The organism is Paraburkholderia sp. SIMBA_054 (assembly GCF_046534875.1).
GTDB classification, from domain to species: Bacteria; Pseudomonadota; Gammaproteobacteria; order Burkholderiales; family Burkholderiaceae; genus Paraburkholderia; species Paraburkholderia hospita.
This window is the reverse complement of sequence record NZ_JAWRXV010000064.1, coordinates 1-57,671: the sequence shown is the minus strand read 5'-3', so window position 1 is coordinate 57,671 and position 57,671 is coordinate 1. Positions and strand designations below refer to the sequence as shown.

The 57,671-nt window shown below is 58.5% G+C and carries 48 protein-coding genes and 3 pseudogenes (1 of these 51 running past the window's edge); 25 read left to right on the top strand and 26 right to left on the bottom strand.

The genetic code is table 11. The features are described 5' to 3' along the window. Positions 1-1,058, top strand: the 3' portion of a protein-coding gene (locus SB822_RS44935; protein WP_410857688.1) for a phospholipase C. It extends 487 nt beyond the left edge of the window; the window shows 1,058 of its 1,545 coding nt (coding positions 488-1,545); the start codon falls outside the window, past its left edge; its stop codon occupies positions 1,056-1,058. Between the two features lie 156 nt (positions 1,059-1,214). Here the strand turns inward: SB822_RS44935 and SB822_RS44930 are convergent. Next, positions 1,215-1,424: pseudogene (locus SB822_RS44930) on the bottom strand (hypothetical protein); the annotation flags it as partial. A gap of 307 nt (positions 1,425-1,731) precedes the next feature. Here SB822_RS44930 and SB822_RS44925 point away from each other — a divergent pair. Together SB822_RS44925 and SB822_RS44920 are read left to right on the top strand one after the other, a co-directional pair. After that, positions 1,732-2,199 (top strand): PRC-barrel domain-containing protein, encoded by a 468-nt coding sequence (locus SB822_RS44925; RefSeq protein ID WP_410857686.1) that lies wholly within the window; start codon positions 1,732-1,734, stop codon positions 2,197-2,199. 11 nt (positions 2,200-2,210) lie between these two features. Further along, positions 2,211-2,588: a hypothetical protein gene (locus SB822_RS44920; RefSeq protein WP_410857685.1), complete on the top strand. Its 378-nt coding sequence runs from the start codon at positions 2,211-2,213 to the stop codon at positions 2,586-2,588. Between the two features lie 464 nt (positions 2,589-3,052). Here SB822_RS44920 and SB822_RS44915 read toward each other — a convergent pair whose 3' ends face one another. The 3 genes from SB822_RS44915 to SB822_RS44905 form a co-directional block, all read right to left on the bottom strand. Continuing rightward, positions 3,053-3,781: a cytochrome c biogenesis CcdA family protein gene (locus tag SB822_RS44915; protein ID WP_410857684.1), complete on the bottom strand. Its 729-nt coding sequence runs from the start codon at positions 3,779-3,781 to the stop codon at positions 3,053-3,055. 9 nt (positions 3,782-3,790) lie between these two features. Continuing rightward, positions 3,791-4,174, bottom strand: a complete 384-nt coding sequence (locus SB822_RS44910) for a thioredoxin family protein (RefSeq protein WP_410857683.1) — start codon at positions 4,172-4,174, stop codon at positions 3,791-3,793. 63 nt (positions 4,175-4,237) lie between these two features. Beyond that, the gene (locus tag SB822_RS44905) at positions 4,238-4,561 is read right to left on the bottom strand and encodes a hypothetical protein (protein ID WP_410857682.1); all 324 of its coding nucleotides are present in this window, start codon (positions 4,559-4,561) and stop codon (positions 4,238-4,240) included. A 125-nt stretch (positions 4,562-4,686) separates the two neighbouring features. Between SB822_RS44905 and SB822_RS44900 the strand changes: the two genes are divergently transcribed. The 7 genes and pseudogenes from SB822_RS44900 to SB822_RS44870 all read left to right on the top strand — a co-directional run bounded on the left by SB822_RS44900 (position 4,687) and on the right by SB822_RS44870 (position 8,818). Then, positions 4,687-4,941: a hypothetical protein gene (locus tag SB822_RS44900; RefSeq protein ID WP_410857681.1), complete on the top strand. Its 255-nt coding sequence runs from the start codon at positions 4,687-4,689 to the stop codon at positions 4,939-4,941. A gap of 17 nt (positions 4,942-4,958) precedes the next feature. After that, on the top strand, positions 4,959-5,492 hold the full coding sequence (locus tag SB822_RS44895) for a MerR family transcriptional regulator (RefSeq protein ID WP_410857680.1): 534 nt from the start codon (positions 4,959-4,961) through the stop codon (positions 5,490-5,492). Then, positions 5,489-5,845: a YnfA family protein gene (locus SB822_RS44890; RefSeq protein WP_410857679.1), complete on the top strand. Its 357-nt coding sequence runs from the start codon at positions 5,489-5,491 to the stop codon at positions 5,843-5,845. Before SB822_RS44895 ends, SB822_RS44890 begins: the two co-directional genes overlap by 4 nt. A 291-nt stretch (positions 5,846-6,136) precedes the next feature. Then, positions 6,137-6,646: pseudogene (locus SB822_RS44885) on the top strand (MFS transporter); the annotation flags it as partial. A gap of 300 nt (positions 6,647-6,946) precedes the next feature. Then, complete coding sequence (locus tag SB822_RS44880) at positions 6,947-7,372, top strand: hypothetical protein (protein WP_410857678.1); 426 nt, start codon at positions 6,947-6,949, stop codon at positions 7,370-7,372. Between the two features lie 5 nt (positions 7,373-7,377). Continuing rightward, positions 7,378-8,484 carry an Imm72 family immunity protein gene (locus tag SB822_RS44875; RefSeq protein ID WP_410857687.1) on the top strand — a complete coding sequence of 369 codons (1,107 nt, stop codon included), beginning with the start codon at positions 7,378-7,380 and terminating at the stop codon, positions 8,482-8,484. A gap of 49 nt (positions 8,485-8,533) precedes the next feature. Continuing rightward, positions 8,534-8,818, top strand: a complete 285-nt coding sequence (locus SB822_RS44870; RefSeq protein ID WP_410857677.1) for a PAAR domain-containing protein — start codon at positions 8,534-8,536, stop codon at positions 8,816-8,818. Positions 8,819-8,939: 121 nt separating this feature from the next. Here the strand turns inward: SB822_RS44870 and SB822_RS44865 are convergent, their stop codons facing one another. The 3 genes from SB822_RS44865 to SB822_RS44855 are packed head-to-tail and all read right to left on the bottom strand — an operon-like array spanning position 8,940 to position 11,720. Further along, positions 8,940-9,926 (bottom strand): NAD(P)H-quinone oxidoreductase, encoded by a 987-nt coding sequence (locus tag SB822_RS44865; RefSeq protein WP_410857676.1) that lies wholly within the window; start codon positions 9,924-9,926, stop codon positions 8,940-8,942. A gap of 14 nt (positions 9,927-9,940) precedes the next feature. Then, on the bottom strand, positions 9,941-10,270 hold the full coding sequence (locus SB822_RS44860; RefSeq protein WP_410857675.1) for a carboxymuconolactone decarboxylase family protein: 330 nt from the start codon (positions 10,268-10,270) through the stop codon (positions 9,941-9,943). 13 nt (positions 10,271-10,283) lie between these two features. After that, positions 10,284-11,720, bottom strand: a complete 1,437-nt coding sequence (locus tag SB822_RS44855; protein WP_410857674.1) for an NAD-dependent succinate-semialdehyde dehydrogenase — start codon at positions 11,718-11,720, stop codon at positions 10,284-10,286. 338 nt (positions 11,721-12,058) lie between these two features. Here SB822_RS44855 and SB822_RS44850 point away from each other — a divergent pair, with 338 nt between their 5' ends. Further along, the gene (locus SB822_RS44850; protein WP_410857673.1) at positions 12,059-12,988 is read left to right on the top strand and encodes a LysR family transcriptional regulator; all 930 of its coding nucleotides are present in this window, start codon (positions 12,059-12,061) and stop codon (positions 12,986-12,988) included. A gap of 346 nt (positions 12,989-13,334) precedes the next feature. On the opposite strand, the gene SB822_RS44845 is transcribed toward SB822_RS44850, so the two are convergent. Further along, positions 13,335-14,063 carry a haloacid dehalogenase type II gene (locus SB822_RS44845; RefSeq protein ID WP_410857672.1) on the bottom strand — a complete coding sequence of 243 codons (729 nt, stop codon included), beginning with the start codon at positions 14,061-14,063 and terminating at the stop codon, positions 13,335-13,337. A 579-nt stretch (positions 14,064-14,642) separates the two neighbouring features. Between SB822_RS44845 and SB822_RS44840 the strand changes: the two genes are divergently transcribed. Further along, positions 14,643-16,520, top strand: a complete 1,878-nt coding sequence (locus SB822_RS44840) for a potassium transporter Kup (RefSeq protein ID WP_410857671.1) — start codon at positions 14,643-14,645, stop codon at positions 16,518-16,520. Between the two features lie 509 nt (positions 16,521-17,029). On the opposite strand, the gene SB822_RS44835 is transcribed toward SB822_RS44840, so the two are convergent. The 3 genes from SB822_RS44835 to SB822_RS44825 form a co-directional block, all read right to left on the bottom strand. Beyond that, complete coding sequence (locus SB822_RS44835; RefSeq protein ID WP_410857670.1) at positions 17,030-18,373, bottom strand: alkaline phosphatase family protein; 1,344 nt, start codon at positions 18,371-18,373, stop codon at positions 17,030-17,032. Between the two features lie 627 nt (positions 18,374-19,000). After that, a complete protein-coding gene (locus SB822_RS44830) occupies positions 19,001-19,348 on the bottom strand; it encodes an H-NS histone family protein (RefSeq protein ID WP_310076477.1) in 348 nt (115 codons plus the stop codon). A 405-nt stretch (positions 19,349-19,753) separates the two neighbouring features. Further along, entirely contained in the window at positions 19,754-19,993 is a 240-nt protein-coding gene (locus tag SB822_RS44825) for a DUF2442 domain-containing protein (protein ID WP_410857669.1), read from the bottom strand. A gap of 298 nt (positions 19,994-20,291) precedes the next feature. Between SB822_RS44825 and SB822_RS44820 the strand changes: the two genes are divergently transcribed. From SB822_RS44820 to SB822_RS44805, 4 genes are all read left to right on the top strand, one after another. Beyond that, on the top strand, positions 20,292-20,456 hold the full coding sequence (locus SB822_RS44820) for a hypothetical protein (protein WP_410857668.1): 165 nt from the start codon (positions 20,292-20,294) through the stop codon (positions 20,454-20,456). A 135-nt stretch (positions 20,457-20,591) separates the two neighbouring features. Then, positions 20,592-20,717 (top strand): hypothetical protein, encoded by a 126-nt coding sequence (locus SB822_RS44815; RefSeq protein WP_408279884.1) that lies wholly within the window; start codon positions 20,592-20,594, stop codon positions 20,715-20,717. A 1,339-nt stretch (positions 20,718-22,056) separates the two neighbouring features. Beyond that, a complete protein-coding gene (locus SB822_RS44810) occupies positions 22,057-22,752 on the top strand; it encodes an H-NS family nucleoid-associated regulatory protein (RefSeq protein WP_410857667.1) in 696 nt (231 codons plus the stop codon). 68 nt (positions 22,753-22,820) lie between these two features. After that, positions 22,821-23,153: a LysR substrate-binding domain-containing protein gene (locus tag SB822_RS44805; protein ID WP_410857666.1), complete on the top strand. Its 333-nt coding sequence runs from the start codon at positions 22,821-22,823 to the stop codon at positions 23,151-23,153. A gap of 734 nt (positions 23,154-23,887) precedes the next feature. Here the strand turns inward: SB822_RS44805 and SB822_RS44800 are convergent. Both SB822_RS44800 and SB822_RS44795 read right to left on the bottom strand, forming a co-directional pair. Further along, positions 23,888-24,889, bottom strand: coding sequence for a DUF4917 family protein (locus SB822_RS44800; RefSeq protein WP_410857665.1), 1,002 nt, complete (start codon positions 24,887-24,889; stop codon positions 23,888-23,890). A 217-nt stretch (positions 24,890-25,106) separates the two neighbouring features. Then, positions 25,107-25,880, bottom strand: a complete 774-nt coding sequence (locus SB822_RS44795; protein ID WP_410857664.1) for a hypothetical protein — start codon at positions 25,878-25,880, stop codon at positions 25,107-25,109. Positions 25,881-26,103: 223 nt separating this feature from the next. On the opposite strand from SB822_RS44795, the gene SB822_RS44790 reads away from it, so the two are divergent. After that, complete coding sequence (locus SB822_RS44790; RefSeq protein ID WP_410857663.1) at positions 26,104-28,083, top strand: ATP-binding protein; 1,980 nt, start codon at positions 26,104-26,106, stop codon at positions 28,081-28,083. A gap of 364 nt (positions 28,084-28,447) precedes the next feature. Here SB822_RS44790 and SB822_RS44785 read toward each other — a convergent pair whose 3' ends face one another. The 3 genes from SB822_RS44785 to SB822_RS44775 all read right to left on the bottom strand — a co-directional run bounded on the left by SB822_RS44785 (position 28,448) and on the right by SB822_RS44775 (position 34,017). Beyond that, a complete protein-coding gene (locus SB822_RS44785; RefSeq protein WP_410857662.1) occupies positions 28,448-31,075 on the bottom strand; it encodes a DEAD/DEAH box helicase in 2,628 nt (875 codons plus the stop codon). After that, a complete protein-coding gene (locus tag SB822_RS44780; RefSeq protein ID WP_410857661.1) occupies positions 31,072-32,034 on the bottom strand; it encodes a DUF1837 domain-containing protein in 963 nt (320 codons plus the stop codon). The genes SB822_RS44785 and SB822_RS44780 overlap by 4 nt, the downstream gene beginning before the upstream one ends. Before the next feature lie 798 nt (positions 32,035-32,832). Beyond that, positions 32,833-34,017, bottom strand: coding sequence for a helix-turn-helix domain-containing protein (locus SB822_RS44775; RefSeq protein ID WP_165919833.1), 1,185 nt, complete (start codon positions 34,015-34,017; stop codon positions 32,833-32,835). 346 nt (positions 34,018-34,363) lie between these two features. On the opposite strand from SB822_RS44775, the gene SB822_RS44770 reads away from it, so the two are divergent. The 6 genes and pseudogenes from SB822_RS44770 to SB822_RS44745 all read left to right on the top strand — a co-directional run. Next, positions 34,364-35,206, top strand: coding sequence for a GIY-YIG nuclease family protein (locus SB822_RS44770; protein WP_181324932.1), 843 nt, complete (start codon positions 34,364-34,366; stop codon positions 35,204-35,206). A gap of 903 nt (positions 35,207-36,109) precedes the next feature. Next, the gene (locus SB822_RS44765) at positions 36,110-37,258 is read left to right on the top strand and encodes a tyrosine-type recombinase/integrase (protein WP_410857660.1); all 1,149 of its coding nucleotides are present in this window, start codon (positions 36,110-36,112) and stop codon (positions 37,256-37,258) included. Next, complete coding sequence (locus tag SB822_RS44760) at positions 37,252-38,940, top strand: hypothetical protein (protein WP_107709285.1); 1,689 nt, start codon at positions 37,252-37,254, stop codon at positions 38,938-38,940. Before SB822_RS44765 ends, SB822_RS44760 begins: the two co-directional genes overlap by 7 nt. Next, positions 38,937-40,835, top strand: coding sequence for a hypothetical protein (locus SB822_RS44755; protein WP_410857659.1), 1,899 nt, complete (start codon positions 38,937-38,939; stop codon positions 40,833-40,835). Before SB822_RS44760 ends, SB822_RS44755 begins: the two co-directional genes overlap by 4 nt. Beyond that, positions 40,836-41,252, top strand: coding sequence for a TetR family transcriptional regulator (locus SB822_RS44750; protein WP_107709281.1), 417 nt, complete (start codon positions 40,836-40,838; stop codon positions 41,250-41,252). A gap of 145 nt (positions 41,253-41,397) precedes the next feature. Then, positions 41,398-42,731 (top strand): annotated as a pseudogene (locus tag SB822_RS44745) (YifB family Mg chelatase-like AAA ATPase); the annotation flags it as partial. 333 nt (positions 42,732-43,064) lie between these two features. Here SB822_RS44745 and SB822_RS44740 read toward each other — a convergent pair. Beyond that, positions 43,065-43,661 carry a hypothetical protein gene (locus SB822_RS44740; protein WP_410857658.1) on the bottom strand — a complete coding sequence of 199 codons (597 nt, stop codon included), beginning with the start codon at positions 43,659-43,661 and terminating at the stop codon, positions 43,065-43,067. A gap of 195 nt (positions 43,662-43,856) precedes the next feature. Here SB822_RS44740 and SB822_RS44735 point away from each other — a divergent pair, with 195 nt between their 5' ends. Further along, positions 43,857-44,381 (top strand): TlpA disulfide reductase family protein, encoded by a 525-nt coding sequence (locus SB822_RS44735; protein ID WP_007577724.1) that lies wholly within the window; start codon positions 43,857-43,859, stop codon positions 44,379-44,381. A gap of 84 nt (positions 44,382-44,465) precedes the next feature. Here SB822_RS44735 and SB822_RS44730 read toward each other — a convergent pair whose 3' ends face one another. From SB822_RS44730 to ugpQ, 8 genes are all read right to left on the bottom strand, one after another. Continuing rightward, positions 44,466-45,821 (bottom strand): sigma-54-dependent transcriptional regulator, encoded by a 1,356-nt coding sequence (locus SB822_RS44730; protein ID WP_410857657.1) that lies wholly within the window; start codon positions 45,819-45,821, stop codon positions 44,466-44,468. A 31-nt stretch (positions 45,822-45,852) separates the two neighbouring features. Continuing rightward, positions 45,853-47,907: an ATP-binding protein gene (locus tag SB822_RS44725; protein WP_410857656.1), complete on the bottom strand. Its 2,055-nt coding sequence runs from the start codon at positions 47,905-47,907 to the stop codon at positions 45,853-45,855. 3 nt (positions 47,908-47,910) lie between these two features. Beyond that, positions 47,911-49,191 carry a dicarboxylate/amino acid:cation symporter gene (locus SB822_RS44720; protein ID WP_007577727.1) on the bottom strand — a complete coding sequence of 427 codons (1,281 nt, stop codon included), beginning with the start codon at positions 49,189-49,191 and terminating at the stop codon, positions 47,911-47,913. 350 nt (positions 49,192-49,541) lie between these two features. Next, positions 49,542-50,615, bottom strand: a complete 1,074-nt coding sequence (locus tag SB822_RS44715; protein WP_007577728.1) for an ABC transporter ATP-binding protein — start codon at positions 50,613-50,615, stop codon at positions 49,542-49,544. A 20-nt stretch (positions 50,616-50,635) separates the two neighbouring features. Beyond that, positions 50,636-51,427: an ABC transporter permease gene (locus tag SB822_RS44710; RefSeq protein ID WP_035986861.1), complete on the bottom strand. Its 792-nt coding sequence runs from the start codon at positions 51,425-51,427 to the stop codon at positions 50,636-50,638. Then, complete coding sequence (locus SB822_RS44705; RefSeq protein WP_007577730.1) at positions 51,424-52,365, bottom strand: ABC transporter permease; 942 nt, start codon at positions 52,363-52,365, stop codon at positions 51,424-51,426. Before SB822_RS44705 ends, SB822_RS44710 begins: the two co-directional genes overlap by 4 nt. 107 nt (positions 52,366-52,472) lie before the next feature. Then, entirely contained in the window at positions 52,473-53,579 is a 1,107-nt protein-coding gene (locus SB822_RS44700) for an ABC transporter substrate-binding protein (protein ID WP_007746007.1), read from the bottom strand. A gap of 86 nt (positions 53,580-53,665) precedes the next feature. Then, the gene (gene ugpQ / locus SB822_RS44695; RefSeq protein WP_410857655.1) at positions 53,666-54,430 is read right to left on the bottom strand and encodes a glycerophosphodiester phosphodiesterase; all 765 of its coding nucleotides are present in this window, start codon (positions 54,428-54,430) and stop codon (positions 53,666-53,668) included. Positions 54,431-54,866: 436 nt separating this feature from the next. On the opposite strand from ugpQ, the gene SB822_RS44690 reads away from it, so the two are divergent. Further along, positions 54,867-55,640: a DeoR/GlpR family DNA-binding transcription regulator gene (locus SB822_RS44690; RefSeq protein ID WP_007577733.1), complete on the top strand. Its 774-nt coding sequence runs from the start codon at positions 54,867-54,869 to the stop codon at positions 55,638-55,640. 18 nt (positions 55,641-55,658) lie between these two features. Here SB822_RS44690 and SB822_RS44685 read toward each other — a convergent pair whose 3' ends face one another. Next, on the bottom strand, positions 55,659-57,341 hold the full coding sequence (locus SB822_RS44685) for a Na/Pi cotransporter family protein (protein ID WP_007577735.1): 1,683 nt from the start codon (positions 57,339-57,341) through the stop codon (positions 55,659-55,661). Positions 57,342-57,671: the final 330 nt, after the last annotated feature.

Below are 57,671 nucleotides of genomic sequence, written 5' to 3'. Positions count from 1 at the left end.
CTAACGGCGTTCAGCTGGTCAAGACCAGTCAGCAGCCATTCAATCTGGCGACGGCTTCAAATTCGTATTATGTCAACGATAGTCAGGGGGGCGTTACCCTCATCAATGACGTGGACCCAGCAAACGACCTGTGCTCCAGCACGACGGACCAGATTCTGATGTCAGGCAAGAACATTGGCGACCTGCTCAACACTAGGAACATAACGTGGGGTGGTTTCACGGGCGGTTTCAATCTGACGACGACTAACGGCAACGGTACAACCGGGTGCAAACGCAGCACGGTGACACCAGCGGTCGGACGCATAACAGCCGATTACATCCCCCACCACAACTGGTTCCAGTATTACGCATCGACGTCGAATCCGAAGCATTTGCGTCCGGGCGCCACGACAGCCATCGGCTACACGCTGCAGTCCGACGGCAAGACGGTTGACCCGGCAAATCACCAGTATGATTCCGACGATTTCTTCGCCGCTGTGAAGGCGGGGAACTATCCATCGGTGAGCTTCATCAAGGCACCAGCGTTCCAAGACGGCCACGCTGGTTATTCGGACCCGCTAGACGAACAGGCCTTTACGGCCAAGGTGGTCAACTTCCTGCAGCAGCAGCCAGACTGGAAAAGCACGGCAGTCATCGTCACGTGGGACGATTCGGACGGCTGGTACGACCATGCTTATACAACTCCGACGAGTTCGTCGTTCGACGCGCAGGCGGACCAACTGAATGGCCCCGGAAAATGCGGTACGGGCCCGGCTCCGCTCGGCCTGAACGGTGCTCCGGTTAACGGCCGATGCGGCCCCGGTACCCGTGTCCCATTCATCGTGATTTCGCCTTGGGCCAAGGTCAACTACGTTGACCACACGCCGATTACGCAGGCATCGGTGGTTCGCTTCATCGAAGACAACTGGCTCGGCAGCCAACGCCTTGGCGGTGGCTCCTTTGATGCAACAGCCGGTAGCATCCTGGGCCTCTTCGACTTCAGTGGTAGCGGCAGCAATCCGACCGTGTTCGTGGACCCGAACCGGGGCCTGGTGGTTCCTTCGGTACCTGACTTCTAATCCCCGGATTCGCTTCAGAGCCAGACGCGGATGCCCGGAAGGCTGCGCAGAGCAATACACAGCGGCAACGAACCACTCGTGGGAGGTTTTCGCTAAACGATTTCCCGGCGCGACCAGCAGGGCATATAACAATCCGCCCGCAAAGACAGACGTGCCATGCGCATCGACCCACGCGCGAGCCCAATCCAATCCCGCGAGTTCAGCATCGTCCTCACTTTCAAAATGGCCAAGGACACCCGAAGCATGGACGAACTTGCCGCGAAGGGTGATGGTTCCGCTCGCCGCATAACGTTCTCTCTGCAACTGGCCCTTGAGCTCAACGATTGAGTGTCCCCACATATACCCCTGGTAGCTCTGCGATTGCATTAGCGGACGACGCGAGCGGATAGCGCGGCATCGGTTCTGAAAGTCATCGTCGACGAGCAGAACATCGGACGTCATGCGAAATGGTCGAAAAAGCAGTACCCATATTTCGCAAGCCACGTACCTATGCGCAGTCGCGACTCGCTCGCTGTTCAGCCGGTCCCAAGGTGCTGGCGCGTCAAAGACGCTGGCCGCACGGTGCGGGCTGATTCGTCTTACAGCATACCGACCCAATGGCGGGCGCCATGTCACGCGCTGCGGGCATATGCGTTGCGCATAAATCTCCGCACGATTACACATGGAGGACATCATGGGCACACTGAACCCGCAAGGCACCACCTCAGGGACCAGCGGCGCGGATATCGTAGGCAGTGGCACCGGAGAGGGTCCGGGGCCGGAGGTGATGGCCGCCGCGACGCTTGACGATACGCAGGTGATTTCGTCGGACGGCGAGGACGTCGGCAAGATTTCCGACATCATGCTTGACGTACGCAGCGGCAGGATTGCATACGCAGTACTGTCGGAAGGCGGCTTCCTCGGCATGGGCACGAACCTGCATGCAATACCGTGGAACGCGCTCACGCTGGACACCGACGCGAAGTGTTTCCGAGTCAGCATTGATGCTCAGCGCATCAAGGACGACCCGGGCTTTGACAAGGACCACTGGCCGTCAATGGCGGATACCGCTTGGGGCACCACGGTTCATCAGTATTACAACCGCGAGCCGTACTGGTCATCGACCCGCGGCGTAGAAGATTTGCCGCCGAGCGACATCTGAAGACGGTTCTCATGGACGCCGGCTTCCGCGCACGCAGAGCCGGCATCCGCCTAATCGAGGATGCAATCATGAAGATGATGAAAGCAGCAGTACTTTGCTCGGCCCTGGTGCTGGTGTCTGTCAGTACCGCATTCGCTCAGGGCGCCGGTGGTGGTGGCGGTGGCGGCAATGGTGGTGGCACCAGCGTGGGAACAGGCGGGGCTGGCGTTGGTGGCGCGAACGGTGCTGGCCAGGGCGGCGCAGGTATGAATGCGCCCAATTCGGGAGGTACTGGCGGTGCGACGTCGATGTCAAAGGGTTCACATGCGACCATGCCGCCGACGCGAAAGCCGCAAAAGGACGCGCAGGCTAAAGGTGCATCCGATACGGCAGCCTCCAGTGCGCAATGAGTGCCTCACGCTATGGTTGGGCCTGTTCGCGAGGCGCGTAAACGAGGTGTTCCAAAGTTGGTTCGCCCTTTTGTCCACTTTGTCAGTGCTGGCGTCGTGTTGGCGGATGGCACGCGCTCGCAGGTCGACGCAGTTATCTGGTGCGCCGGGTTTCGGCCGGCGCGCGAGCATTTTGCGACCTCTAGACGTCGTCAGCGCCGCGAGACGAGTCGGCCTGGTGGAAGGCTGTTCGCATGCGGAGCCTTGTTGTGGCTCGTCGGCTACGGCGAATAGCGTGGCTTCGCTTCTTTCTGGCACCGGCACCGGGGCAAGTGATTGTGCACTTCAGTACACATTGTTCATCATGCACCTGCCCCACATAGAGGGATAGCCAACACAGGACTGGCGATTACTTTGCAAAAGCGCCTGTCCTGCATTACGTCAAGGGGCCATTATTCTGCAAGACTCCCGCGGGTTTTCCTGATTCAAAAACGCGTGGTTAAGTTCGTGAGCCAGTCAGGCGATATTGTCACCATGAACTCTTCCGCGCTTTTGTCGATGCCTGTAAAAATCAGGATTCCAATAGCGACCAGGGCGCTGCCGAACAAGTACTTTCCCGAACTACCGACCGTCATCAGTTTGCCGCGAACCTTCGATATCATTGTCCGCGACAGAAAACCCAGCGCAATCATCGGCGTCGCGGCGCCTATGCCGAAGACGGCCATGAGCAGCGACACTCGTGCCAAATCCGCGCCCTGTGAAGCCAGCGTAGCTGCTGCTCCCAGCGTCGGTCCTACGCACGGGCTCCAGATTGCTCCGAGCATCAGTCCTACAACGAACTGCCCTGGCAAACCCGTCGGTGCGAGCCTGGACAGCAGGACCTGCCCTGCGTTGCTGACGCCAGAAGTTGCCGTACCCAGCTGTGCTTGCAACCTGGTCGAAATCAGCACGATTCCAAAGCCTATCAATAAAACTGCCGCTGTCAGTCGAAAGACCGCAGCCTCAAGTCCGAGCGAGAAACCGATGGTCGCAATGAAAATACCCGCCGCAGTGAACGAGACAACCAAACCCGCTATCAGCGCTAGCGCGCCAAGTCGATGAGCAGCCGTTGCTGCGCCGAGTATGAGTGGCACGAGTGGTAATACGCATGGCGAGAGGATGGAAAGAACGCCTGCCGCGTACCCTAGGCTGTACGTGCCGATTCCAAAGTCCATGTTGGTCTCTCAAAGCGCTTTGCGGAAGAGCGCAGCTATACGTTCCTTGTTCGTCTCGCCGGTTGACCGGCCAACCTCGGCAGTACCTTTGAACGCGACGAACGTGCTCTGATACGGTACGTGCAATTCTTTGAGCAACGCCTTTTCCTTGTCGAAGTCTGCCTCCATCAACGTCAATTCCTTGAACTCCGGGGCGGCGAGAAGTGAGGGCGTAATAGTTGCCTGCTTCTGGCAGGTCTCACACCACTTGGCATAAACATGCACCACAACCGGCCTGCCGGCGGTGCGCAATTCGTCGAAGGTCTTTTTCTCGAACGGTATTCCGCCAGCGATGGCGGCACTGCTGAGTACCGCGAAAAGCACTCCGACGATGTAAAGGGAAAAGGGTTTCATGGACTATGCCTACAGGATTGGTAGTTCGATGAGACTCGGCGAAGCGTCGCCGTCATGCGGCCGTTATGCCGGTTCGCCGGGAATAAGGTGTGCAAAGAGCGCGCGGGCGTCTTCGCCGGCGCTTTCAGGTGCTGTGATTGTTAGCTCCACATGTTCATCGTTTCGGGTGACCTGAAAGCGCAGAAACCCGCAGCACTGCTGTTCTTGACTCACGAGTCTTTCGACATCTTCCGCCGCTTCTGCCCTGTAGGTCAGGCAAGCGCATAAGCCTTCAACGTGGTGGGCAAGGAGTGCGTTGGACGCTAGTTCCTTCAGCCAGTTTGCGCGGTCCTTGAAGTCTTTCGCAGACAGGGAGCAGGCCAGAGGGGCCGATTTATCGCTGTTCATTCGGATTCTCCGGCAGAAATTGGATTTGGCTGCAGCTACCCCACTCGCATCCGGCCGCATCGTGTGCCGTGGGCCGGTTTCTGCTGAGTCGATGATGGACAAGCAAAACGACGCCGAGCCCCAGGATGGATACGCCTGCTACCGGCAAATACCAGCCCGTCAGCGCCGCGCCAAGGCTCGAAAGTCCCAACCAGGCGAGCAACGGACCGACCATAGGAACACCGACGCAGCACGCGACGCAAGCCGCCGCGACGGCGCCAGTGGTACCAATCGTTCCGGCTACCACGCCGATTCTCGATTTCGTGACTTTCATACAAAAAACCTTCCTCGGTGGCTCGGCGAATGTGCTTGCATTCAAGATACAACCTCAAGTAACTTGAGGTGCAAGGACTTTTTGATGGGTGCCGTCATGTCGCAATCGAGCCTCACTATCGGCGCACTGGCTTCGGAGACGAACACCAATGTGCCCACGATTCGTTACTACGAAGAAATAGGTTTGCTCCCACGTGCTCAACGCGCTGCCAATGGGCATCGGTACTACCAGGATTCAGATTTGAAGCGTTTGACCTTCATCAAGCGCTGCCGTGACTTCGGTTTTCCCATCGAGCAGGTGCGGGAACTGGTAAAACTTTTTGAGGATGGAGACCGCTCCTGCGTTGAAGTGCGCGACATGGCACAAGTCCATCTGGACGCGGTACGGGCAAAGCTGGAGGAAATACGGCACCTTGAGACGAGTCTGGTGGCCTTTGTCGAGAGCTGCAACGAAGTGTGCTGCAAAGGGCCTACCCGGGACTGCGTCATTATTGAAGACCTGTCTTCCCCGACTAAACTTGAGGCGACCACGCCCTCGCAGGGATGTTGCCAGGCGGGGACCACATCTGTGAAGCGGCCGAAAGCCGCGAAGTCGTCGAATCTTTCTGAAAAGAGATGAGCGTAATTATGGAATGGGGCAGTTTTGCACGAACCTTTGGACTATTTTTCGCTACTGCAATCGCCGAGATTGTCGGCTGCTATCTGCCATTGCTTTGGCTGACAGGTAGAGGTAGTTTTTGGCTCCTTCTCCCAGCGGCCCTCAGTCTGTGTGTTTTTGTTTGGCTGCTTACGCTGCACCCCGCTGCAAGCGGTCGGGTCTATGCTACGTACGGCGCGGTGTATATCACTACGGCGCTCGCCTGGCTCTGGGGCGTCGATGGCGTCACTCCGACCTGGACCGACGTATTAGGCGTCGCCTTGGCGCTGTGCGGTGCCGGTGTTATCGCGATGGGGCAACGCGTCGTTGCATAACCTAACGGTAACCTTGACGGTCACGTCCATAGCAGAGCCGATGGCTGTCGCGCAGGTCCGCTGGGCGCTTTTGCCTGTTCGTGAGTGACCGCAAAGCCCTTACATTCGCGCAATGCTGTCACACCACCATGACTATATTTCCGATACTCGTCAGGGCCTCGTAAATTCCTGGAAGAGCGGTTGGGTAAAGACGCGCAAGCCAAAAAATTGCGGGGCCATCTACACTTCGTGTGCCTCTGACCGACGGCGCTCCGACCATCTACGTTGTGCTTTCAGAACACAGAATTTTCGATGAAAACCGAACCGCCGGTCAGTATTCTTCGGCAAATTCCGCGCAGCGTCTGGGTGCTCGGCTGTGTCAGCCTTTTCATGGATGTCTCGTCCGAAATCATCCACAGTCTGTTGCCGATGTTCTTAATGGCAAGTCTCGGTGCCAGTGCGACGGCGATTGGCCTCATCGAAGGCCTCGCTGAGGCGACCGCCCCCATCGTCAAGGTGTTCTCCGGGACCCTCAGCGACTACCTTGGCAATCGCAAGTGGCTTGCAGTCGCCGGGTATGGGCTGGGTGCGCTGAGCAAGCCGCTTTTCGCTGTGGCGCCGACCATTGGTATCGTAGTGACCGCACGCGTCATGGACCGGGTGGGCAAAGGCATCAGAGGCGCGCCACGCGACGCGCTCGTCGCCGACGTCACGCCGCCACATCTGCGAGGTGCTGCATTTGGGCTGCGCCAGTCGCTGGACACCATCGGCGCATTCCTCGGGCCGCTGCTGGCCGTGGTCATCATGCTGGTGTGGGCGGATACCAGTCCAAAATAGATGCCGGCTGGCCTGACATACTCGCGGATGTCAGTGAGGATGTACCTGCATTTAGAGGCGAAAAGGTGTATCGCACGCTTGCGACATTCCACGGCGAACTTGCCGCACTCGACGCCGACCAGTTGGCGGGACAGACGCTCTATCGAGCATTCGGCAACCCTTCGAAGCACGCCCCTTGGGGCAGCAAAGCCGCCGGCGGACGCCAGCCGGCGTTTTGGGGAATCGGCAGTCCGCCCAAAACTGCGGAAGAATGGAGAGTCCGGTCGGCCGTGCTGGATGAGTGGAATGGCAACGGGTTCCTCGCCGTTGTACATCTTCCTAGCGATTTCGGAACGCGGATGCCAACCGCAAAGGCTTGCGGCTGGCCAGATTGCAGAGCAGTTCGGTGACAAAGTTCCTGCGCAATATCTGGAAGGGGGCGGCCGTCAGTTGGTGGTTGACATGGGTGCACTTGCCACCGAAATAACGCGGATTGGTGAGAGTGTGAAGGCAAGTGGTACTGCACTCACTGAAACTATCAACGGAGTTCGAGTCGACTTTCATCCGACCAACTGGACGAACGTTGAGGACGTGTATGGATACAGTAAATTTTCAGAGGACGTATCCGGTTCGGCTCGCACGCGCCGGCTCGGCAGCGACGAAATACAAACCAAGGTAGCGAACAGCAAAACAATCGCGGCGTCTCGTACGGCCGCGAGCAGTCAGGAGTGAATTTGATGGGGTACGTCACGCAAGAATATGACATGCAGAATTCCGAGACTCGGCGACGCGTGTTTTGGTTGCTCAAGCGACTGACCAGTTATTCGCTGTGGGCGAAGAAACGGGATGCATGGGAGGTGTTTTCCAGGGCATTCGAGAACGCTGTCAGAACCTGGCCCAAAAACGACCCCGAGCGGATGGACGCCGATTTGCTCCCCGGAATCTACGAAACGCTAAGTCTCTACAAAAAAGGGGTTGAAGAACTCGGGAAGGGACATCGATTTGTATGGCGGACAGGTCAACCCCTTGATGCCGCGATGGACAAAAGTAGTACGGTTCGCAACTTTCTGTACACCCATCCTGACTACTGGGAGCGGGGTGCACAGACTGCGCCTTACCCGGAAAAAGTCGAAGCACTAAATCGGCTACTACTGGCGTCCCGTTATGAGGGCGATTACGCGCCGATTGCAGTGCCGTTCATACCTCGAATGTCCGCTCGCTACTCAAGTCCGGCAGCGTTGCTGGACCCCGACCGTTACAGGTACCAGTTCTACCAATTGCCCTACCCCGTCTTCCCAGCCGAAATTTCGGACGTGCCTGCGGCTACGGACCTCATCATCGGTTCCGGACAGCGCGTACCGGTAGACGGGATATGGGAGCCTGTCAAGGTCGAGCGAGAGAAGGCCTTCGGCATTGTGCCTTTGGGGGTGAGAAGTATCGAGAGCAATGGGTGCTTCAACTATCTCGTAAGTGACACGAAGGCGCCCAATGTCAGGGGCCAATGGAACGAGGCGGAGTCTCGCACTGAGAGTCTGAATACCCATTGGCGGCTCCTGTGGGAAGACACCCGATACAAGGACGGTGTCATTCCGGACGAATCTGAATATTTCCTTGAGCGTGCGCCGATACATGTGCCAACGGACCACGGCCAACCCGAGGAGGAGATTGAGGTACGGACAGGTGAGGTTTGCCCGGTTACTGGCACTTGGGAAGCGACAGACTTCGACAATCACTGCATCGAGGCATCGCAAGGCATGGTCATGCCGGACGTGCTCGCGAGCGCAGCCGGTTCAGGTGAGCGCCGGGTTCACTGGGTCACATGGCGTCTCATCAGGCGAGCATGATGGGACGCATTGTCGACAACTAGCTGGTTCAGGAAAGGAAGCTAGTGACATGAGCCGTCGGTTCATCCTGAAGGGCGACAACACGGATAGTAACGGCGTGGTGCTTGACGGTATTGCCGGCTCGTCGTTCCACGGTCGTCCGTTGGCCTATGTCGGGGCTCCGGTCTTTTGCAATACCTGCAGCGCGGAGGGCATCATCATCGGAGACGGCTCTCCTCGGTCGACGGAGGTAATGGGAAGGCAGGTGGCTTTGGAAAACGACCTGTGCCGGTGTAAGTGCGTGCCTTTGCCGAAGCTCGTCCCGTCCCAAGCAACTGGCACTTTGTCGCCGTGAGCAAATACAGGAAGATTTTGGCAGCAGATGCGGCGGTAACAAAAGCCCGAAGCGTTCACACGATAGCTCCGCTTCCGGGCCGGCTTCGAAAACGCGTCAGTAACCCTGGTTGCAATTGTCCTTAGCACATCGTCAGGACGATTTTCCCAACGTTCGCCGATGATTCCATGCGCCGATGGGCATCCGCTGCGCTCGCTAGAGGAAAGGTGCTATCGACGACCGGCTCGAGGCGCCGCCCACCCGAGAACCGATTGAGCCAGTGCTCACGGAAACGTTGCACCATGGCGTGTTTTTCGGCTTGGGCGCGCGACTTCATAACCGTGCCGATAATCTGGATGTGGCGATACAGGATGGTCTCCAGGTCAACACTCACCTCTCCACCCCCGCCCAGAATCCCGACCTGAACCAAACGGCCGCCATGTGCGAGCGAAGCGATATTGCGCGCGAAATACGGCTCGCCCACGAAATCAATCACAATATCGACGCCTTTGCCATCAGTCTCCTGGGCTATGACAGCTGCAAAATCCTGAGTCCGGTAGTCGATGACATGGTCGGCGCCCAGTTGAACAACGCGTTCGAGCTTCGTCGCCTCGGCGGTCGCGAATACGGTCGCGCCGGTCGCGTATGCCAACTGGACCGCAGCAGAACCGACCCCGCCCGCCGCCGCATGAATGAGCACTGAATCGCCCGGCTTGAGCCGTCCGAGATGCATCATCGCTTCGTGAGCCGTGACGAACACTTCGGGGATGGCCGCCGCGTGCACGTAATCGAGCTGCTCAGGAATCGGCATCGCCATGCGCCAGTCGATGCGGGCAATTTCGGCATATGCGCCACCGCCAACCACACCCATCACGCGGTCGCCAACCTTATAGCCTTCGACCGATGCGCCGACTTCTAGTACCTCGCCCGCGATTTCCAATCCCATGATGGTCGAGTCGCCGAAATTCGGCCGACCGTAACCGCCACGTCGATGCGTGAGGTCGGCGCGGTTCACGCCTGCTGCATATACACGAACCAGCAGGTCGTCGGGGCGCAGTTCCGGGTCTGAAACGTTGGCGAGTTCGAGTACGTCGGCGTCGCCGAATTCGTTGAAGGTGATTGCTTTCATGATTGCGTGTCCTGTTACGCCTGTAAATCGCCGAGCGTCGATTGCGCAGCGGCGGAAGCCGAGATAGCGGCCGGAAAACCCGCGTAGAACGCAAGGTGAGTAATGGTTGCTGCGAGTTCTTCGCGCGTGACGCCGTTGCTCACGGCACGCCGCAGATGCGCGGGGAGCTCGTCGTGATGCCCGCCAACAATCAGAGCGGCAACAGTCACGAGACTTCTGTCACGCCGTGACAACGCCGTGTCCGCCCAGACCTGCGGAAACAGCACGTCGTCAACGAGTTCGGCGAGTTTTGGCGTGAATGCGCGCGCGGCTTCGCGCGGGCTGTCGAAATTGGCTTTTGACATGATTGAGTCCTCCTCAGACCTGGCTGATGAATTTGTTGGTCAGATAGAACTCGATGCCTTCGGTGCCGCCTTCCGAGCCGATTCCGCTTTCCTTGAGCCCGCCGAAAGGAAGCTCGGTGGACACGATGCGGTACTGGTTGATGCCAATCATCCCCGCTTCCAGCCCATCGCCCACGTCGATGGCCGTGCGCGCGTTGTTCGTGAATGCATAAGCCGAGAGTCCGTACGGCAGACGGTTCGCTTCGGCGAGCCCATCTTCCAGTTGGTCGAAACGCATCAGCACCGCAATGGGACCGAAAGGCTCCTCGTGCATCACGCGGGCGTCCATCGGCACGTCGGCAAGCACGGTCGGTTCAAAGAAGTAGCCATTGCCCGCGATGCGCTTGCCGCCGGCGAGCACCTTCGCGCCGCGCGCCACCGCATCGGCGACGAGTTCTTCCATCTTGGCAACCTGGCGCGGATTCGCGAGCGGCCCGACCTGCGTGCCGGGTTGCATCCCGTCCCCCACCTTGAGCGCCCTGGTAGCAGACACGAAGTGCTCGGCGAACTCCTCGTAGACCTCACGCTGAATCAGGAAGCGCGTCGACGAGATGCAAACCTGGCCGGTGCCGCGGAAACGGTTCGCGGCGCCTTCGACAGCGGCCCGTTCGACGTCGGCGTCCTGGAACACGAGCACAGGTCCATGGCCGCCGAGCTCGAGCGTAATCGGCTTCACGCCTTCGGCTGCCCGCGCAGCAAGCAACCGACCGATGGGAACAGAACCCGTGAACGTCACCTTGCGGATAATCGGCGACGCAATCAGCGTCTTCGAGACCTCGTCGGGCACGCCGAAGACGACCTGCAGCACGCCTTTGGGCAGACCGGCATCGTCGAGTGCGCGGGCAAGCGCGAGCGCCGTCGCCGGGCTTTCCTCGCCGGGCTTGATGATGACGCTGCAGCCAGCGGCCAGTGCCGCCGATAGCTTGCGGGCCGGCGTGATGGCCGGGAAGTTCCAGGGCGTGAAGGCAGCGACCGGCCCGATGGCCTGCTTTTTCACGAGTTGCTGCACGCCGGGACGATTAGACGGCACCACGCGACCGTCAATGCGTCGCGCCTCTTCTGCGAACCATTCGAAATATTCAGCAGCGCGCAGCACCTCGTCGCGGCTTTCCGCGAGCGGCTTGCCCTCTTCGAGCGTCAGCAATTCGGCGATGTGAGCGGCGCGCTCGCGAATCAGGTTCGCACCGTCTTTCAGAATCCGTGCGCGCTCCGCCGGCACCGTATTGCGCCACACGTGGAACGCGCGCTTTGCCGTTTGCAATGCCTGCGCGAGGTCAGCCCCAGTTGCGAGCGGCACGCGGCCCAGTTCCTGCAATGAGGCGGGATTGACGACCGGGGCGGTATCGCGTTCGCCGGCTGCAATCCATTCGCCGTTGATGAAAAGATAGAGTGGGTCGTAGTGAGCGTTCATTGTTTCCAACCTTATATAGTGGGCAATTCGAACGATGTCGCACCTTTGCCAAGCCACATATTTGAGCGTTGCCGCAACGTAGTCCGGTCCAGCGAAACTCGAGGGAGTGGCTTTGACTCGTGGCTGTCAGTGAGTGCCTGTCCGCGGAACCCAGTCTAGGTGGGAAGCCCGAACGGATTTAGCCAGGGCAGATGGAATGATTCTTTCCGTGAGAGGGAAAATCCGCGAGCCCCGCGCGGTTATGCTTACCGGCACGCGAGGCGGCACTCGCCTGTGCTTCATGGCACGCGGACCGCGCGGCGCCGATATGGTGGAATCAGACGAATGGGACTAGTGGGATGGACAAGCTATATAACATGTCGGTTTTTGTAAAAGTCGTCGAAATGGGGAGCTTCACTGCGGTTGCGAACCACCTCGACACCACTGTGGGAAACATCTCGCGCGCGGTCTCAGTGCTCGAGGAGTCGCTAGACACAAGGCTCATGCAGCGCTCGACGCGCCGCCTTGTCATCACCGATACGGGGCGGCGGTTTTACGACCGGTGTCTCGCCATCCTGACCGACGTGGAGCACGCCGAAGCCGAGGCACGTGACGCCCTGCTTGAGCCACGTGGCACGTTGCGCGTCCACTCGGTGCCCGGGCTTGGGCGCACTCTGGTAACACGCGCCGTGATGGCGTACCGCCACTCGTATCCCGAGGTCTCGGTCGACCTTCTGCTGTCCCAGCGCATGCCGAATCTGTTAGAAGAACAACTTGACGTCGGTATCGTGATTACTCGAACGCTTCCCGACTCAGCCTACGTCAGCCAGAACATCGGCACGAGTCATTGCATCCTCGCAGCATCACCCGAGTATCTGGCAGCCCATCCGGCACCGACGTGCCCGGAAGACCTTATCGACCACCAATGTGTGCGGCTCGGGACAGTCGATTACGCACCCGACGAGTGGCATCTTGAGAGCACTGCTGGCAACGCTACCTTCCGCCCCACGGGACCGCACTTCAGCGTCAACGATATGGATTCGATGTCACAGGCGCTGCGCGACGGTGCGGGCATCGGCCTGCTCGCCGCGTACTCTGCGATGGATGACCTGCGCAGCGGCGCGCTCGTTCGCGTACTGCCCGGGTACCACACACATGTTCGCAACGTCTATGCGGTTTATCCGTCTCGACAGTTTGTCGACGCGAAAATCAAGCGGTTCGTCGAAACGTTGAAGACACATCTGGGGGAGCATCTGGACGCCTACGCCAAAGAACGCGAGACGCGCTGATGCGGAGCGAAAAAAGACCCGCATGGCGCGGGTCTCGTTGTAGATGCTAGACGCTGCTCTTCGCTGGAACTGTGCAGGTTCCGTCAGGTGGCTGCTGACCGCGTCGAGGTCGTCGATACGGCTGCACGACCCGACTCGATGGCCGGGTCTCAAGCGATAAAGATGCTTGTGAGGGCTGAGCAGACCTCGGGTTCGCCGAAAAGCTGGTTGAAGCGGGAGTGCGGGGCTCCGTGGGGCTTTCGTTGCCGGCAGCAAATGAGTCGAGCGCCTGAATTTTCGGTTGCCGTCGTCACAGTGGGCGCGGCCTCTCGGACAGAGCGTGGGCCGCGGCTCGGCTTGCGAACGGTTAAGTCGGGCAACCCAGTTGCGTTGCTAGGTCGTTAAGGTCCGCCGCCTCATAATCCCATGGTTGTTCAGCGCGTAAGTCGCTCTGTTGGCCGGGGCCATGTTCGACTGGCCTAAGGACAAACGCGGTCTTCAGGCCGCATTGACGCGCTGCCGCCAAATCGCCGTTATGCGCCGCGACCATGCAAACCTCGGCGGGGCTAAATCCGAGAATATCGGTTGTGTCAGCATAGACTTGCGGCGATGGTTTGTACGCTCTGACTACTTCCGCGCCGAGAATGGCGTCCCAAGGAAGCGCAGCACGCTTCGCCATGTCCACCACCAGTCTAATATTTCCATTTGAAAGGGGCGCGATAATGAATTGACGCTTGAGCCTCAATAGCCCTTCCACAGAATCGGGCCAAGGGTCTAGCCGATGCCAGGCAAGGTTCAGCTCGTCAAGTTCGTCGGCGGTGACCGAGTCGATGTCAATGCCGACGCTGCGCAAGACCTTGACCAGATTCTCTTTGTGAAGAACGTCAAGGCGGACAAACGACCGTCGTCCACTTCTAATTTCTTCCATAGCGGGCGAATATTCGCGTCGCCATGCATCTGCGAACTCGGTGGCGTCGACGGCCATGTTGCGACGGCCGAGAAACGGGCCCACGTGTCGCGCAACACCGCCTCGCCAATCAACGACGGTGCCAAAGACATCGAACAGAAGAGCTTTAATTGCGGAATCCCTGGTCATTTCCCGAACGTCTCCCTCGGCGCACTGGAACAAGTCTACTCGCCCAGCGCTGTAAGAACCAAAGCAGCGTCTACAAGGCGATAGGACAGGTGCCCGCCAAAGTTTTTGAGTGGAAAGCAGAAGTTGTGGGTCTCGGCATTTACCGCCACGACCTGCGCGTTCGGGCCGATATGACCGCCACCCGGTTTCGAGACCGCGCCAGCTCCCACTCGAAACATTGAGACCAGACCCGCTGGCCGGCGAAATACCTGAATGCATAAAGGGCTTCCGGGAAGACCTCCATCACCGCTATGAGTATCAGCAAGCCAACGTCTCGCTTTAGAGTGCGCATACTTCCATGCAGCGTCCTGCCAACCCGAATGCATAGACTTGCGCGAACTTCGCGGCTACGGACTCGGAGCGGGCAAGAATGGCCCCCGCCTATAATCACTATCAAAAGTTGGGAAGCGCCGTCGCGGGGAACTGCTGGAACGTAAGTGGAGGTCGGATGCGATGCGACGGTTGCAGACGTTGTAGTGGGCTGGAGCAGCAGTTCTCTCCGCCGTTAGATGCTTTGAGGCTCAACAATGAGGCGGCATCGTGACTACAGACTCCAATAAAAGTAGCATTGCTGCGCTGACGCTGGCTGCCATTGGAATTGTGTACGGCGACATTGGAACCAGTCCGCTTTACACAATGAAGGAGGTATTCGCGAAACATCACGGTCTTTCGCCTGTTCCCGTCAATGTGCTGGGGGTGGTCTCGCTGATTTTGTGGGGCCTCATAATCGTGATTTCGCTCAAGTACGTAACTCTTGTTTTGCGGGCGGACAACCGAGGGGAAGGCGGCATTATGGCGATGACCGCGTTAGCGCTATCGTCGGTCACTCAGAAATCCCGTTGGTACTATCCGGTGATGCTGCTTGGCATGGTCGGCGCGGGGCTGTTTTTCGGCGACGGTGTGATTACGCCGGCCATTTCAGTCTTGTCGGCCATTGAAGGGTTGGAAGTGGCCGCGCCTGCTCTTAAGCCATATGTTATCCCTGTGACATTGGCCGTTCTGGTCGCACTGTACTTGTTGCAGCGCAGGGGCACAGCCGGTATCGGAAAATGGTTCGGCCCGATTGTGCTGGTCTGGTTCATTACGCTTGCTGCGATGGGCGTTACAAATATCGCTAAGAACCCGGTCATTCTGATTGCCTTCAATCCGCTCCACGCCCTCGGCTTTCTCATCCACAACGGGTGGTTGGCCTTCGTCGCCCTCGGTGCGGTTGTCCTGGCGCTAACCGGTGCTGAAGCGCTGTATGCTGATATGGGCCATTTTGGCAAGAAAACGGTTCGCTTAGCCTGGTTTTCTATCGTCGCTCCCGCGCTGGCACTCAACTACCTCGGGCAAGGCGCCTTGCTGTTATCGAATCCGGCAGCGGTTTCGAATCCTTTCTTTCTGCAACTTGGCCCTTGGAGCGTCTATCCGCTGGTAGTGCTCTCGACGATGGCGACCGTTATCGCATCGCAGGCGACAATCTCTGGTGCATTTTCAGTGACTCAGCAAGCTATTGCGCTGGGCTTCCTGCCCCGTATGCGCATCCGCCAGACCTCTGAAAGTCAAAAGGGGCAAATCTACATCCCACTCGTCAACTGGCTCCAGCTAACGGCTGTCATATTGGCCGTCGTGGGATTCGGCTCGTCTTCCAATTTAGCTTCCGCCTATGGCATTGCTGCGACGGCTACGATGTTGACGACGACGCTGCTGACGTTCTTCGTTGTTCGTTTCGGCTGGAAATTTCCGCTGTTGCTTTCGGTCGCAGCGACCGGATTCTTCTTGACGATTGACGTCGCTTTGTTCTCTTCCACGAGTTTGAAAATCATTAGCGGCGGCTGGTTTACGCTAACAATCAGTGCGCTGATGGTCATGCTCATGCTGACGTGGCGTAGGGGGCGCGAACTGGTATTCCAAAGCCTCCAACGCCAACTCATCCCTCTCGACGAGTTCCTCCAGTCGCTCTTCATCAATCCACCACTGCGCGTGCCTGGTACGGCCATCTTCTTCCGTGCGGAAGGTGACGGCGTACCCCATGCGCTATTGCATAACCTACTGCATAACCAGGTGCTACATGAACGAACGATATTTTTGACCGTGTACGCCACCGACATCCCCAGAGTTCCGGATAGGGAACGCATCAAGGTGGTCCCGCTTGGACACCACTGCTATCAAGTCAACGTCTACTACGGGTTCTCGGATGAGCGCGACATACCACGCGCTTTGCAAGAAGGTCGGCATGCTGGACTCTCGATTGACCCGATGCAAACCTCCTTCTTTATCGCCCGCCAGACAGTCCTCGCCACGCCGAAATCCGGCATGGCGCTATGGCGGGAGGCCTTGTATTCCGCGATGTCTCGCAACGCTCGCGACGCGGCTGATTACTTCAAGATTCCGCCCAATCGGGTCATCGAGCTGGGAGCGCAGGTAGAGATTTGAAGGGTAATGCCGACTCGAGCGAAGAGTTTCGGCTGTGTCCTTGGCAACATCACGTTGGGAAAGCGGCTGGATGCAACGTCGCGTGCGGGCGGCGTCGTCGAGCAGATTCTTCGCGCGGGGGTTGCGCGGCGCTCGTCTTCTGGACGCAGTACGCGCAAGCTTCATCGTTGCGGCGTCTGCACCTTGCGGCGCAGTCATCGGAAACTCTCTTCGTGATGGTCCGGCCGCTCGCCGCAGCACAGGACGCATCACCAACGCTGTTGCCGCTGGCGCTTAAATTATCTGCCGACGGTTTAACGGTCGACATCATCAAACGGCGGGCCCTTCGTGCGCGTAGTCTTTGGTGATTGCCCTTCAACCCACTCTCGTCTGCCGTCGTGGCATGTGCGTCTTTCTCGCCAGGCCGCAGCCCAAGTTGCCGCGGGAAGACGTCGGAAGGAAGCGGTCGTCTGAGCGTACTACGATGGTCGCTCGTCGGGCACAGGATGTCCTAGTGTGAGCCGCCGGTTCTAGCGATGCGCATACAGTGGCAGAAAAGGGTCCTTCGACCGCGGAGCGCCTTCGCTCGTGGGCCGCGAGTCACCGCTTGCAGCGACGGGCGACGGGCATTGCGGGATATCGGAGCGAGGGGTAGAAAGGCTCAACATCTTCGAGAAGCTGTCCGCTGCGCGCACGCGCGCCGTCAAGTTGAGGGCTCCGTTGAGCCCAAGCAGCGTATCGGTTGTTTTCAGAATTGAGCTGTGGTCGTACACCGAATGGTCAATGGTGCCAGCAGGAACGAATGGAGAGACGACGATGGCCGGTACGCGTACGCCTAGCCTGTCAAACGCAAAGTTATGGGTTTTCAGGCGGCCATTTTCCGGCGAGCCCGGCGGCTGCGCATTCGGAGGTGTCACATGGTCAAAGAAGCCGCCATGCTCATCGAAGACGATGAGCAGGACACTGCTCGACCATAGTTTGCTGCCACTGATGGCATCGTACACTTGCTTGACTAACGCTTCCCCTTTTCGAACGTCGCCAGCCGGATGCATCGAATTGCCGTTCCTGAAGTCATTCTTCGCATCGTACGTTGGCTCGATAAAGATAAATTTCTCGGTCAATGAATCATCAGCGAGCCGCGCAAGCAGCGTATCCATTCGAACAAAACGACTGAGCAGATTTTGCATCCCGTGAATACCCCTGGCCTGTGCAACGTCGCCTTGCACGATAAGCCAGTCGGAGTCCTGAAGCTTTGAGAAAACGGTCCCATTCGGAAACGTGAAAAGTGGCGCGTTGAAGAACACCGCTTCCACAACTTGCGCGTCACTCGGAGAATGGTCGAGCCCGGACGAGGTGCCCGCCACGGCAAAGAAACGATTCGGCCACGTTGGTCCCGGCATCGATGCAAACCAGTTATCGCACACACCGTACTGGCGGGCCAGGAAGTTCAGTACCGGGAGCTGGTCCGGTGTGAAGGCGTTGAAAGCGTCGGGTACTACGTCGGAATGGTCCTCGTACGTCGCGGCAAAGCCCATCGTCGAAGCGTCCGTCGCAAAAGGTGGATAACCGTTCGGACCCAAAACGAGGGAGTCGTTACGCACGGTGTCTCCGCTGGCAACCTGTAGCCCGCACAGCTGGACACAGGCGTCGGTAAATTCGTGCCCCGGGTCAAAGCCGAGCGCGTAGGGCGCACCCTTTCCAAGCTGGTAAGCCGTCCCTGACCGTCCGAAATTGACTATGGGCGTCGCCGGCAGTCCGTGGGAGATTGTGGTTCCACCTCCCGGTGTGACCCCAGTCAGGTTTGACCATCCAAACACGCTGTCGTACGAACGATTCTCAAGCATCAGAACGAAAACGTGCTGTATCGCTGCCATAGGTCACCTCAGAATTCTGTTGGCCGTGCTCTTTCATGTTGGCGGCAAGCCAACACAGAAGGCACTCGGGCCACCGCTGTCAGTTCGACTTCGTGCCAGCTACTGTTAGGCGCAAGGAACTGGTTTATTTATATGCTGGCTTGCCGAAAACGCAATGAGAATACTCACGCTACGCGAGGACCCGCTGCGTCCTGTTTCGTTATCAGCGCATCGCGCCAAAGTGCTCGCGCGCCCCGCGTCGAACTGTTAGCGCTACGATTTACTGCGGCCAAGCGGCGACCGCCGTCAGAGGGAGGGGTCGGTCGCCACATGAGAGGATGCTCGGCGGTCAATCTCCGTCGTTGGCGGGTTGCGGGAATACGTACCAACTGACGTCATCGTTCAGACACACAAGAACAGGCCCGCGACGCTACTTGCGCGTCGAGACGTCTTGCAGGGCGCGCGCGTTATTCTTCGTCAGACAGGCGGTCAAATGCGCTGTCTCCACGGGCACCGGTGTAAGCCACTTCTAGACTCACAACTTAGGGGTGCTCATTCGTGTTCTTCAACTCGTACAAAGTGAGCGCCGTGTTTAACGGACTGGTGAAATCACAACCCCAGACGAGAGCGTGGAGCAACGCGACTTGTTCAATGCCCTTCAGAAAACAGCACCGCTTGCGCCCTGGCGTGCGAAGCGGCACGCTTGTCCATTAGGAATTCATTGCGGTCCTTGCCTGCAATCCAGGCGGGTGCTCGCCCACGGCCGCTCCACGTTGAGCCGCTTACGGGGTCGCGGTACTTTGCTGCCAGCTCATTTGCGTGAACGCCTACCTTGCGCCCCGTCAGCTCGGAGACCGAGATGCCGTATTCACCCATCTTTTGCACGATTTCGTTCAACACGAGGAGGGTCTCTCGTTCCTTGGCTTCAGCCAGTTGCTTGTTCAATGCTTCTTGTTGTGCGCGAAGCTGAGCGATTTCAATACCCTGATATGCCATATATTCTGAACTCTTTGCCGATATCCCCGTCGATTGATTTCGGCGGATGGTTCGTAAGTATAGGTGGTTGAGATGCACGCACGTGATACGGTCGAGCGACGCGGGGACCAGCGAAGCCGGCGACGAGCCGGCCACCTGGATTGTGTTAGCTTTGTGCAGGGAGCATCCCGCCACGATGAAGGACTCAGCATCAATGAGTCTCGCAGGTGCGCGGCCTGCCAGGTCTGCCGTCGCAAGGCAGCATATCGTCTACTGGCGCGATGAACCGTGGACTTTTATTTCGCGGCTTACTGGCATAACCACTCAGTAACCAGACGCCATTTTCCCGAACCGACCGGGTAAATAGTGTGGCTGTTTGAGGCGCTCGGCGCCCTGCTTGCAGCATTTGCTCTTCAGAAAAAGCCGCTAGTGTTGCGTGTGGTCTCGCGAGGACAGAAACAAGGCGGTGATGTTCATCTCTTCGTCCAGTTCCGGCCAGTACAACTGCTGGCGGTCCAAAGAGATTGCGAAATGCCCGCGCTCCGCTGTTGTCGCTGCCCGCAGGACAGGGAACCGGTCCAGTGGAAACTGGACAGCCCGACCGTCAGCCAGGTCGACAAACAGGTGCCGGCTGTCGAAATGCACACTTACCACCCTGCAGTCCATGGCCGTCTCCTGAATGAGAAGCAACTTAAAGATAGTCCCCCGCAAGGCGCCGTACAAGAACGAATGCCAGAACGGGAGGACTGCGTCCGGGGCGGGACTGAAGTGATGCGTTTCTTCATGTTCAACGCGATGTCGCCGGTCGGCGGTTTGCCAGGTGTGACCGTGGAAGTTACGGCAGGGGACGCCGACGGGATGCTTTATCGTGTGAGCGCATGACGTAGTGCGTTTGGACCACGTCCCTTCAGGCGAGTGCGAATCGTCTTTATCCGTCGGGCTATGGGGGCAGGCTTCGACAAAAGTGCGTTGCACCGGCTGGGCGCGTGCGCTCGCGCCGCTGAAGGGCGCCGTGCTGCAGACGCTAGCCGATATGGCGCTGAACCTGCTCGGCGCCGGTAGCGCCGGAATCAGTCTGAGGGAGAGCGGCGCCGACGGTCTACCCGCGTTCCGTTCGGCCGCACTTTAGGGCCACTGCGGCGCCTTCTCAGGCACTATCGTCCCCGTTGACTACAGCCTGACCGCTGTCGCGCCCTCGCTGGGTGTCGCACAACTTTTTTCATCGCCCAAACGCCCAAACGCCGCTTCGCGTGTCTGGAACACGTTGTCCCAAGTTATCGAGGAACTGGTGGTGCCGATTCCCGACGAGTCCGCGCCGTGGTGCACGCTGTGGGTGATGTCTCATGGCGAGGCACGAAGCCGCGTAACCATGATGTTCAATCAATCATGACTTTGCGGCATTAGCCGCGCTGGCGACCAGGACGTGATGGCAGAAATGAAGGTCTCGCCGGAGGCCGCAGCACTTGAGCGCATCGCGGGCGCCGCACGGGAAGTCAGGCCGCGTCAGCTGCGCTGGAAAAGCATTCTGATACGCCTCGGACGTTCACAATGCTGACCCGGCCCATCAGTTCTGAAAAGGAGTATTTGAGGTACATGGGAATCCCGACGGCAGGAATTCCGGTGCGGTTGCTCGAAGCGACGTGGTGAAAGCCATCAGGTCTCGTCGCCAAAGAGCGGTTTAATGTCGGTGGCAACTCGTCTAAACCTGTCGCTGGTCAAATCCGCCAGACGGTCAGCGATTACGCCTAGAGCTGGCGTAAAAAGGCGCGATGGGGGGCAGCGAGTAGAACCCGCCATGAATATTCGCTACCGCATCGGTATCGCACGCCCTATAACATAGATGCAGGGCGATTATTACGTGTCGAGGGTCCACAAAATTCGTTGACACTGCCAGTTCGCACGCCACCTTCCGTCCGGAAACTCCGCTCGGCGCACTGCACTTCCGTTTTTTCCAACGACCTACAACTTTGGCCTCGGGCATCAGGCCCGCAGACCTGAAGGACGCGCGTCTGAGTATCTCAGGTGAACGACGATTCCGGCGTTCGCGAATGACCAATCACATCGATTGGAAACTCAATCTATTTCAGGAGCCAACGTGAAAACGCGACTGATGGTTGCTTCTGCAGCGGGGCTGGTTGTTTTGGCCGGTCTGGCGCATTCGCAAGGAATGCCAGATACGACACAGCCTGCCGCACCTCAAAATGCTGTGACTTCAGATGTCGCCCCGAGTGCGGCGACCCAGGCATACGGCGGCATGCCCGATACGAAAGTGCAAGGCGGCGTGAAACGTGCAAGACCCTGCGGCACGACCCCACAATGCGACATCTTTTTCGGTGGGAGCTAGAAACAGACTGGCAGCGTCCGGCACAACGAGGAAAGGACCGGGCGCTCGCTTACGGTGGAATGGCTAGAGTCATCTTTAAACAAGGCACTACGAGACAACGGCCGAAGAATTGAAAGCATACAATGGCCTTGGGGCTTAAGAGGAATCGCTATGGCATTGGAAGGAAGTCTCTGGGTTGAGCTACTTAGGCACGAATAAGAAGGGCAAAGAGGGGCACTTCCTTGCCGGTTGCTCTGCACTACTTCTTCAACTACCTGCACAAATCAGTACGGTCATTCGCAGAACTCGGATGATGCGAAATCGCGTCGGCCCTGTGGTGGGCCTGACTAGCCGACGCGCTTATCCACATGGCATAGTGCAGGCAGTTCAATGGGAGAAACGACAAATGGCGACCTTAGAATCCTTGCAAGCAAAAATCCAGAGACTGCAGGCGCAAGCCGATGCGCTCCGCGCGAAAAAGTCGAGTGCTGTAATCCAGAAGATTAAAAACTTGATGGCAGAACATGGACTAACGACTGCTGACATAGATGCGCACACTGGCGGCAAAAAACGTGGACCCCAACCGGGCGCCAAGGCTGCAGCCAAAGCTCCGAGTGCAGTAGCTAATTATCGCGACCCGAAGACCGGCGCGACTTGGTCAGGGCGCGGCCGTACGCCCCGATGGATAGCAAACGCGAAGGACCGCAGTAAGTTTCTGGTGGGAGACGCCGCCGCAGTGTCGACTCCTGCTATCAAGAAGACCGCGAAGGCTGGCAACTACGTCAGAGGCCCGCAGCCGGCGCTCTATCGTGACCCAAAGACTGGCGCGACGTGGAGTGGGCGTGCACGGCCGCCGGCTTGGATTGCTAACGCGAAGGACCGTACCAAATTCCTGATTGAGGGTGCGGCCGCAGCCGACAAAAAGCCGGTGCAAAAGGCTGCTGCCAAGCAAGCCCCAGCGGTGAAGAAAACTGTTGCCAAGAAGTCCGCGAGCGCGAAGGTGTCGGCTAAGAAAGCGTCGGCGAAAACAGCGCTGCGCAAGAGCGCGACTGCGCCCGCTCCTGACGCGACGGTTGATTCTAGGCCTGCGGTAACCGTCTAAAAAATGCGACGCACGCGAGTAGAGCCGACAATGTGCTCCGCCTACTCGCGAACGGTCATTGACTCAGTTTGCAACGAAGTCGCCGGTCCGCGTGGCTGCTTCGAAATGACGCTGGCGAGTTTGAGCTTACGCCGATAAGAGCGCGGCATGAGTGGGGAGACGGTGAAGCGATGCTGAATGCTGCGGTAGCAGGTTGCGGCGTGGCTCAGCTTCCAACTTGGCTTGTCGGTGCGCATCTTCGCAACGGGGACCTGATTGAAATTTTGAAGGAATGGTCTGGTGGAGAGATGCCGGTTCATGTCATTTGGCCGAGAACAAAATATGTTCAGCCACGAGTCAGAGTGGTGATTGACGAGCTCATCCGGTTGTCCAACGACGCTAGCTCCGGGTTCAAGCCTTGAATATCGGGCGTCGGGTGGTCTCGTTTCACTCGGTACCAGACCAGTGCCGTCGCCAGATATGGCGACGGCTGGTTGCATCTAGACCCCACGGACCTAGCGTCACTCTCCGCTTCCCGCCCGACCGGCAGCGGCCGAGCTGCGAGCGTCGTCTCGCGGCGTAACCCCGTAGCGCTTTGTTTCGCCTCCCTACGTTTGCGCATTCTCTCTAGCGTGCATCACTTGTTTTTATGACTGCCCCTTGGTGAAGTTGAGCCTCGCCTTATCCTAAGCGAGGCCTTCAGACACGTTCCCGGCATCGTGAGATGCCCCTTGGAGCCAGCGTCGCCCGTCAGCCGTTCACCTCAGGGCGCTAACTTCGCCACCCTGTACGGTTTCTCAAGGCTATCCCACAGTACCGGCTGCCCCGCGACCGCTGCCGTTGATGTCCGACTAGTCGCCGCGCTATCAGACCGATTGAAATCGCGGTTCTCGCGATTGGCGATGCGTTCGCTTAACTACGACCGGTTGGCGGGTTTGATTTACCGTAGGAGTTTCATCATGGCAGCAGACGCATGCGCCCGAAAAGCAGTGAGGGAGTTAAAGCATGGCAAATGCACTCTACCGAGCAAGGTACGCCGTCACGGTACAACTGGCACCATCGAGCGACATGACGAACTTTTAGTGTTACACAAGAACGCAAACCAGATAAAACCGACCAGAGGTTGCCGGACAATACAACAGGGCATTCCAGATTTTTAAATTACGGGGTGTATCCAGCACCCGTCGCTTGCACTGTCGAAGAACTCCACTTCAACTTCGGCACCCAAGTTCAATTTAACTAAATATTCCGCGTGATTGCAGAACGACTGTGAATGCTGATAAACCGAGATGGCCACTCGCTTGACTGCCGCTCGTTTTATCTGGTTGAGAATATGTACATCATGGTCGCCGAATGCCCAGCCGTAGATGACCAGAGTCGACTGGTCCGAGGTAAGGACCTCCCGATACACGGTAGAGAGATAGTAACTGGTTCGTATTGCCGATACCTTCTGCTGCCAAGTCCCCTCACTGACAAACAGAGGAACGAAATCCTCGGACTCCCACCGCGCGAGAATGGCATCGAGAAGCCGACCATCTCCACCAAATATCTTCGACTCTTGTTCACTCTTGTCGCGAGCAAGCGCGAGATTCCCGTGCGGATAGAAAACAAGCGTGACCGACTGGTTGCCTCGTATAGGCCTTCTCAAGTCTTCCCAGTCTTCACGAAACTCGCCGTACGGAAAGCAGTCCTTGAAGGAATGCCCATCTCGTAGGTCTATGCCGTACATCGTCGTCCAATACACAATGAGGTCGTAGTTCAAGGACAGGACAGTCTTGAATCTCTTCAAGAAATGATAGATGGGCTCAAAATGAGCACTCACCTCGTCGTGGCCGGGATGAACCTGTCGCACCGCCTGAATAAGAGCCGTCCTGACGTTCTCGTAGGCCTCCCGAGTCCGTTTGTCTTCAATCTTAAGTGCGCTGTTGATGTTCCTCGCTTGCCAAACCGTTCGCAGCACAAACTCGAAATCTGGTGTTTTGAAGAAGTCGAATATTAGCTGCACATCTTCTGATATCGACTTGTCTGCAAGAGCACGTTCTAGCAAAGAGCCATACAGAAACGATTTGCTAACAGCGGCGCTTGCACCGTTGCCCAACAGCACCGTATCGCCGTAGTTATCGGCAATGTCTTTCCACTGCTTGATTTCGTACGGCATAGATAATCTCCAATCACATGTTTCCGATGTACCATGTCTCCGACGGCCGGTCCTGCGGCGCGAAGCAGTCTGTTTAACAGGAGCGAACGCCGTGTCCTTGGACGCAGATTATTTACTTTTCCGCGCTGCGCGTCTGGATGACCATGATGTAGCGAGACACTTTCAATCGCCTGACCTTGACGCGAATGATATGCGCGTTGTCGTTTCGACCAGTTACTTACGGATTCGTTCTGGAGTCGTCACTTGCAAGCCCTTCGCGACGGGCCTGCGCTTCTTCAAACGTCAGGTCTTTACGAATGATGCGCTTCTCCTGAAGGCGCTGAAACACTGTCTCTTCGGTCACAGGTATGTCGAAATGCAACATTAGTGTCGCCGCATTAATGTCCCTGAAATGTCGAAGCGCTTCCATCGCGGTGCGTAAAGTGTGGTCAAACAGCAGCCAGAGCGCTTTTCCATGGTTTTCCCATTCTGTCCAACCGGCAAATCTATTGGCTTTCTCTTCGGTGCTGTGAGCTAACTCACCATAGATTATGGTGTCGAGAAAGTCGCGCCGCGAGACTGTTTCTTCGCGGAAGCTCCATCCGCTTGGTGAGTCCAAGAACTCTGTATTCAAGTCTTGAAGATGATAAAAGGCGTCGCGAAAAATGTAGTGGACGAACTGGTAACGCTCGGCCAACTGTCGGATGCTGAACCTATCGTTCTTCTGAACGAGCATTCTGTAGGTCAGGATGAACGCGTCTAAATTGTCTCTGTCGTGGAAACGGAGGTTCATCTCAGACACCTGCATCTCAAGCTCCAGGCAGTATGCAAGCTCTCCGTCGTCATCCGTGACTTTCTCGACGGATAGAATCCTTCCTGGCGCGCGTTTCGCCTCAAACATGACAGGACGGCTGCGGAAGTAGCGACTCTGTTCAAGATGCGCAACTTTACGATTGAAACCCAACAGCTGCTTCTTAAATGCCTCTAGGCCAGGTGTTTTCGGACCGTTCAATCGTCATCTCCGTAAGCCACGTCATTTGGGGAGGACCCAGCTTCGATGAATCAGTGCTGGTGTCCCAATCGTTCCGGTCTTCAGGGCTAGTGCTCAAAGCAGTTCGCTGTCCGTCGATACGCCGGGCGGCAGTGTCGAGCTTTCCGTATATTCTCTCACTCACAACGCGAATATCGGATAATCTCAGGATTCGCAGGGCCATGACCGACCAAGGACAAAAACGATGGCTGATAAGACTCTTTCCGGAACCGCTCAAATCAGCGACGAGGGCATCAAGAAGCACTTTCGAAGCTACGAAACGTGGCAGGCACTGTTTGAGCTTGTCTGGAACAGCTTAGACGCCAAGGCAAAAAAGGTCGAGGTTGGTCTGCGCGAGAATGCACTTGAGAGCATTGAGTATGTCACGATTCTTGACGATGGGGATGGGGTCAACGTCCGCAACATTGACGACAACTTTGGGCAGTTCAATGACTCCCAGAAGAAGGAGAACGTTGACCAGCATGGTTCTCACGGACGAGGTCGCTTAGCTTTTCATCGACTTGCCAGTGAAGCAGCCTGGTGGACCCGCCGAGACGACATCGATGCTGTCATTCGAGTTTTCGACGGCAACATCAAAGCCTTTGCAGGCGACTACATAAAGCCAATCGAGCAACACGAACTGCTGCTGAATTACACCAGCGGCACCGTCGTTGAGCTAAAGCGAATTCATTCCAATCTTCCTCCCGTTGCCCAGCTCCTCGAAAAATTCGCAGTCGAATTCGGGTGGTATCTCGCGCTCCATTCTGACCGTGCAATTTCGTTGAATGGGATAAAGGTTGCGGTTCCCGCGCACGACAGACACACGCACGCGATAGATATTGGCTCCGTACGTTTCGATGTCCAAGTCCTACGTTGGCACGACAAGCCGACCTCCGAGAAATCATATGTGTACTTGCTCGATTCGGAGGGAAAAGTTCGACACAAACAGCTATCCAGTTTCAATCAGAAAGCTAATTTCTTCGTGAGCGTCTATGCTCAATCGCCTTGGGCAGACAACTTCAGCAACGAGCCGAGCGACCTGTTGGAAGAACGCACGTGCACGACCGCCTCGGAGGAATGGAGGAAGCTTGCGGACCAAATACACGACCAAGTTACGCACATTTATGCTGAATTTCTGCGTTTATATGTAGAGGGAGAGCTCAAGAAGTTCGACGAAGATGGCGTCTTCCCCAATTACGTGGGTTTGCCGATTCCATACGCGGAGTGGCGAGCGGCGAATACTCGCAACCTAGTGCGCCTCGTCTATATGTCCGACCCGACGCTGATTAATTCGCTAAATAAAAAGCAAAAAAAGATTGTTGTCAGACTTCTGGACCGACTCTCGGTATCGAACGAAAACGACGCGCTCTTCGAAATCATTAGCGAGGTGTTGGACCTTGATGAGCCCAACTTGCTCGCTCTCTCACGCCAACTGCAACACACCACACTCGAGCATGTCATCAGCACTATCGAGTTACTGCAACAGCGACAGCTTGCCGTTCAAAAGTTGCGGAAGCTGATGGACGACCACTATCGTACTGTGCTGGAAACGCCCGACCTTCAGCAGATAATCGAGAACAATACGTGGCTTTTCGGTAACCAGTATGAAACCATCGGCGCAGAAGAGGACACTTTCACGTCAGTTGCACGAAATCTCCGTGAGAAATTGAAGGACGTGAACGTTGTTGACGAAGAGGATGTGGAGGACTCTGCCCATGTTGCGGGAGCTAACCGACAGACCGATATCTTCCTTGCTCGGAAATTTCCTACCCGAGACTCTTTGGGACAATCTTACTATCGATGCATCATTATCGAGATTAAACGGCCTAGCATCGCACTCAATTACAAACACCTACGTCAGTTGGATGACTATGCGGCAATCGTGAAAAAGCATCCTGCGTTTTCCAGTGAGCGAATGCAGTTCGAACTGATTCTCGTGGGCCGTAAGATATCGAGCGCGGATTTTGAGATTAAGAGCCGTCTGAAAAACCAGCTGGCGCATGGTGAAATGGGCTTGGTCAGTGTTGACGACCGAATGAAACGTTATGTCATGAATTGGTACACATTGCTGGACAGTTTCGAGCTATCCCACGGGCATCTCTTGAAGACTTTGGAGTTGAAGCGAGAGGCACTGTCCCCATCGACCAAAGACGAACTCGTTCGCGAACTACAACAGGAGTATTAACGCGAATAGATATCGCGTACATATGTGCTGTTCGGCGAAGACCGCTGGCGCTGGCTGTTCGACGATGATGTATGGTTGGGACCGTGTTTAAGAGAGTCAGCGTTCGGGAAGCGCCTCGAAAACCTTCCTGGCACCATCCTTACTCGTTCCGCCTTCGAGAGGTGGTTCCAAATAGATGTTGCCCGGCTGTCTCCCTCTGACCTCCGAAGAGCCGTGCGTGCATTTTTCACCCTGACAAATCTGAAGCCAGGCTTCGATTGAGGACTCGTCGTAGCCGACCCTTTTGGCGACGCTCTTTCCGACGCACAATGCGATATCGGTCACCAAGCCCCGAGACGGCGAGTAGCTTGGCGACCTCTGGAACTCAAGCTGAGTATTCGAGCGCAACGAGACCGCGTTCACGCAACTCAGCTACTACCAACGGTGACAGTTGCTGTATCAGAGACGCGGGTTGCTGCAAGAACCAATCGCGAACCTGGTCCGAGCTCAACGCCGAATCCGTAATCAGCGACGCCATTGCCGCGGCGGTGATACGTGATAGGCCGAATTCGACCAGCGAACGACCGGTGCGCGTCGACACTCCCAGCTCAAGAGCCAACGAGAAGTCGTAGACCTGCGTGACCATCTCATCGAGCCCCTCTTGCGCAAGAGCATGCTTCAACAAGTCGACGTAGGCCTTCGCCCACTGGACGAGTTTGAATCGAATCGTTTGCTCGATAAGCGTGAACATTTCGCGGATGGCGCCATCGATAGCTTTCTGCGTAAGCGGCCGTTTGTTCGTTTGCTGCGCAACCTTCTTCTTGTACTTCACTGCTTCAGCGACCAACTGTGTCAACGGCTCGCCTCGCATCCACTTCAAGGCCGTAACGGTCACGTGGCTAACGTATCCGCGTTGTCTTCTCCCTTCTTCTCCGGAGAGGTTCATGCCTCCCAAATGCTTATAGAGCCGACGGATGATTGAGTTGTACACCGTGTACGAATCGCCCGAAGGATTCGATGGCATCAGTTTCGAGAAATCGCGCTGGCGCACGAGCTCACGAATCCGCTGCAGAAGGCCTGCAAGCGCAACTGGGTCGAGCATCCAGCTCGTGTTCAAAACCGAAGCAGGAAGCTCAAGGCTCGTAAGCGCCTGCTCGGCCAGCTCAGTAAGACTGTCTTTTTGCTCGGTAGTCAGCGAGAGGCTGCGGCGCCCCAGCAGCCCGTCCAATGTCTTCTGGGACGAGCGAAACAGGATTAGACCTGCAGCTGCGGTAATCCGGTCCACAGCCGCGCGGTCGCGCTCAACGATGGGAGCCTTGTCGACGGCTGCCTGCAGCAGCTCGACCACCGCATCAAAATCCGCCTCGACTGTCTGCTTGAAAGCCGCCTTCATTGCGAACGGCTTGCGCTCGGTCAATGGCTTCGTCTCCCAGTTTTCGTAGTTTACGAGGAACACGTTGCCGACGACTTCCTCGCCAAGACGGCCGGCGCGACCAGCGAAGTTCCAGAGCGAAGCTTCATCGAGCGCCGCGCCCTGACCGCGAGTCGGTGTATCGATGAAGACGTTACGTGCAGGCAGATTCACCCCCTGAAACAGGGTCGTCGTGCAACAGAGGTAGTCCAGCTCTCCGCGTTTGAACGCAGACTCAATACCCTCGCGCAAGAGGCTCGGCATGTTGCCATAGTGGAAAGCGACGCCTTGCCGGACATAATTTGCAAGGGAATATTGCTTGTGGATATGTTGCTCAATGAATTTCGCCAGGTCCGATAACCCCTTCGAGGCTCCGGGTTGTCGATTGCGCGCAAGCAGTTCCGTCAAATCTTCCGCGTTCTTCGCTCCCGTGGCGTAAACTAGGGACCGCCCCGAGGCGCCCAGCTCAAGCGCGACCGCCGCGAGCTTCGTGTCTTCGGGTAACGCAAACCCACGTTTGAACTGGTATGTCCCGATTGGCTCAAGCTTCTTCGGAGTGACCAGGTCGAGATGCACCACGTGTTCGTCGAGGTTGGAAAAGCCAACGCTGATTCGGTTCTGTACGACCGGCGAAAGAGTTGTTTCCTTCACGGTTATTTCGGGCAGCCCGATGCTGTCGCCAATGAGCTGCAGGCCAGATGCTCCTGGCGCCAAAAACAGGAAGCGTGCAGCAGGATTCGACTCGCGCAGCTTCTCCAGCGTGTCCTGCAGAATCATGCCCCGGCTGTCATCACCGAGGGATTGCGCCTCGTCGGAAATGACGAGGTCGATGAGACCGGCAACGGCCACCGTCGACAGAAGGAACTGCGCTCGCTCCTGCGTGAGCACGTAAATCTGCTTCGGCCGGCTCTCTGGGTCGGGCACCGGGATGGTCGTGATACGGATGGAATCCGAAACACTCGAAAGGCGTTTTTCCAGTTTGCCGTGTATCTCGGTCAGTAACGCCCGCGTCGGTGCAATATAGATTGCGCCAAACCGGTCGGCTGCAATCGCGCGCTCAGACAAGTGCTCGAGCACGACGAAAGACTTTCCGGACGAGGTCGGCGCGGAGACAGCAGTTGCCGCAGATGAATCCAAGCTTCGCCAGAGGTCGAGCTGGTACTCGGTCAGCGGGATGCGCGCGCCGGCCATGTCGACCGTATTGAGCTCTCGGAGCAATCCACTGCGCATGTGGGTTTCGAAACCGAGGTCGACGGGATGCTCACGCTCCAGCTTACGGAGACCGGGAAAGTTGCCGAGGTCAGAAAGAATGCGAATGCTTGCCTCGTGGATGACATCGTCGCCCGAAGCCAAGCTGGCGAACACTGCAATCTGCTGAGCCAGCTCCTTACTCTCTTCGTCCGTTGCAGATGCAAACACGCTCGCGGTATTGAGCAGGCGTGTGAGGGCGTTTTCGGCGAGAACCGGGCCTTCAACGCGAACCTGTTCATTTTCGCGCAGGACCGTCGACCGGATGCCGACTGCGCGAAGTTCGGCAAGGTCGCTCCAGAAGCCAGGCTCCTGCCGGATTTCAACCGCAACTTCGGTGGCGAATGTGCTCATGTGTTCAACCCGGCAAAGATTCGCTTGAATTCATTTACATCAGGTATAGCAACCAAAAAGACGATGCATCCGCCAAGGTCCACGCCTTTCGCGTCGGCCTGATTCTTCAGGTTGTTGGCGAAGGTCTTGTGTTTGGCTGCATACAGCTTCTCCAGATGTTCCTCATGAATCTCTGGCCGCTGCTTCATGTCGCGAGGCAGTTTGTCATCGAAGGCGCTTTCGCTGAACACGAGACTGCCGACGTGAATGTCGCGACGCCGCAGATGGCTGCCGTCACCAGTGTAGGAGTTGAAGAACGACTTCGCCGCCTCACGCGCCTCACCCTCTAACGCATCCAGGTTAGACAGGTCGCTGACCAAGCGAAGTTCGTTCAGCATCCGCCCGCGGTCTGCCTGATGCTCCGCGACGGACGCGACCATTTCCCGCGAAGCGTCAGTCGCGCTCGGGATGAGCTTTGACTCCAAGAGGTAGAAGAGAACGGACCCATCATCCGACTGACTGCCGTGCAATCCGTCGACCCCGTGCACCGGCATTTCCGAAGACGTTTTCAGTGCCATCTTGGCGCCAAGCTGCGCTGCGCCGAGGTATCGCACCGCGACAACATACGCAATGAGCTCCCCAACTTCGCCGTAGCGACCGGGGTGCGCCTGGTTGTACGAAACCAAGAGACGTTTGGCCTCGCGGCGGAGGCGCGACATCGCTGCCATATCTCCGCCCGTTGTCGAATTGTTGCTCTGGGCGAAGGCCTCTCTCCGTTTGCGAAGAGGGACGACATAGTTGACGAGCTGGTCAACGAGCAGCTCCGCAAGTGCATCGACTTGCGGAATGTGCTCCTGCATCCGAACAAAAAGAAGCCGTGGCTGGTCGAGCTGCGGCGTCGCCGTCACTTCCTTCAGGACGTTGTCGATGCCTTGAATCGGGTCCAACAACGCGGCGAAGCTGTTCTTCGCTTTGGTCATGTGCGTTGCCCCGGCTCGCTGCCGCGACCTTCAGTCGTTCTAGTCAGCACTACGCTTCTCCGCCATTTACCGTGGGCGACGGCCCCGACGCCCGATATGTAAGTGGTATTTTAATGGTTTGTTATATGAAAGCATCAACAGTCGTGCGGAATGTGCGTCGTCAGGACGCCCCGTCAGTCGCGAATTGACACTGACGACGCGCACGCTCGTAAAACCCTCGGAATGCGAGGCATCGGCAGCTTCCGCTCAAGACTGATGCAAGACGCATCGGCGAATTACATAAAACAAGATATACGGACCAGTCAAGTCACAAGTGAATTCGGAGCCTTTCGAGAAGTATGAATTTGCAATCCGGGACTACGAGGGTCCCCAAGCACCCGGAACGTGACCCAATGCTGCGCCGGCAGATGCGAGAACACTTCGGCAAGATGGCCAGAGCCATGCCAGACGCCGTCTTCATACCCGTTGGAGCGGTAACGCCGAGAGGTGTCGAGTGGCTGACGAAGGAAGGCTTTCTGAAAAAGGAACGAGTCCTCTATGGCCTTCCGCGTCCGGGCAAAGAAGCCAGCGGGCACACTGCATATTCTCTTGGCGAAAAGTAGCGCGCTGACCTGAACGTGCACACTAAAGCCGACGAGGTTGAGCGGTGCGGGACCGTCTTCAACACGCCGTGGCATCCCTCGAATGAGACAGCGCGCGCGGCGGGAGCGTGCCTATGAATCCGCGCGACGTGGGCCAATCAATCTCGGAGGTCAAGTGGCTTGCTTAGTTTGTGGCCGAAGCCGCAGTTCACCATTCTTATACACGTGGTGGGTTCCAGCGACCGTTGTCGTCGAAGTTGATGGAGCCGGTCATACCAGCGGCCTGCCACACCAGGTCGAACATCGGCTTCAAACCCTCGTGCGGCGGCACCTCTGCGGGCACAAGCACGTCAGGCAAAGCCACCGTCCTGCGGTCGAACGTACCCTGCAATCCATCAGCATCCCACCGTGTCCGGTCGAAGCCCAGTTCGATTCGGTTGGCGTCGAGCAACGACATCATGACCGAGATTTCGGGGTGAAAGCCTGCGTGCGTCAGCTCTGCTCTCACTTTCCCGAGGAATTTGGCAGCATGGTCTTCATACGTGGACCCATGCAAGATTCGTGTCCCGCGTGCATTTTCGGAGAGCACCTGTACGGCCTCCACAAAACCGTTGCGAAACAGTTGCGTGTAGCCATGCACGACACCCTCAACTTCGTTTCTGAGACCCAAAGCACCATCAAGGTTAACGCGAAAGCTCATCGCCGCGGTACCAAGTATGGGAATCTGGCGGGCAAAATCCCAGTACGAGAGCGGGTCTATGCTGCCCGTACCGAGCGCAGCCTGCGTAGGAATCAGATGCAACACCCAGATGGAGCCTTCGGAGAGCCGACAGGGCGCCTCGCCCGTCAGAATCTTTCCTAGGCGTTCAGTGCGAAAGTCCCGGACTTTCTGCGCCTGGCTGTCGGAACGCACGAAGAGTTCGCGAATCTCGGGCACATTCAGCTCACGCTTTCGGTTGCCCTCGCGGATGAAGAATCTAGCGTTCTGACGCACGCGATGCGGGCCCACCCAGCTTTGCGGCACCCGGACAACGAAAACAGTCCCATCGTTGCCACCCGTGTTGACACGCACTGGCTGCACCAGCACGCCCGGCAGACGTGGCTCGACGCCATTAAGCAGCACGTCGGCCATCCGCAGCGCCGTGGCATCCGGGTCCACCGACTGGGGCACAACAGCTGCCGCCTGGCCCTGTGCGTTCTCGTCGATGCCGTAGATGAGGTCGCCGCCTCCTGCGTTCGCGAAAGCCGAGACGTCGGCGCAGAGTTCGTGCTTCGCGGCGTCGTTCCACGCCGGCGGCAACTCGCGCTTGAAATCGATGTGTGGCCCCTCAAGCACCTGTTCTTGAATCAACTGCTCCAGATGCGCCTGGGTGGTGTCAACGACCTTCGATGGGAGTGGCATGGCAATCCACGGCGTGTAGTGAGCGGGCAATTCTAAGCTATCGCACCTGCCTCCAGGCATCCGGATTGGGCGCAGCGGTGCTCGCGGGTAGCGTTGCAGGCGGGGACCTGCACCGATAGATGCGCCGTCTGAGATGAGTCGCCCGCAATGAGGCCGAACAGTAGCGCAAGGATTACGAGTTTGGTCCGGCTGCTGCGAAGTGTGCGGCGGACTAAACGGAGGGTTCGGGTAGGTTGCGGCATGACGGATACTCCTGGTGAGTGGAATATCTCTAGTAGCGAGTAAAGTTTATTCCCCCCACTGACCCACCTGGCTACACTGGGTGTCTCGCATCGCGCGCGCCCTCATGAACAAACTCCTCGAGATAGGTTTTCAGGTCGCAGGCAACTGGTATCTCGCCGCCGACCGTATCCGGATTGATGTCCGCCAGCAAGGCACGCAACGCAATGTGCTCTATGCGTTCGTATGCGACGGCGAGGTGAAGTATGTCGGCAAGTCGACGCAGACCCTGCGCGAGCGCATGGCAGGCTATGCCTCGCCCGGCTCGGCCATCCGGACAAATCTGCGCGTGAATAAACTTATTCACGCCCTCCTTACAGATGAAATCACCGTTGAAGTGCTAGTGTTGCCGGATAACGGCCTTATGCACTATGGGCCTTTTCACCTGAATCTTGCCGCAGGGCTTGAAGACAGCATCATCCGAACACTAAGGCCGGAGTGGAATGTCGCGTTCGGCCGGAAACGCAAACGCGAGTTGGGCCTGCCTCTGGCATCGGGTGACACGCCAGATGCAGACGAAGCGCTGCTCGGCAAGGAGGACCCCGCCGGAGAGGAGGACGCGTTCGTGGCGCCGCTCGAGGACGGCTCACCGCTAACAAACGCAGACCCCGTCGTAGGTGAGTTCCGGTTCATCCTTCAGCCGACCTATCGACAGAAGGGATTTTTCAATGGTGGCGTGGCTTCATCGTCGCTGCTTGGAGCGGGCGGCGATACCATCGAGATTTTCTTCGCCCACGAGCGTCAGCCGTTCACGGGCATCATCAATCGCACATCAAACAGCAACGGCTCACCGCGGCTGTTCGGTGGGCCAGAACTCGCGCGGCAGTTTCAGACGCTGCCCGAAGGTTGCACTATGCAGGTCCACGTGTACTCGCCCACGTCCATCCGCATATTTCAGACACCACGCTGACGGCTATGCCTTACAAATGCAGGCAACACTTTTTTCCTTGTGAAATGGACAGCCGTCGTGAGACTGGACGAACGCTCCACGCACCTCAATCCGATAGTTGCTGGTCGAGAGCTGCGATGTGATTCCGCAGAGCATCTGTTCGGTCAAGGTCATTCCACTCGCGTTGTACTCCTAGCACTCTTGGCTTCAAGTTTGAATTTTTTGTTCGACCTGCTTGACGTGTTTGACTCATTTGACTACTGAGGTATCTCACCAGCATCCCGCAGAACAAGCAGCTCCTCGGCTCAGCTTGCGTAGCACACACACTGCATTCACCTGTTTCAACCCCAGAACCGCGTAAGAAATGTGCGCCGGCTTTCTCAGTGAACAAGTAGAGCCGCTCCGAAGCTTCGCTTTGTCGGACAGCATGCAAGGACATATCGAGGTAACGCAAGGTCGTCTCTACGTTGAGGTGACCAAGCATCGCGGCGAGCGCATGCTGCCGTCTTTCGTGAATTGTTCGCATTGCGGATACCTCTCGAATGTGATGTTGACCGTACTCACGGAAAGCGTGGGGTGCAACGCGCCCGAATGAACTCTCCATACGCTTCCGTAAGTCAAGCCTATACGGTTGGCTAAATAATTTCAAATATGCTGCGTACTCTGCGGGACGCTCGTGAAAGACCTGAGTAGCCAAACACGTCAAACACGTCAAATAGGTCAAACACATCAGACTCGCCATGCAACATGAAACAGGCAGGCTATTACCAATTGCTAACTCTTAATCGCATTTTGAGACAAAGGGGGTGCTGATGTAGCCTGTTTAGATGGCGCACGGAGGTTGTGCTCCGAATGCATAGATATTGGCCGATGGAGTGTGTCGGCAGTGAGAGCTTCGTCACAACATTTAGTCCGGAGGACGAGATGTATCTGGAGACGGCGACCGACGACTACGTCATCGCAGGTGTTTCGAGGTTTGGCTTCCCTATCTTGCTTTGGGAAGACATGAGTAGCTGCGAAGAGGTCAATCTATTCCTGCGTTTCTACCTTCTCCGAGGCGCTATTGGGTCAACCCGCTCATGGACCACCATCGCCCGTGCGCTTTACGACTATTTCGGATTTCTTGAAGCTCACGGGCTTGAGTGGCGCGATGTAGAACGAGGCGAACAAAAGAATCTCGTCGCAGCTTATCGGGACTATTGCTTCACAGTGTGCGGCTTCAAACGCAACACAGTCAGACAGCGTCTTATATATGTATGCGAGTTCTACAAGTACGCGATACACAAGGCTTGGATAGATGCCCTTCCATACACTTATGAGCTTCGCCGCCTCATTCGTAAAGGAGGCTTTCTAGCCCATCTCGACACGTCAGGTGGACAAATCGCTGTCCCATCGGTCATGCCGAAAAAGCACAAAGACCTAGTCAGATTTCTCTCGTTAGAAGAGGCGCAGAGACTTCTGCATGCGGCAGACAATGTGCACCACCACACGGTAATCTCGATGGCGCTTCGAACTGGGCTGCGCCGCGAAGAGCTGGCGACCTTCCCGCTATCCTATGTTTTCGACCCCGATTTATATAGCTCGCGGAATCTAAACACGAAGGTCACACTCGACCCTGAAGATGGTTCCGGCATGCGGACTAAAGGCTCGAAAGCACGCGACGTATGGGTGTCAATCAGACTCATGCGCTTCCTTTATCGATACGCGGTGCACTATCGCGGGGAGCGAGCAAGCCTGACAAACGATTCCCGTCCCGAACTCTTTCTGAACCAGGATGGACTCCCGTACAGCGACTTCGGAAAAGGGATAGCACCAATCGTTACCGCAGCAGGAAACCGAGCGGGCTTGCACGCGTACCCTCACTTGCTACGGCACACCTACGCGACGCATACGTTGGCCCGACTTCAACAATCCAAGAAGCCCAATGGAATCGAGCCGCTTATTTTTTTACAACATCAGCTCGGCCACGATTCCTTGGAAACAACGAAAAAGTACCTACATGTCTCGAACGAGGTAGTCGACAACGCTATCCTTGAATACGACCGTGAACTTGATGCGGATTCCCAATGGTAGCGAAACGAAAGGTCTTCAAGCAGACAGACCTAACCGTACCCGCCGTCGAGTACGAGGTCGTCAATGGTCGAGTAACCATTCCTGAAGAGGTAGTACCGCCAGAAATCGCGTTCGTCAGTTTCCCGAATGGGTCGAAGAAACGTCACTTCTACTTCGATTGCTGGTATGGGGTCGGGATTGACGCTATCGTTTATGCATGTCAAAGGCAAATCGAGCGCTTTTTGGCGAAGCAAGATAGTGATGTTGAAGTGGCCACAGTCATCACGTACTGTGACAGCGGTCTGAATTTTTTCCTTGAATACCTCGCGGTGTACAGTGCTGCGGTAGGGCGGGACCTCACGCTTGGAGACATTAACAGAGATGTCATCGATGGTTACGTCGTATTCCTAACCACTGAAACTGCTTCTCCCACGACACGGAAAAATCGCTACACTTCCACCAAATCGGTCTTGACCGCTATGTGTGACCGCGGCCTCATTGTAAGGGTACGCGGCGGTGACGAAGCAACGTTTCCTCGGAACCCATTCCCGCGTAGTCACTTGGGCGAGAGAGGCGAGAAGCCGTTAGCTTTGAGCGAGCGGAAGGCGTTCGCTACTGCAGTCAAAGCAGCCGTAATGCCGATATTTGACGACCGCGTTGAGCCAACTTCGGAAACGCTCGCATACGCCTATCTAATCATAGCGCTGCATACCGGCGGAAACGTAACACCCCTGTTGGAGATGTCAACCGATTGCTTACGGCCGCACCCGAAAGCCGACACTGCGTTCCTCGTCCTATTTAAGCGACGCGGTCAGTCCACGAAGGGGGTCGTGGTTAACGATGGAGAAGGCGAGCACCGGGTAATTGAGTCACTTCCGACTCTGCGCCCAACAGTTGCGAAGTTGGTCCGCCGAGTCATCGAGTTGTCCTCACGATTGCGAGATGACGCTCCCGACCATTATAGGAGCCGCGTATGGTTGTTCCGCGTTCGGAGAACCACGCAGCATACGCGAGCCGGCGACGTTACAGCGCTTACACCTAGTACCCTCGCGCTTGCAATCAAGACGCTGGTCAACCAATACGGACTTAAAGACGCCGATGGACGACCATTACGGTTAAATGTAAGTCGCCTCCGCAAAACTTTCGTCAATAGAGTATTTGACCTGCTAGGTGGAGATGTGACTGCGACCGCCGCAGCAGCCGGCAACAGCGTTGATGTCACTTCCATCAGCTATCTACGGCCTGGCGAAGATGCAAGAAGCAATTGGCGGTTCCTAGGTATCGCGCTAACCAATGAACTGCTCACCAACACGTTGGGTGCGACTGAGAAGACGCCTGTCGGAAGATGTTCCGACGTTCGACAAGGGCAATTCGCGCCGAAGAAACCGGGGGCCGTTTGCATGAGTTTCTTGAATTGCGTTCGTTGCAAGAACTATGTGGTAACCGGCGAGGACCTCTATCGACTATTTAGCTTCTACTGGCGCGTGTTGGCGGAACGAGCGCACATGAATGCCAGAAGGTGGCGGAAGAGTTTTGCCCACATCGTCAGAGTCATCGACCGAGACATCATTGATGTTGGCCTAGCGAAAGGTATTTTCAAAGCAGTTGATGTCAAACAAGCTCGTGAGCACGCCCGGGTCAATCCGCATCCCTTCTGGCGAACCGAAGACGTTATTTCAACCATCCATGAGATGTCGTCATGAACGCAACTCAAGCTGACCCGAACTTCGCATTGTTTCTTGAGCAACGTAACGATGCGCGCAGCATTGCCGATTCTGAGCGAGATAGGCTCGTAATATCCCTTAAGGAACTCAATGGGAAACTGCGCGTCGTCAGTCGCTATGGTGACAGCGCCTGGTGGATAATGAATCTGACTCGGAACGTCACGAAGTCGAACAAGAAAATTGACTTCGATACCTTGCCAAAGGCTTTTCGTGGACAAGCGAAGGCAATGCTCTATCGATTTATACGACGAGGTGCGCTGGGCTTCGGTCGACCACCAGCGGGCTCGACTACTGTGCAGTTCTTCCGTAACCTTAAACTGTTCTTCGAATATCTAACACGCATTGGTATCCACAGTTGCTCTGACGTGACCCCTGTGGTTTGCTCGAACTACCTCAATGCGATAAGGAAGAAAACCAAGAAATCAGGGGCGGTCGCGTACACAAAACGGACTGTCGAAAAAAAGTCGACTGTAATCGAACAGGTCTACGAACTCTCTCAATACACGGACGTCCCCATTCCGACTTATCCGTTGGCGGACTTCGATTACGGGACGCAAGCCGGTCGACCAGCGAAGGGCAGCAAGAGTGGCAAGAGTGACAAAAATAACGGCTGTAAAACTCCTCTGATTCCGGACGATGTTTTTTCGACGCTTTTCAGTAGAGCATGGGCCATAGTTAGCGACGCGGCCAGACTGTTTCAACTTGAGACTAATCTTCAGGCCGTACGAGCAAAAGGCAAAAAAAAGCCCACCAAAAAGTACATAACAATGCTCAAGACTCCTGCACTCCACGAAGCGGGTTTCGACGGCACATATTTCGATTTTAAAGCGCAGCTGAATAGCGTTCGCATCGCCTGCTACATCGTCATCGCAAGCTTGAGCGGATGTCGAGTACATGAACTTGCGCACATGGAGAAAAATGGATTCTATAGCACAATCGAAGGTGACGACGAGCGGTATTGGTGGCTCCGCTCGGTCTCGAAGAAGACATACGAAGGACCGACCGAATGGATGGTACCCGAAGCCGCGATTACTGCAGTGCGCGTACTTGAACAGTGGGCCGAGCCATACCAAGAAAAAATACGCGAAGAAATCGCAAGTTACCGTGAGCAGGATGTCGATGATATACGCATTGCTGAAGCACAAGAGCACGAGAACTCGTTGCTTCTGGGCGTCGACCTTAGGAATGGTGGACAAGTACGAACACTGGGAACTCAAGCAATTAACAACGGTCTGGAAGCCTTCGCGAAGGCATGCGGCCTGACGTGGATTCCGACAACTCATCAATTTCGACGGAAGTTTGCGAACTATGCTGCGAGGAGCAAGTTCGGTGACTTGAGATATTTGCGCGAGCACTTCAAGCACTGGTCAATCGACATGACGTTGAGCTACGCGCTCAACGAGTCGCAGGAGATAGCACTCTATCTGGAAATTCAAGACGAGCTTGACGACATCAAAGTGGCCGTCGTGGATAGCTGGCTGGACCGTTCGGAACCACTTGCTGGGGGCTATGGTGAAAGCCTCGTCGCGTGGCGAGATTCAAGCGAAAGCGTAATCCTGTTTCACTCACATGCCGACATGGTGCGGTCTATCGCAAATAGCACCCATATCAGAAGCAACGGCCATGCGTGGTGTACTGCGGACGATAGGGCTTGTGTGGGAAACGACTTCGAGAAGACGCGCTGTGGAGCGGGATGTGACCATGCGGTCGTTGGGCGTGCGCACGCAGAAATCTATCATGGCATCTTTGGCCACCTCAAAGAACTCAAGACGGCTAAAGACATCGGACCTGGCGGCCTCGCCAGAGTGCAAAGGGATTTGAAGCGTTGCGCTGATGTGCTGACGAAGCTTGGTTGCGACTTGGAGGAAGCTTAAATGGCTACACGTAAGACCGCCATAGCTCGGAGGAAAGAGTTCGAGCTTGCAATATTGCGCATTGAGCACGGGAGAGCGCGTACGAAGCCGGCAGGGCTGAGCATCCAGGCTGTGGCTGCTGAGGTTGGAGTTACCGCGCCTCTCATTCACAACCACTACCCTGACGTCGCCGAACTTATCAACAGAAAAAGCGCTCGCAAGCCAGCACGGCTCGAGAGAAACGAATCTGCCCTGGAAGCAGAGCGTCGCAAGAATGACGAACTGAAGAGAGAACTGGCTGATTGTCGCGACCGGCTGACTAAGCTCACGACAATCAATGAAGTCTTAATTGCGGAACGCGATGAACTGAAAGCAAAACTTCACAGTAAAAACATAGTCGATATGCCATCAAAGAAGCGTCCGCCTCTGAAAGAATAGGGAGTGGACCGTACCAAGTCCCTATCGGGCGGCACCAGAGCTGTACACACTTGAGCGTCTGACACGCCACTTAGCGGGCTTGCCAAGCGGAGTGGCAAACCTCGTCGTGCTGCCGAACATTCCTAACTGTTAGGAACAAACCTAAAAGCTTGATCTGCCCATCGCGCTCGGCATTCTCGCCGCAAGCGGGCAGGTTCCGGTTGAGTCGCTTGCGCATCGGGAATTTGCGGGAGAGCTCTCGCTGACGGGCGCGCTGCGTCCGATGCGCGGCGCGTTCGCGATGGCGTGCGGCACGGCGCGCGGCCATCAGTCCTATCCTGAAACCTCGTCCGATACGCCGGAAGACGCCGCGTGCAGCCGCACACCGGAACTCTACCTGCCGCTTGCCAGCGCAAAAGAGGCGGCGCTCGTGCCCGGCGTCGCCGTTTATGGCGCGACGGATTTACCGTCGCTGTGCGCGCATCTGGCGGGCGACGCGGACGCGCGGCTTTACCCCGTCGAGGCGGCGACCTTATCGGACGATGCGCGGGTCGCGCCGCCCGATATGGCCGACGTTATCGGCCAGCGCGGTGCCCGGCGCGCGCTCGAAGTGGCGGCGGCGGGCGGTCACCACATGCTGATGATCGGCCCGCCAGGCGCGGGCAAATCGATGCTCGCGGCGCGCCTGCCCGGCGTTTTGCCGTCAATGACCGACGACGAAGCGCTGACATCCGCTGCGCTGCTCTCGGCGAGCGCGATTGGATTCACGCCTGCTCAGTGGCGGCAAAGGCCGTTTCGCGCACCTCACCATTCGTCGAGCGCTGCGGCGCTGGTTGGCGGGCGCAATCCGCCACAGCCGGGCGAGATCACGCTCGCGCATCTCGGCGTGCTGTTTCTCGATGAACTGAATTCGACCGGCACGTACTCGAAAATCTGCGCGAGCCGCTGGAAAACGGCCGCATCACGATCTCACGCGCCGCGCTCCAGGCCGACTTTCCAGCCGCATGCCAGCTGATCGCCGCGATGAACCCATGTCCGTGCGGCTGGCGCGGCGACCCAGGCGGGCGCTGCCGGTGCACGCCGGAAGTGGCCGCGCGCTATATGCGCAAACTGTCGGGGCCGCTGCTGGATCGCATCGATATTCGGATTGAGATTCCCGCGCTGTCGCCGGCGGAACTGTCGGCTCGCTCGACGGCTTCCGGCGAACCAAGCGCGCCGATCGCGCAACGGGTCGAGGCCGCGCGCGAGCGCCAGCTCCAGCGGCAAGGCAAGACGAACCGCGAACTCAGCGGCCGGGAAGTCGACGCCGTCTGCCGGCCCGACGACGATGGAGAACGTCTGCTGCGCGAAGCGGGCGAGCGCTTTGGCTGGTCAGCGCGCGCTTACTACCGCGTCCTGAAAGTGGCGAGAACCATCGCCGATCTGGCCGGCAAGGATGTCCCAAACGCCGCGCAGGTCTCCGAAGCGGTTCAGTATCGGCGGGCGTTCGGTGCTCAGTAAATGCTGCAGATGACAAAAAATGCATGTCAAGACTTGACTTATGCACATTTACGGCCGCGCGACAGATTTTGATACAACTGAAAGCCTGTTGTGAGGCATCTCGCGAATGCCTTTGATTTTATTGGATTTTTCAAAATGCCAAGATTCAGGGCAAACTGGCAACCTGCCCGTCCGATGGGCATTTGCGGCCTACCGCACAGAGTTACTAACAAAGTTATCCACAGATCCTGTGGGTAACAAAAAAAGTCCCGTGTAAACGCGAGATTAGCGAAGATTTTTGCGAAGGAACATTCACTTGGAACGGTGCGCCGCAGCAGACCGTATGACGCCAAATCAGTAAAGTTTGAACGATCCGAAGAATTGCTCAACTTGTTCCGGCGGCGGTTCCTTGCTCGCAATCACGGCCGCCTGATACACATGCCGCCCCTTCGCGACCAGGCGCGCGTGCATGATGCGCGTTTCCTGTTTCGGCCCCGCCTTGCCGCTGAACGTCATTTCCAGACCCTGCACCTGGCCGCCTGCCGCGAGCGGAATCGCCGCCACGTGGGCATCGGGCGCTGAGCCGAGGTTGTGCGCGAGGCCCGAGCGCAGATAGTCAAGCGCAGTGCGCTGCACCTGTGGATCGTCGCTCGGCAGCATTACGGTGCCGACGGCGAATACCGCGTGGTCCGCTTCGGCGATCTGCATCGACATATTCATCGGCGTACCGCCGATGTCTATCTGCCGCTGGTCGGTGGTCGGCTTGGCGGGCAAGTCGACGGTGTAGCCGTTGTCGTTATTCATGATCGTGCGCCAGTCATATGTCGGCGAGCAGGCGGTCATCAGCCAGCCGGCCGACGCTACGACAACGGCCTTTGCTATCAGCGAACGGGAGGGGACGAACAACAAACCACGACGGCGGACGAACGAATGGAGAGCGGAACGGAGCATGACGCGGCGAATGGAATCTACGTGACGGAAAGCATCATTATCGGACGTTATTCGCGGCTTAACCGCGCCGCCAACTGCGTCACAAGATTGCCGGTACAATATGAGACAGTATCCGGGGCGCCCGTTTCCGCTGCTGTTCTCGCAGCCGTAAAGCGCCTCAAGACGTGTGTCCCACGCGTTCCCCGAGGTCTGTTCATGAGCCAAACCAACGTTTCCCGGCGTTCGAGCCCGATCCGCTACATCGCTGCCGCCGTCGTCGCTGGCGCGATCGCTGTTGCGGGCTACTTCGCGTTCGGCAGCCAGCAGCACGTGCCCGACGCGACGTTCACGCTGCTGTCCGGCCAGAAAGTGTCGACGGCCGATCTGAAAGGCAAGGTCTATCTCGTCAACTTCTGGGCGACGAGTTGCGACACCTGCATGAAGGAAATGCCGCAGATGGTCCAGACGTACAACCGCTTCAAGGACAAAGGGCTCGAGTTCGTCGCGGTCGCGATGAGCTACGACGCGCCGATGTACGTGACCAACTACACGGAAACACGCCGTCTGCCGTTCAAGGTCGCGATGGACGACGGAACGGCTGCGAAGCAGTTCGGCAACGTTCAGCTCACGCCGACCACGTTCGTGATCGACCGCAACGGTAAGGTGCTGAAGCGCTATGTCGGCGAACCGCAGTTCGCGGAACTCGATCAGTTGCTGGCAAAGGCGCTCGGCACGTCCTGATCGCCCGGATTTCTCTCTTCTACGGCGGGCGTCGCGCTGAATCCTTCACAGCGCACCCGCCGTCAGCAGCACCTCACTCCAGCTTCACCTCTCACTTTCCCCACGCGCCGCCAGGCCATAACGCTTGATCTTCTCGTAAAGCGTCGCCTTGCCGACCTGCAGCCTGTCCGCCGCTACCGCGACGGCGCCACCCGTCTGCTCCAGCGCTTCGGCGATCACCGCCCGTTCGAACTGCTCGACGCGTTCCTTCAAAGGCTGCGTGATCGACGTCAGCGCATCGTCGGCGGGGGCCGCGACCGTATCGTCGCCGACGCCCAGCACGAAGCGATCCGCCGCGTTGCGCAACTCGCGGACGTTGCCGGGCCATTCGCGCTGCATCAGGTTCGTGCGTTGACGGTCGGTGAGAATCGGCGCGGGACGCTGATAGCGCACGGCCGCGTCCAGAAGGAAATGCTCGAACAGCGGCACGATGTCTTCGCGCCGTTCCGACAGCGGCGGTAGCGCGATTGTCACCACGTTGAGCCGGTACAGCAGATCGCGCCGGAACGTGCCCGACGCGACATGGTCGGTCATGTCGCCCTTCGCTGCCGCGACGATGCGGCAATCGACGCGTATCGGCTGGTTCGACCCGAGCCGCTCCAGCACGCCATCCTGCAACACGCGCAGCAGCTTGACCTGCAACGCGAGCGGCATACTTTCGATTTCATCGAGAAAGAGCGTGCCGCCCGAAGCATGCTCGAGCTTGCCGATGCGCCGCTTCGCCGCGCCCGTAAACGCGCCCGGCTCGTAGCCGAACATCTCCGACTCGAACATCGGCTCCGGCAGCGCGCCGCAGTTCACCGCGAGAAACGGCTTGTCCCGGCGCGGCGACAGTTCGTGCAAGCTGCGTGCGATCAGTTCCTTGCCCGCGCCCGTATCGCCGTTGATCAGCACCGACGCATCCGTCGGCGCGACGTTCGCGATCAGCTTGCGCACCTGCTCGATGGCGAGACTGCGCCCGATGATGCGCGGCGCAAGCGTCCCCTGTTCCGCCAGTTCGCGGCGCAGCGCGAGGTTTTCGAGCACCAGCGTGCGGCGCTCCAGCGCGCGGCGCACGGTTTCGATCAGCCGCTCGGAAGGGAACGGCTTTTCGATGAAGTCGTACGCGCCGTCGCGCATCGCCTGCACTGCCATCGAAATATCGCCGTGACCCGTGACGAGAATGATGGGCACGTCGGGCGCGCGCTCGCGGCATTGCGCGAGCAGATCGAGGCCGCTTGCGCCGGGCAGGCGGATATCGCTGACGATCACGCCGGAAAACTCCGCGTTGATCAGCTTCGCCGCCGATTCCACCGACGCATGCCCGACCACGTCGAACCCTGCGAGTTGCAGGCTTTGCACGCTCGCGCGCCGCACGAGTTCGTCGTCTTCGATATAGAGGACCTGCAAGCCCTTGATCATTGTGTTTCCCACACCTTGAATACGCTTTGAATCACGAGCCCGTCGCGACGGAGCCCGCGATATCGGTTGCCTGCGCCTGCGCGCGGCGCAGTGTCAGCATGAACTCGGCGCCGCCTTGCGCGTTGTTGCGCGCGACGAGCGAGCCGCCGCAATCGCGTGCAATCGACGAACAGATCGCCAGACCCAGCCCCAGCCCCTGGCCCATTTCCTTCGTCGTGAAGAACGGCTCGAAGAGACGCGGCAGCACGTCGTCGGGAATGCCGGGACCATTGTCGCTCACGATGATCGCGAGCGATTCCTGCGACGTCTGCACGTCGATCGCAATGCGCGGCGCAGGCATACCTGCCACCGCATCAAGCGCGTTGCCAAGCAGATTGATCAGCACCTGTTCGAGCCGCAAATCTTCGCAATGCGCGACGAGCTTCGGATCGTCGCTGTCGAGATTGAAACGAACGGGCGCCGCACCCTCGTCGATCAACGATACCTCGACCGTCACGCCCTGCAAGCGTTTCTGCAGCAGCGCCAACACGTTACGCAGCGCGCGCGCCACGCCTGCGCGCGCATTGCGAGGCCGCGCCCGGCCGACGAACAGCTTCAGTTGATTCGTGATCTTGCCCATGCGCTCGGTGAGCGCGGCGATTGCTTCGAGGTTTTCCTTCGCAGATTCATGGTCGCCGCGTTCGAGAAACACACGGGTGTTGTCGGAGAACCCGCGCAATGCGGCAAGCGGCTGGTTCAGCTCATGCGTGATGCCCGCCGCCATCTGTCCGAGCGCGGCGAGCTTGCTCGCCTGAATCAGTTCGTCGTGCGCGGCGCGCAACTCCTGTTCGGCGCGCGTGCGCTCGCTCACTTCCTTCGTCAGTTGCTCGTTCGCCTGCGACAGGTCGGCCGTGCGCTCGGCCACGCGCTGGTTGAGTTCCGCATACGCCTTCTGCAACAGCGCGCGGCTGCGCATCACTTCGCGCACGCGCGCACGGCGCATGCGCCAGTAGAACAGCAGCAGACACAGCGACACGTAGCCGAAGCCCGTCACGATCGTCGCGTAACGCGCGTCGGCGTTGACGGGATCGATGGGCGCCATCGTGATGAGACGCCAGTCCGGCTCGCCGAGCGTGCGCTGCGATGCCAGAAAACGCGGCGCCGCATAGTTTCCGCTACGCCCGCCGCCGATGCGCACGATCTGCGCGCCGCCTTCGAGCGTGCGCACCACCGACATCGGCAGCGGCGCGATCGGCTGGCGCGCGTACTGGCGCGTGTCGAAGATCGACGCGATCACGTCGCTGGTTAGGGGCTTGACCGTGTGGTACTTCCACGCAGGCACCGACGATAGAAAGATCACGCCGTGATCGTCGGTGACAATGAGCGGCTCCGACGCGTCCGCGCCCTGGAACCATTCGAGATTCAGCTTGACCACGGCCACGCCGACGATCTTGCCGTCGCGGCGCACCGGTTGCGAGATGTAGTAGCCCGGATCGAGCGAAGTCGTGCCGATGCCGAAGAAGCGCCCGACCCTGCCCTTCACCGCTTCGACGAAATACGGCCGGAACAGATACTCCTGGCCGATGAAGCTGTCGGGCTGATTCCAGTTGCTCGCCGCCACGCAGCGGCCCGATGTCGTGACGATGTACGCGACATTGGCACGGGCACGGCGATTGAGGTCTTCGAGATACTGATTGGCGCGCGCGACGTTGTCCGCATCCGGCGACGCGAGCGCGTCTTGCACGATGGGATGTTCGCCGAGCAGATAGGGAAGCGACTCGTAGCGTTCGAGCGTGCTCTTGAGGGCGGCTGTGGTGCGGTCGGCGCGCACGGCGGCGTTGCGCCGCAGCGTATCGATGCCGTGCTGCCACGTGATGGTCCACGTGAGTCCGCAGGCCGCCACGAGCCCGGCGACGAGCGCGAACAGGATCAACAGGCGGCGCGTCACGATGGCGGGAGTCGTTCGATGAGGATCGCCTATTGTGGCATATCGCTCCTCATCGCCGAACGCGTCGAGCGCTTCGGCTGCCGCACGCGCTTGCGTCTGCGCGGACGGCGCCTGCGTTGCATGCGGCGCCGCGCCGTGTTGCCGCGGCGCCGCTTTCATGGCTCAGACCTCAGCCGCTTCGCTAACCGACACATCGCGGCGCATCTCGCTACGCAGCTTCGCACGGTCCAGTTCCTTTTCCCAGGCCGACACGACGATCGTCGCCACGCCGTTGCCGACGATGTTCGTCAGCGCGCGGCATTCGCTCATGAAGCGGTCGATACCGAGAATCAGCACCATGCCCGACAGCGGAATGGTCGGCACGACGGCGAGCGTCGCCGCAAGCGTGATGAAGCCTGCGCCCGTCACGCCGCTTGCGCCCTTCGACGTCAGCATCGTCACCGCGAGCAGCGTCAGCTGTTGGCCCCACGTGAGGTCGGTGTTGGTTGCCTGCGCGATGAAGAGCACGGCCATCGTCATGTAGATGTTCGTGCCATCGAGGTTGAACGAGTAGCCCGTCGGCACGACGAGGCCCACCACCGAGCGCGAGCAGCCGAGCTTTTCGAGCTTCAGCATCAGTTGCGGCAATGCAGCTTCCGACGAACTCGTGCCCAGCACGATCAGCATCTCTTCCTTGATGTACGCGACGAAGCGCAGGATGTTGAAGCCGACCATGCGCGCGATGATACCGAGCACCACGACCACGAACACGATCGACGTCAGATAGAACGTGCCGATCAGCTTGAGCATCGGAACCAGCGAGCCGATGCCGTACTTGCCGATCGTGAACGCCATCGCGCCGAACGCGCCGATCGGCGCCAGCTTCGTGATGATCTTCACGATGCCGAACAGGATGTGCGACAGGCTTTCGATGAAGTTCACCACCGGCTTGCCCTTGTCGCCTGCCGTTGCCAGCACCGCGCCGAACAGCAGGGCGATCAGCAGGATCTGCAGGATTTCACCCTGCGCGAACGCCGACGACAGCGTGTCCGGAATGATATGCATGAAGAAATCGACGGTCGTCTGGCCGTGCGCCTTCGCGGCGTACGACGCAACTGCCTTGCCGTCGAGCGTGGCCGGGTCGATGTTGAAGCCGACGCCCGGCTTCAACAGGTGCGTGGCCGCGAGACCGAGCACGAGTGCGAACGTCGACACGATTTCGAAGTACAGCAGCGCCTTGCCGCCGACGCGCCCGACCTTCTTCATGTCTTCCATGCCCGCGATACCCGTCACCACGGTGCAGAAGATGATCGGGCCGATCACCATCTTGATGAGCTTGATGAACCCGTCGCCGAGCGGTTTCATGTCGGTGGCGAGCGCGGGATAGAAGTGTCCCAGGGCAATGCCGATGATGATCGCGACGATCACCTGCACGTAGAGGACTTTATAGAAAGGTTTCTTCACGATGGTGTTCCTGCAATGGAGTAAGGCTTGGGTGGACCGGAGGCTGGCCACGCATCGCATGGACGAACGAATTGACGTGCGTCGTGCGCGCAGACAGAGCCGCGAACAGACGACGAAATCAGAGGGACCGGAACAGGAACTCGAGCATCGTTGTCTCCTTGCTTTGTAGTGGACGGGCCGTTGCGGCCGCGCTTTCTTTTTGCAAGGTCGATGCCAGCGTGCAAAACGCACTTAGTGCGTTGATTTTTAAGATACTTTTTAAACGCTGAGGTGCGTTGACTTCCGGGTTTCCGGAAATCCGGAATCGGGGCGTCCGGAATCCCGAACGCCCTTCTCCATCAAGCTTAGGGCTAACCCTGAGCGCCTTCTTCGAGCACGAGCAGGTTTTCGTGCGAGAAACCGAGCGCCACCGGCTGACCGCGTTCGGGCAACCGGCGGTTCGGATCGTTGAAGACATCGAGCGAAATCACTTCGTCTTTCACGCGTGTCCGGATGCGCACGATCGCGCCGAGAAAGCTCACGTCTTCGACGGTCGCCGTCAGCGTGTTGCGGCCCGCGACGGGCGGTTCCAGCACAATCGCCTCGGGACGCAGCGCGAGCATCCGTTTCTTGCCGGTATCGTCGGCGGGCAGCGCCTGCGTGGTGTGCAATTCCTGGCCGTCGACAGCCATGCGGCCTGTGGACGGATCGACCACATGCCCCGACAGGATGTTCAGCGTGCCGACGAACGACGCAACGAACCGCGTGCGCGGAAAGTTGTAGATTTCGAGCGGCGTGCCGACCTGCTCGACGCGGCCTTCGTTCATCACGACGATGCGGTCGGATATCGACAGCGCTTCTTCCTGATCGTGCGTGACGAAGATCGACGTGATGCCGAGTTCGCGCTGCAGCGCGCGAATGTCCTGGCGCAGTGAAATTCGGATCTTCGCGTCGAGGGCCGACAGCGGCTCGTCGAGCAACAGCACTTGCGGCTTGCCCGCGAGCGCGCGCGCCAGCGCGACGCGCTGCTGCTGGCCGCCCGACAGTTGCCACGGATACCGCTCGCCCAGATGCGGCAGCTTGATCAGTTGCAGCATTTCGTCGACGCGCTTCTTGATCTCGCTTTGCGGACGATGTGCGATCTTCAGTCCAAAGCCGATGTTGTCCGCGACCGTCATGTTCGGAAACAGCGCATACGACTGGAACACCATGCCGACCTTGCGCTGCCGCGTGCGCAGATGCGTGACGTCGCGGCCGTCGAGGCGGATCGTGCCGCGCGTCGGCGATTCGAAGCCGGCGATCATGCGCAGCACCGTCGTCTTGCCGCAACCCGACGGTCCGAGAAACGTGATGAACTCGCCGCGCTCGATCTTCATGTCGAAGTGATGCAGCGCCGTGTTCGCGCCGAACGCCTTGTGCAGATTGTCGATCTCAAGAAATGCCATGACGATGCCTCAATTCAACATCAGGGTTTTTGCGCGGCGAGTGTGCGCGCGGAGCCGAACACCTGTATCAGTCCCATCGACGCCCATGTGACCGCGAACGCGATGATCGCGAGCGCCGACGGTTCGTACGCGCGGTTCGCGCCGATCAGCTGCAGATACGGGCCGAACGCCGGCCGGTCCAGCAGACTCGCTAGCGTGAACTCGCCGATCACGACCGCAAAGGTGAGAAACGCACCCGACAGAATGCCCGAGCGGATATTCGGAAAGATCACCTTGAAGAGAATGGTCGGCCAGTTTGCGCCGAGACATTCGGCCGCTTCCGTCAGCGAGCGGATGTCGACGGCGCGCAGGCCCGCATCGACCGCGCGGTACATGTACGGCAACGACAACGTCACGTAGCCGAACACGAGCAGCAGGTCGGTCGCGCGTTCGTTCGACGTGAGCGGCAGGATCGAACTGCTGTTGTAGATGCGCAGATAGCCGAACACGATCACGATGGCAGGCACGACCAGCGGCAGCAGCGTGATGAACTCGACGATGCCGCGCAGCTTCGGCAGGCGCAGTTGCACCCAGTACGCTGTCGGCACGACGAGCAGCACGCCGACGACGATCGTCAGCAGCGCCATCAGGATCGAGTAACCGAACGACGCTTGAAAATGCGGGTCGCCGAGCACCACCTTGTACGCATCGAAGCTGTATGTGCCGCGCCGCATGCGCAGACTGAATTCGAAGGTCGCGATCAGCGGAATCAGGAAGTACAGGGAACCGACGATCATCGCCGTCCATGCGCCCACGCGCGATTGTTTGTTCATCGACGGCCCCTTTCAACGCGCGAACGCAGCCAGATATAGCCGCCGTTCGACAGCCCCGTCACGAGAATCATGCCGAGCGCGAGCGCATAGCCGAGGTTCTGGTTGTGCAGCACGTCGCCGCGAATCTGCGCATAGAGCAGAATCGTCACGATGTTCAGCGAGCTGCCCGTCAATGCATACGCCGTCGCCACCGCGCCGAACGAGTTCGCGAACAGCAGCAGCGTAGCGCCGAGCACGCTCGGCCACAGCACGGGCAACGCGACATGGCGCCAATACTGGTAAGCCGTGCCGCCGAGACAATCGCACGCCTCGCGCCATTCGCGCTTCAGGCCGTCAAGTGCGGGCGTGATGATCAGCACCATCAACGGAATCTGGAAATACAGGTAGGTGATCGTCAGGCCCCAGAAGCTGAGGATGCTGAAGCCCGTCGAATAGAGATTGACGTCCGCATACTTCTTCAGCAGCACCGTCACGAGACCGACGCGCCCGAGCGTGCAGATGAACGCGAACGCGAGCGGCACGCCCGCGAAATTCGATGCGACGCCGGAGAACGTCATCAGCGTCGGACGAATCCAGCCCGGCAGCTTGCCGTGCACGGCCGCCCACGCGAGCAGCGAGCCAAGCACCGCGCCGCCCGTTGCCGAAGCCGCGCTGACCTTGAAGCTGATCCAGTAGGCGTCCATCACGCCTTCCTGGAACAGCTCGCGCATGTTGGCGAACGTGAAATGGCCTTGCGCGTCCTGGAACGCGCCGACCATCAGGAAGCCCGTCGGCAGAATCAGGAACAGCAGCGCGAAAATGAAGAACGGCAGCACGCCGATCCATGTCCAGACAGGCGACGTCCGGCCCGGGCCATCGACCTTCGGCGCAGGTTGCGGCACGGACGGAACCAGCAGGTCCGCCTGACCGCCCGGCCCGGCTCCCGATGAAGCGCTCATAACTCACCCTCGAACAAACTCAACCGCTTCGTCTCGCCGTTCCATCCGGCGCGCGATGCGGACCGAACACATGGCCCGCATCGCCGGACCGCCGGATCACGCAGCGCTTACTTGACGTTCGCGCCGACCACGGAGTCCCACTGCTTCGTCACGACTTCCTTCGTCGCGTCCTGCTGCTGCAGCGTCGGGAACACCGCGTTCTTGTACGCCGATGCGGGCGGCAGCTTGTCGAGCAGCGCCTGCGGCACCTTCTTCTGCGACACCAGCTCGTTGTAGCGGATCGGGTGGCAATAGCCCGTCAGCCAGCCGATCTGGCCTTCGTCCGAGTACAGGTATTCCAGCCACAGCTTCGCGGCGTTCGGATGCGGCGCGTAGGCGCTGATCGCCTGCACGTAGACGCCAGCAACCACGCCCGTCTTCGGCACGACCACCTGCACCTTCGGGTTGCCCTTCAGCGTGTCGCGATCGGCGAGCGCGTTGTAGTCCCAGCGCACGATGATGGGCGTCGTGCCTTGCGCGAGCGATGCGGCCTTGCCGATCACGGGTACGAAGTTGCCGTTCTTGTTCAGATCGGCGAAGTACTTGAGGCCGGCTTGCGCGGCCTTGCTCGCATCGCCCTTGGCAGCGGAAAGACCGGCGGCGTACACGCCCTGAATTGCCTGATTCGCCGAGCGCGGATCACCCGCGAGCGACACAGCGTTCTTGTAGTCGGACTTTTGCAGATCGGCCCAGTCGGTCGGGACCTTGTCGATCATGTCGGCGTTCACTTCGAACGACAGCACGCCGTAATAGTCGCCTGTCCAGTAGCCTTCGGGGTCCTTGTTCTCGTTCGAAATCGACTTCCACGTCGACACCTTGTAAGGCTGCAGCAGACCTTGCGCCTTCGCCGCCGGACCGAACGACAGACCGACGTCGATCACGTCGGGCGCCTGCGGACCCTTGTTGCCCTTGTTCGCCTTGATCGCTTCCACTTCATCGCCCGAACCTGCGTCCGGGTTCAGCTCGTTGACCTTGATGCCGTATTTCTTGGAGAAGTCCGCGATCATCGGACCATAGCCGCACCAGTCGTGCGGCAGCGCAATCACGGTCAGCTGTCCTTCCTGCTTCGCCGCTGCGACGAGCGCATCGGGCGGCGCCGCAACGGCATTCCCCGCGGTGGCCACGCCGGCCAGCGCCGACGCCGAAATGAAACAACGCAACGTGGTCGGTTTCATAGTTTTCTCATCCTCTGCCGAAAATTGCTACGTTAGGAAAACTGCATGTCGACGTCTTTCGATGTGCGCTTGCGCACGCTTTTTTACTAGTTCACGACGTCCGCGCCGATCATATCGAGGCGATCGGTACAAATCATGTCAACGCCCCACTTCGCCAGTTCACGCGCGCGCGCCGGATCGTTCACCGTGTACGCGAGCACGCGCAGGCCGGCATCGCGGATCGCGCGGATGTTCTGTTGCGTCAGATGCTTGTGGTCGGCATGCAGCGATACGCACCCGAGTTCGCGCACGATGGCGAGCCAGTCGTCGGGCGGCGCCTCGAACAACATGCCGCGCGGCAGCGACGGCGCGGCGTCGCGCGCGGCCTTCAGCGCGTCGAACGAAAACGACGACAGGAGCGGCTTCTGCGCGCGCCACAGGTCTTTGGCCGCGAGCGCGACAAGGCGCCCCGTGATTTCGTCGCGGCCAGGACAAGGCTTGATTTCAATGTTCGCTGCAATCGCTTCAGTCGCGCAGCGCGCCGCTACCTGTGAGAGCGTCGGTAGCCGTTCGTCTGCGAAGCGCGGATCGAACCAGGCGCCTGCATCGAGCGATGCCAGCTGATGCCATGTATGTTGCGCGGCCGGGCCGTGGCCGTTGGTCGTGCGGTCCAGGTCGTCGTCGTGCAGCAGGAAAATCTGGTCGTCGGAAGAGAGCTTCGCGTCGAACTCGATCATCTTGTAGCCGAAGCGCGCGCACATGTCGAAGCCCGCGAGCGTGTTCTCCGGCGCGAGCTTGCCGCCGATGCGATGCGCGACGAGCCGTGGATACGGCCAGTCTGCGATTAATGCCTGATCGATCCCGTTGCCCATCGTGCTTGCCCTCACAAAGATCTGATGGAACTGCGGCCTGCGTGCGCCGATGTATCTTATTCTGAGGATCGCGAATGGATGCTCCTCCATCCGCGAAGCGACGCAAGCTTGTCAATGCACGACATCCCGCTTGCCAGGAACATTGCGCAGCGGATATTTCATTTCGTTTTCGAAAATGCGCTGTTCGCGATGTTTCAAATCGAGCGCGAATGTCTCAAAATGCGAAGGCTAAATACAAATACCCAAAGTTGCAAGCTCCCAAAAAAATACAACCGCAAAGGACACAGGCAACCCGCCTGTCATGCATTTTGACATCGCATCGACATATTCCGTTGGTAGTGGTTTATACGGAAACGCGCGCATAGCAAGCGGTGCAAAGAGCAGAGCGCGAGCAGCACGCAAAACGCCAAATACGACCAGGCGAGGGACGATACGCATGTGGCAGGAAGACCGTCATCAACGAATACGCGCGCTGCTCTCGACACTCAAACGCGTGTCGACGGAGCGCATCATGGCGGACCTGGGCGTATCGCGCGAAACCGTGCGGCGCGATCTGCTCGATCTCGAAGCGCTCGGCGAGTTGCGCCGCGTGCATGGCGGCGCGATCAAGCCCGCCGACGAAGCGCCCATCTCCGAACGCGCGCAGGCGCACGTAAAGTCGAAGAAGGCCATCGCGAAGGCGGCGACGGGTGTGGTCGCGAGCGGGCAAACGCTTTTCATCGATGCCGGCACGACCACGGCGGCGCTCGCCGATGAACTCGCGAAGCTCGCCAATCTGACCATCATCACCAATTCGATCGATGTCGCGATGAAGATGCGCGGCGCGCCGGACAAACGCGAGTCGTCAGCAAACGAAGTCATTCTCTTGGGCGGCTCGATCAGCGACCGTGCGTTGTCCACCACGGGCGAGACGACGATTCTCGATATCCAGCGCTATCGCGCGGATTTCGCGCTGCTGTCGCCTGTTGGCGTCGATCCGAAGCATGGCGCCAGCAACTACGACCGCGCGGAAACAGAAGTCGCGCGCGCGATGGTCGCCAATGCGGATAGCGTCGTGATACTCGCGGACTACAGCAAGATCGGCCAGCGCAGCCGCATCTCGTATTGCCCGCCCGAAAAGATCGATCTGCTGATCACCAACCGCAAGGCGACGGAAGTCGCGGCGTTCGCGCAACTCAAGCGCAAGGTGGGCAAGGTGATACTTGCCTGATGTCGCGTGTGCGGTACGTCACATTTGTTGCGGCGCCGTGACGGCCGGCACCTCTTCATGCATGCGTTTGCGCAAACGCGTATCGTGCAGCGCACCTGCAGCATCAAGCACCGGGTAAGCGGTCGAACAGAACAGCGAGTTGAGCCGCTTCATGTCGCTGATCACGTCGAGATGCAGCGCACTCGTTTCGACGCTACGCAATGTCTGACCCGCGAGCCGATCGAGATGCTTGTACGAATACGCGCGCTCCAGATCGCGGAAACGCTCCTTCTCCGCGAGCAGCAATTCCGCGCAACGCAGGTCGTTGTTCAGGAACACCGACATGCCCAGCTGCAGATTGCCGACCAGCCGCGTGTGCAGATCGTCGAGTTCGCTCAAGCCCTCTTCCGAAAACGCGAGCCGGTGCGCAATCTTCTTCTCTTCGATATCCGTGACGATGCGCTCGATGATGTCGCCCGCATGTTCGAGGTTGATAGTCAGCGCGATGATGTCGGTCCAGCGGCGGCTGTCGGCGTCATCCAGTTGCTCGCGTGAAATTCGGGCGAGATAGGTTTTAACCTCGGCATACAGATGATCGACGTCGTCGTCCATGCGAATCGTGTCACGCGCCTTCACCAGATCGTTGTGATGGATCAGATGCGAGACGTTGTCGAGCATCGCCCGCACGATATCGCCGATGCGCAGCACTTCGCGCGCGGCATTCGAGAGCGCGAGTGCGGGCGTCGCAAGTGATGCGGTGTCGAGATGAATCGGACGAAGCTGGCCGTTCGGGTCCGGCCGCTCGGGCAGCACACGGCAGCACGCACGCGCGACGGCATCGATCAGCGGCATGCACGCGCAGCAGCGCAGCGTGTTGTAGATTACATGGAAGCCGACTACGGATTCGCGCGGATTGTTGATCAGGACAGGCAAGCCACGCGCGAGCAGCGATGTGAACGGCAGGATCAGCAACGCGCCCGCGAGCTTGAACGCGAGGCTGCCGAGCGCAAGCCGGCGCGCCGCCGTGTTCTGAGCGACCGTGCCCGCCAGCGCGAGCAGTCCGCTGCCGAGGTTCGCGCCGATCACGAGACACAGCGCCACCTTCAGCGAGATCACGCCCGACGACGCGAGCGTCGCCGTCAGCAGCACGGCTGCGAGACTCGAATACGAAATGACGGCGAAAGTCGCGCCGACCAGCGCATCGAGCATCATGTCGCCCGTCAATGCGCCGAACATGACACGCACGCCAGCGCCATGCATCATCGGCTGCGCGGTTTCGACGATCAGATGCAGCGCCAGCAGAATCAGCCCCAGCCCGATTGCCGTGCGGCCGACCTGACCCAGGCGGTTCTGCTTGCGAGAGAGAAAGAGCGGCACGCCGAAGACGATCAGAAATGGCGACAGCCACGACAGATCGAGTGTGAGAATGCGCGCCATCAGCGCCGTGCCGACATCCGCGCCGAGCATGATGGCGAGGCCGCTTGTGAGCGGCAGCATGCCTTGAGCCGCGAACGACGTGACGATCATCGCCGTTGCATTGCTGCTCTGCACGAGACTCGTGACGCCGACACCTGCGGCGAATGCCTTTACACGGCTATTCGTGCTGCGCGCCAACACGCGGCGCAGATCGGCGCCCCACACGCGCAGAATACCGGTGCGCACGATATGCGTGCCCCACACCAGCAACGCGACACCCGACAGCAAGTTCAACAGGATCAACATAGGCACGACGCTTCTGGACTTCCGCGATCGCCCGGAAAGCCTGCGCCGTTGCCACGGGACGCATGCGTCCGGATCTCATGCTGCCTAGTGTTGCATAGATTTGCGTTGTTGTAGTTTTGTGCGTTTTGTTTTTTGTGGCCTTTGCAACAGAAAGGGGGCTGCGCGTGCTTGTGTCGTTTGTTGTTGCGTGCGCACTTTTGGTGGTTTTGGTCTTGCTTTGGCGCTGGCATCCGCGATTTGCTTCTGGTTTGCTAGCGTTGCCCCTGTGCGGGGCGGCACCTACTTTTCTTTGCCGCCGCAAAGAAAAGTAGGCAAAAGAAAGCGGCTAAC

Bases quoted from the DNA above. Each gene is read 5' to 3' on its own strand.
- SB822_RS44925 (WP_410857686.1), top strand. From the start codon at position 1,732: ATGGGCACACTGAACCCGCAAGGCACCACCTCAGGGACCAGCGGCGCG.
- SB822_RS44920 (WP_410857685.1), top strand. From the start codon at position 2,211: ATGGACGCCGGCTTCCGCGCACGCAGAGCCGGCATCCGCCTAATCGAG.
- SB822_RS44915 (WP_410857684.1), bottom strand. From the start codon at position 3,781: ATGGACTTTGGAATCGGCACGTACAGCCTAGGGTACGCGGCAGGCGTT.
- SB822_RS44910 (WP_410857683.1), bottom strand. From the start codon at position 4,174: ATGAAACCCTTTTCCCTTTACATCGTCGGAGTGCTTTTCGCGGTACTC.
- SB822_RS44905 (WP_410857682.1), bottom strand. From the start codon at position 4,561: ATGAACAGCGATAAATCGGCCCCTCTGGCCTGCTCCCTGTCTGCGAAA.
- SB822_RS44900 (WP_410857681.1), top strand. From the start codon at position 4,687: ATGGATACGCCTGCTACCGGCAAATACCAGCCCGTCAGCGCCGCGCCA.
- SB822_RS44895 (WP_410857680.1), top strand. From the start codon at position 4,959: ATGGGTGCCGTCATGTCGCAATCGAGCCTCACTATCGGCGCACTGGCT.
- SB822_RS44890 (WP_410857679.1), top strand. From the start codon at position 5,489: ATGAGCGTAATTATGGAATGGGGCAGTTTTGCACGAACCTTTGGACTA.
- SB822_RS44880 (WP_410857678.1), top strand. From the start codon at position 6,947: ATGGCAACGGGTTCCTCGCCGTTGTACATCTTCCTAGCGATTTCGGAA.
- SB822_RS44875 (WP_410857687.1), top strand. From the start codon at position 7,378: ATGGGGTACGTCACGCAAGAATATGACATGCAGAATTCCGAGACTCGG.
- SB822_RS44870 (WP_410857677.1), top strand. From the start codon at position 8,534: ATGAGCCGTCGGTTCATCCTGAAGGGCGACAACACGGATAGTAACGGC.
- SB822_RS44865 (WP_410857676.1), bottom strand. From the start codon at position 9,926: ATGAAAGCAATCACCTTCAACGAATTCGGCGACGCCGACGTACTCGAA.
- SB822_RS44860 (WP_410857675.1), bottom strand. From the start codon at position 10,270: ATGTCAAAAGCCAATTTCGACAGCCCGCGCGAAGCCGCGCGCGCATTC.
- SB822_RS44855 (WP_410857674.1), bottom strand. From the start codon at position 11,720: ATGAACGCTCACTACGACCCACTCTATCTTTTCATCAACGGCGAATGG.
- SB822_RS44850 (WP_410857673.1), top strand. From the start codon at position 12,059: ATGGACAAGCTATATAACATGTCGGTTTTTGTAAAAGTCGTCGAAATG.
- SB822_RS44845 (WP_410857672.1), bottom strand. From the start codon at position 14,063: ATGACCAGGGATTCCGCAATTAAAGCTCTTCTGTTCGATGTCTTTGGC.
- SB822_RS44835 (WP_410857670.1), bottom strand. From the start codon at position 18,373: ATGGCAGCGATACAGCACGTTTTCGTTCTGATGCTTGAGAATCGTTCG.
- SB822_RS44830 (WP_310076477.1), bottom strand. From the start codon at position 19,348: ATGGCATATCAGGGTATTGAAATCGCTCAGCTTCGCGCACAACAAGAA.
- SB822_RS44825 (WP_410857669.1), bottom strand. From the start codon at position 19,993: ATGGACTGCAGGGTGGTAAGTGTGCATTTCGACAGCCGGCACCTGTTT.
- SB822_RS44810 (WP_410857667.1), top strand. From the start codon at position 22,057: ATGGCGACCTTAGAATCCTTGCAAGCAAAAATCCAGAGACTGCAGGCG.
- SB822_RS44800 (WP_410857665.1), bottom strand. From the start codon at position 24,889: ATGCCGTACGAAATCAAGCAGTGGAAAGACATTGCCGATAACTACGGC.
- SB822_RS44790 (WP_410857663.1), top strand. From the start codon at position 26,104: ATGGCTGATAAGACTCTTTCCGGAACCGCTCAAATCAGCGACGAGGGC.
- SB822_RS44785 (WP_410857662.1), bottom strand. From the start codon at position 31,075: ATGAGCACATTCGCCACCGAAGTTGCGGTTGAAATCCGGCAGGAGCCT.
- SB822_RS44780 (WP_410857661.1), bottom strand. From the start codon at position 32,034: ATGACCAAAGCGAAGAACAGCTTCGCCGCGTTGTTGGACCCGATTCAA.
- SB822_RS44775 (WP_165919833.1), bottom strand. From the start codon at position 34,017: ATGCCACTCCCATCGAAGGTCGTTGACACCACCCAGGCGCATCTGGAG.
- SB822_RS44770 (WP_181324932.1), top strand. From the start codon at position 34,364: ATGAACAAACTCCTCGAGATAGGTTTTCAGGTCGCAGGCAACTGGTAT.
- SB822_RS44765 (WP_410857660.1), top strand. From the start codon at position 36,110: ATGTATCTGGAGACGGCGACCGACGACTACGTCATCGCAGGTGTTTCG.
- SB822_RS44760 (WP_107709285.1), top strand. From the start codon at position 37,252: ATGGTAGCGAAACGAAAGGTCTTCAAGCAGACAGACCTAACCGTACCC.
- SB822_RS44755 (WP_410857659.1), top strand. From the start codon at position 38,937: ATGAACGCAACTCAAGCTGACCCGAACTTCGCATTGTTTCTTGAGCAA.
- SB822_RS44750 (WP_107709281.1), top strand. From the start codon at position 40,836: ATGGCTACACGTAAGACCGCCATAGCTCGGAGGAAAGAGTTCGAGCTT.
- SB822_RS44740 (WP_410857658.1), bottom strand. From the start codon at position 43,661: ATGCTCCGTTCCGCTCTCCATTCGTTCGTCCGCCGTCGTGGTTTGTTG.
- SB822_RS44735 (WP_007577724.1), top strand. From the start codon at position 43,857: ATGAGCCAAACCAACGTTTCCCGGCGTTCGAGCCCGATCCGCTACATC.
- SB822_RS44730 (WP_410857657.1), bottom strand. From the start codon at position 45,821: ATGATCAAGGGCTTGCAGGTCCTCTATATCGAAGACGACGAACTCGTG.
- SB822_RS44725 (WP_410857656.1), bottom strand. From the start codon at position 47,907: ATGAAAGCGGCGCCGCGGCAACACGGCGCGGCGCCGCATGCAACGCAG.
- SB822_RS44715 (WP_007577728.1), bottom strand. From the start codon at position 50,615: ATGGCATTTCTTGAGATCGACAATCTGCACAAGGCGTTCGGCGCGAAC.
- SB822_RS44710 (WP_035986861.1), bottom strand. From the start codon at position 51,427: ATGAACAAACAATCGCGCGTGGGCGCATGGACGGCGATGATCGTCGGT.
- SB822_RS44705 (WP_007577730.1), bottom strand. From the start codon at position 52,365: ATGAGCGCTTCATCGGGAGCCGGGCCGGGCGGTCAGGCGGACCTGCTG.
- SB822_RS44700 (WP_007746007.1), bottom strand. From the start codon at position 53,579: ATGAAACCGACCACGTTGCGTTGTTTCATTTCGGCGTCGGCGCTGGCC.
- ugpQ (WP_410857655.1), bottom strand. From the start codon at position 54,430: ATGGGCAACGGGATCGATCAGGCATTAATCGCAGACTGGCCGTATCCA.
- SB822_RS44690 (WP_007577733.1), top strand. From the start codon at position 54,867: ATGTGGCAGGAAGACCGTCATCAACGAATACGCGCGCTGCTCTCGACA.
- SB822_RS44685 (WP_007577735.1), bottom strand. From the start codon at position 57,341: ATGTTGATCCTGTTGAACTTGCTGTCGGGTGTCGCGTTGCTGGTGTGG.